Below are 57,671 nucleotides of genomic sequence, written 5' to 3'. Positions count from 1 at the left end.
CCGCGGGCGAGATCGACGTCGTCGGCAAGCAGGAGCGTGACGGAGTCGCCGGTGGCGGCGGAGTCGGCTGGGCCGTCAGCAGTGTCGATCTGGGTAATGGTGCTGGTGCGGCCTTCAGGAAGGCGGACCTCGCCGCCCACGGAGATGGAGCCCGCCTTCACGCGGCCGGCGTAGCCGCGGTAATCGGAGGCATGCTCGCGGATGACGTACTGGATGGGGAAACGGAAGTCCAGCTCATCGGCGCGGCCGCTGGCCACGGGGACGGTCTCGAGAACCTCGAGGACGGTCGGGCCGGTGTACCACGGCATAGTGGTGGAGCGCTCGACCACGTTATCGCCCTTGAGGGCGGAAATCGGCACCACGGTGGTATCGGTAATGCCCAGGCGGGTGGCGATCTGGTTGAACTCGGACTCGATATCGCGGAAGACCTGCTCGTCGTAGTCCACCAGGTCGATCTTGTTCACCGCGAGGACCACGTGGCGCACGCCGAGGAGGGCGGCCACGTTGAGGTGGCGGCGGGTTTGCTCGACAACGCCATGGCGGGCGTCGATAAGAAGCACCACCACCTGGGAGGTGGACATGCCGGTGACTGTGTTGCGCGTGTACTGCACGTGGCCGGGGGTATCGGCGAGGATGAAGGTGCGCTTATCCGTGGCGAAATAGCGGTAGGCCACGTCGATGGTAATGCCCTGCTCGCGCTCGGCACGCAGGCCGTCAACAAGCAAGGAAAGGTCCATGCCGTCGAAGCCGCGGTCGGTGGAGGTGCGCTCCATGGACTCGACCTGGTCCGCGAGCACAGACTTGGTGTCATAGAGCAGGCGGCCGACGAAGGTGGACTTGCCGTCATCAACGGAGCCGGCGGTGCACAGGCGCAGGGTATCGCGCTGCTTGAGGGCGCCAACATTCGGCGCGAGGGTAGTCGTCATCAGAAGTAGCCTTCCTTCTTGCGGTCCTCCATGGCGGACTCAGAAAGTTTGTCATCGGCGCGGGTGGCGCCGCGCTCGGAAAGGGTGGAAATGGAGATCTCCGCGAGCACCTCATCCGGGGTCGACGCGGTAGATTCCACAGCGCCGGTGCAGGACATATCGCCCACGGTGCGGTAGCGCACGGTGCGGGTTTCCAACTCCTCGCCCTCGGCCGGTCCGCCCCATTCACCAGGCGCTAGCCACATGCCATTGCGCTTAAATACCTCGCGCTCGTGGGAGTAGTAGATGGAGGGCAGCTCCAGTTTACGGGCGCCGATGTATTCCCAAATATCGGACTCGGTCCAGTTGGAAATGGGAAAAACGCGGACGTTTTCGCCGGCCATCTTGCCGCCGTTGTAGAGGTCCCACAGCTCGGGGCGCTGGCGGCGGGGATCCCACCCGCCGAAGGAATCACGGATGGAGAAGATGCGCTCCTTGGCGCGGGCGCGCTCCTCATCGCGGCGGGCGCCACCGCATACGGCGTCATACTCGCGCTCGGCGATGGTCTCCACCAGCGGCACGGACTGCAGCGGGTTGCGGGTGCCATCGGGGCGTTCTTGCAGGTCGCCGCGGTCGATCCAGTCCTGGACGCGGGCGACGTGGAGGCGAGCGCCGGATTCTTCCACGAGGCGGTCGCGGAAATCGATAACCTCGGGGAAGTTGTGGCCGGTATCGACGTGGAGCAGCTCAAACGGCACCGTGGCCGGGGCGAAGGCGCGGCGGGCTAGCTCGAAGACAACGACGGAGTCTTTGCCGCCGGAAAAGAGGATGCCTACCTTGTCGAACTGCCCGGCCACCTCGCGCAGGATGTGGATGGACTCGTTTTCTAGGTCTTTTAGGTGTGGAGAAAGTGTGCTCATTATTCGTGTAACCCGCATTCTGTCTTGCCGACTGCAAATACGCGCCCGGACCGGGCATCGTCGCCTTCACCGACCGGGAAGGTCAGTGGTGCGCAGCCGATGGAGCGGTATCCCTGCAGGGTGAGTGGGTGGATGATGAGGTCGTTGTCCTCGATGTAGCGGTCCGTATCGTCCAGATCCCAGGTAATGATGGGCGAGATCTTCAACCGGCCGGTGCGGTCGAGGCTCAGCGCTGGGGCGGTGGCGCGGTGCTCGGAATCGGCGCGGCGCAAGCCGGTAACCCAGCCGGCATACGGGTCCATGGCCATGTTCAGCGACTCGACCTTGCGCATGCGGTTATAGGCCGCGGTATCGCGGGCGTAGAGGCGCGGGCCGTATACCTCGTCTTGTTCCTCTGGGCTGAGCAGAGGCAGCACCCGCACTAGGGGCAGGTCCGGGTAGCGCTTTTCTACCTCGTCGGCTACCTGCAGTGTTTCCTGGAAGTGCCAGCCAGTATCGATAAAAAGCAGGTCCGCATCGAGCCCGGCGCGGTGAGCGAGCTCGGCCAAGACCGTGTTCTCCATGGACATGGTCACGGCCAGGCGGCCGGGTGCGTGCTCGGCGGCCCATTCGGTAATGGTTTCCGCTGAGGCGTCATAAAGCTTATCCGCCCACTGGTCCACCAATTGCTGGTTGCGCGCGGCTACCTCGGCGTCCAGCGGCGCGGTATCGCGCGTGCCTTCCGGGGAGATGCTGGGGTCGCGGTAGTTCTTGCCACCGTCCAGCAGGTTCGTCGTTGGGTTCATGCCGTCACACATTAGGCAAAACCCCGAGGCGGCGCAGCGGATTCTGGGCGAAAAGCCGCTGAGCTTGGCGGGAGGCGCGAATAAAAAGTTTCCAATCCGTACCAAGCGGACTAGATTTACAGACAAGACAGTCTATTGCGGGCGTCCGCACCCTGCACAAGGAGGCACTTTCATGCAGCGTATAGCCATCATCGGGGAGGGCCCAGCAGCCCTATCCACCGCCGAGAAGCTTATCAGCGCTGGCATGTGTGTGGACCTCATTACCCAGTGCACCGCACCATTCGGTCTACTCCGCCGCTTTGCGGGTTTGGCAGGCGTGCTGGGCGACGCCGTCACGGGCTCCCACTGCGGCCCCGGCACCACTCCCCGACTCCGCCTCATCGGCAACGTGCACGTAGGACCCGACGGCGATATCACGCATAATGAAATCCACCGCCTGGCCGCCTCTGGCAACCGCGAGCTACTCGTCTTGGAACTCAAGGCCCGCAGCGTGGCCGTCACCACGTGGGAAGGCCTATGCGCCCCACTGCAGGATTTTGAAGACTGGCGCAGCGTCATCACCCGCGCGCAGCTGGCTCACGTGGGGATTTAGCAGCAGTTATCAACTAGCGCCCCACCCACCACCGGTATAAACTTGCACGGCTACCCAGCCACGGCAAGGAAAGGGGCGCGAGTCCATGGATCTGGTTCGCATTCTCATTACACGGTCGGCGCCGTATACGCCGTATTTCATCGCGGTGCTTGTCCTGCAGGCCTTATCTACGGCCGCCACGCTGTACCTTCCATCGCTTAACGCCAAGATCATCGATGAAGGTGTGTCTCAGGGCGATGTGGACTTCATCTGGCGCACCGGCGGCATCATGCTGGCCGTCGCGTTTGCCCAAGTCATCACCGCTGTTGGCGCAGTCTGGTGCGGCAGCCGCACCGCCATGGGTGTCGGCCGGGATCTGCGCGGCGAGGTTTTTCGCCACGTTAATTCCCTGTCCACTGAGGACATGAGCCGCTTTGGCACGCCTACGCTCATTACCCGCGGCACCAATGACGTCCAGCAGGTGCAGATGGTCTACATGATGATGCTGAACTTCATGGTGACCGCACCCATCATGTCCATCGGCGGCATCATCATGGCCGTGCGCGAAGACGCCGGAATGTCCTGGCTGGTGTGGGTGTCCGTGGCGGTACTGCTCGGCACCATCTCCGTTATCATTTCCCGCCTCATGCCGCTCTTCCGTTCCATGCAGGACAAGCTGGATTCCATCAATGGCACCTTGCGCGAGCAGATCACCGGCATCCGCGTGGTGCGTGCCTTCGTGCGCGAGGCCTATGAGTCCGAGCGCTTTACCGAGGAAAATAAAAACATCACCCGCCTGTCCTTGAACATCGGCCGGCTTTTCGTGGTGATGTTCCCGCTCATTACGGTGATCCTCAACGTGGCCACGGGCGCGGTCCTGTGGTTTGGCGGCCACCGCGTGGATGAGGGCTTGGTCAACGTCGGCTCGCTGACCGCATTCCTGCAGTACCTGCTGCAGATTCTGGCGGCGGTGATGATGGGTACCTTCATGGCGATGATGCTGCCGCGCGCCATCATTTGCGCCCGCCGCATCACCGAGGTGCTCCAGCACGAGCCCTCCATTACCCCACCCAGCTCCACCACCTCTCCGGAGGCCTGCGCGGGCACGGTGGAATTTCGCAACGTGGGCTTTTCTTATGCCGGTGCGGATGCGCCGGTGCTAGAAGACATTTCCTTTACCGCTCAGCCCGGCACCACTACCGCCATCATTGGTTCGACGGGCTCGGGCAAGACCACCCTGATTTCCCTCATCCCACGCCTGTACGTGCCGACGGAGGGCCAGGTGCTTATCGACGCCACCCCTACCACCTCCCTGGCCCGCCAGGACATCGTCCAGCGCGTCTCCCTCGTCCCGCAGAAGGCTTACCTATTTAGCGGCACTGTGGCCTCCAACCTGCGCTTGGGCCGCCCCGAAGCCACCGATGACGAGCTCTGGGAGGCGCTGCGCGTGGCCCAGGCGGACTTCGTAGAAGACCTAGACATGCCCATCGCACAGGGCGGCACCAACGTCTCCGGTGGCCAGCGCCAGCGCCTGTCCATCGCGCGCATGCTTGTTGCCCGGCCGCTGATCTATCTCTTCGATGATTCCTTTTCCGCTCTGGACGTGGCCACCGATGCCAAGGTGCGCGCCGCAATGCGCGCCTCCTTTGCCGAGCGTGAGCAGCCGGTGACCAGCATTATCGTCGCCCAGCGCGTGGCGTCTATCCGCGATGCGGACCAGATCCTGGTGCTGGACGGCGGCCACATCGTTGACCGCGGCACCCACGAGGAGCTCCTTGGCCGCTGCGCGGTCTACCAAGAAATCGTTGATTCCCAAGAAACCGCCGGTGTTGCAGGAGGCGAAAACTAATGGCTGAGAACACCACTTCTACCGCCGAGTCCACGGACGCCGGTTTTGATCCGATGGGCGGCTCCGCACCCCGCCAGGCCAAGAATTTCTGGCCTTCCACCAAACGCCTTTTCTCCCTGCTTGCTCCCTTCAAGCGCCACCTGTGGGCCGTCGCGGCGATGAATATCGTCTGCATCTTCTTGGCCGTGGTAGCCCCTAAAATAATGGGCAAGGCCATGGACGTCATCTTTGCCGGCGTCATTTCGCGCAACCTGCCCTCTAATATTTCCGCCGAGCAAGCCATTGCGGGCATGCGCGCTGAGGGCCAGGAGCGCTTTGCGGATATGGCCTCCGCGATGGACTTCGTCCCCGGTGAAGGCATCGATTTTAACCACCTGGGCACGCTCATCATCACCGTGATCGCGATGTACATCGTCTCCTCCGGCTTCCAGTGGTGGCAGGGAGCCATCCTCAACAAGTTAAGCATGGATATCGTGTTTGACCTGCGCGAGCGCGTGGAGGCGAAGATTAATGCGCTGCCTCTCAACTACTTTGATTCCCAGCAGCGCGGCGATATCCTTTCGCGTACCACCAATGACATCGACAACGTGCAGCAGGCCCTGCAGCAGGCGCTATCGCAGCTGTTTTATGACGCGCTGCTGGTCATTGGCATCACCATCATGATGTTCAGCGTTTCGTGGCAGCTCGCTCTGGTGGCTCTACTGTCCCTGCCACTTACTGGCCTGGTCATTGGTGTCATCGGCAGCCGCTCGCAGCGCCAGTTCAAAACCCAGTGGCGCTCCACCGGTCAGCTCAACGGCCAGGTAGAAGAATCCTTCTCCGGCCACGACCTAGCCATCGTCTTCGGCCGTACCGAGGCCATGACAGAGGAATTCGACAAGCGCAACGAAGAGCTCTACCACTCCGCAGCTAAGGCTCAGTTCCTGTCCGGCATCATGATGCCCATCATGCAGTTCCTGTCCTACCTGTCCTATGTGGCCATTGCGGTCCTGGGCGGTCTGCGCGTGGCCAATGGACACATGACTTTGGGCGCTGCCACCGCATTTATCCAGTACTCCCGCGAGTTCAACCAGCCGCTCGGCCAGCTCGGCGGCATGATGCAGCAGGTGCAGTCCGGTGTGGCCTCGGCCGAGCGCGTCTTTGAGCTTCTCGACGCCGAAGAGCAAGCCCCCGACACCACCGACGAGGACCTTCCCGGCCGTGCCCAGGGGCTCGTGGAGTTCCAGGACGTTGACTTCTCCTACGCAGAGGAGAAGGAGCTCATCACCGGCCTCAACCTGCGCGTGGAGCCCGGCCAGACCGCGGCCATTGTCGGCCCCACCGGTGCCGGCAAAACCACCCTGGTCAACCTGCTCATGCGCTTCTATGAGCTAGATGGTGGTCAGATTCTCATTGATGGGCACGACATCGCCCGCATGCCTCGCCATACCCTGCGTTCCCAGGTGGGCATGGTGCTCCAGGACGCCGTGCTCTTTAAGGGCTCGATCATGGAAAATATCCGCTACGGCCGCTTGGATGCGACGGACGAAGAAGTCATTGCGGCGGCAAAGGCAACCTATGTGGACCGCTTCGTTCACGCGCTGCCCGATGGCTACGACACCATCATCGACCAAGACGGCGGCGCAATCTCCGCCGGCGAGCGCCAGCTCATCACCATCGCCCGCGCGTTCTTGGCCCAGCCCGCGCTGCTCATCCTCGATGAGGCCACCTCTTCGGTCGATACCCGTACCGAGGTCCTCGTCCAAGAGGCGATGAACGCATTGCGCGCGGACCGCACCTCCTTCGTCATTGCCCACCGCTTGTCCACCATTCGCGATGCCGACCTCATCCTCGTCATGGAGAACGGCACCATCGTGGAACAAGGCTCGCACGACGATCTCCTTGCGGCCCAAGGCGCATACTGGCGCCTGCATCAATCCCAGTTCGCTCAAGGGTAGGTCTTCCCCGGCGGTGAGCTACTCCAGCCCTACCGTCACGGTCGGCGCGTTGAAGTGAGCACCCTTGAGGTTCACCAGCTCAAGGGTGACGTCGCGCAGCTCGAGATGGTCCATGACTACATCGGGCACCTCTGCATCGGGGACGGGGTGCGGCTCTGGAACACCGAGCTTGTCCAACACGGCATTGATATCGTCGCGGCTTAAATCGATTTCCGCCCGCGGTGTAGAAACCTTACCCACCGCCGGGGTGGCTGTGAGCTCGGTAGCCATAATGGTCACCGGTCCGCCGCGTACCTCGGTGGTATCCCCGCCCGTGGTCAACATGCCATCGCCGTAGCGGCCAGGCAGCGTAATGGCGAGGTTGTCGATGTCAAGGTTGTCGCCCTTCAGCTCCAGAACCCGCACATCACCGCTGGCGGTGGGGAAAGTACCCAAGGATACGGTGACATTCTTCGTCAGCGTCACCTTATCCGCAAAGACGGTACTGAAATACGGAACCGCCGGGGCATCTTGCGCATTAACCCGTCCGGAACCGCTCACACCGCCCACCACTAGGGCACAGGTGAGTACGGCCAAGCAGCTACGCGCCGCTCGCGGCATCGCCCTCGTCATTGCTCTACTGCTTCCTTGGTGCGACGCTTTTTCTCCCCTGGCTGCCACGCAAAGGTAAAGGCGCCGCCAATGATGCCGAGCAAGGAGCCGATGATGAAGCCGCCCAAATTGGACGTCGGCAAGGCGATAATGGCCACGATGATGCCCAGCACACCGACATAATTCGAGGTTGCCGGCTGGAACCACGCGCCGAGGCCGAACATGGCTAGCAAGACGCCGATAAGCAGCGTAGATACGCCAGAGATGGTGGAAATCATCACCAAAAGGTCAGAAATGCGGATGGTGATATAGGCCGGTGCGGCAATGATGATGCCGGACAAAATGAGCAACAAGCCAGGAAAGAAGGGCCGACCACTGCGCCAGCGGCGAAAGCGCTGCCAGGCGCTGGGCTTAGATTCTTCCGCGCCTGCTGCCTCCGCCACCGGGAGGGTCTGCGTGTCCTCCGCGGTCGACTCAGCAGCCATTATCGGACCCCCTCCGCACAGTTACTCCAACGTTCTTGGCAGAAAGGCGCTGTGCACCCACGGAGGTGGCCTTCACATCGTCCGCCTTGAGAGAGACCTGCTTGGAGTACAGGCCCCACGCACCAGGATCCGCGGTATCGCTGAGCTGATTCGCATCGATGCCCACGTTGACATCCTGCATGACCAAGGAGCCATCCACGTCGGTCGCGCCGACCAGCAGGCTATCGGATTCCACGCTGCCCTCACCCTCAGCCTTCAGTGCTAGGGTGGCCTCCCCACCAACGCCGGGCACCTTGGGAACCGTCACGGAAAGGCAGAGATCAGAGACCTTGGCATGGTCCAGCTTGATGCGCGCGACAGGAAGGCGCTCTTCGGCCTTTTGATCATCATCAACAAAAAGCGAAAAGCCCTCTCCGTCCAAGTGCCCCATGGTGATTTTAAAGAAGCTGCCGGAAAGGGCCAGGTTTGCGGTCAAGCCACCCTGCGCCACGGCGAATCCAGTAACGCCAAAGGCGGCGAGGCCTGCGGTCAAGGCCACCGCGGCCTTGGTGATATTGGTTTTGCCCATGGCGGTTTGCCCTTTCTGCGGCGGTCTAGGTCCTCTTCTTGGCGGGTTCGGCCGCGCTGCGGCTTCCGCCTCTGGTGGTACTCCGCCGCCGTGTACAGCACGTTTAGCAGAATATGGCGACCGAGTTTCTCATCTTGACAGTGTACAGCCCACCCCACCGCGATACCGCACTGAATACAGACTCTGGGATTTCCACCCCTAGGCTTTAAGGTAGAGAACAACGTGGAGCATCAGTAATAAAGGAGCACGCATGACCACCGTGTTCGGTTGGATAGCTATAGCCGCATCGATTCCGGTGTGGCTGTACTTTTTCACCCGCGTATGGACCCTGATTAAGTTCATCCGCTCGGGCGGACCCACCCAGCTCAAGCGCACCGATAGCCTAGGCAAGCGTTTATGGCGTGTTATTGCGGAGGTCTTTGGCCATTCCCACTTCAAGGGTAAACCGCTGGTCAATGCCGCCCACTGGCTGGTGATGGTGGGCTTCCTCTTTGGCATTTTGGTGTGGTTTGAGGCCTATACCCAAACCTTTGCGCCGGATAAGGGCTGGCCGTGGCTCAGCCACTGGCCGGTTTACCACTTCGTCGAGGAAGTCTTAGGCATCGCGACGGTCCTCGGTATTGGCTTCCTTATCGGCGTGCGCCTCAAACTCGGCGATACCGAGCGCGGCAGCCGCTTCTTCAATTCCCAGACCGCCTCAGCGCGCTGGGTAGAGTTCATTGTCTTTTCTGAAGGACTCGGCATGATCCTGGTGAAGTCCACCAAGATCGCCACCTACGGCGGCGGTTCCGCCTGGGCGGATTTCTTGAGCGTCCACCTAGCCAAGCTCTTCCCCGAGTCACCGGCCCTGGTGAGCTTCTTCGCCCTCTTCAAGCTGCTTTCCGGTCTGCTATTTATCGTCTTTATCTCCCGCAAATTCCAGTGGGGCGTCATGTGGCACCGCTTCACCAGCTTTTTCAATATCTTCTTCCAGCGCAACGCTACCGGGGAAAAGGCCCTACAATCCCTGCCCACCCCGGACTTGGAAGAAGACATCACCCCGGGTAGCTGGAAGATGCTGCTGGATTCCACCTCGTGTACCGAATGCGGCCGCTGCCAAGAACTATGCCCTGCCTGGAATACCGAAAAGCCGCTGAGCCCCAAAAAGGTCATGATGGATCTGCGTCAGGGCGCACTGGATAACTACAACCCGCACGAAGGCCTGGATGTGCTGTCCATGGCCGGCGTCATCGATGATGACGTGCTGTGGTCTTGTACTAATTGCGGTGCGTGCGTGGATCAGTGCCCAACCGATATTGAGCACATCGACCACATTGCGGACCTGCGCCGCTTCAAGGTGCTTGCGGAATCGGACTTCCCTTCCGAGCTCACCGGCCTGTTTAAAAATATGGAAAACAAGGGCAATCCGTGGGGCCGGAATAACTCTGAGCGCCGCGCCTGGATCGATGAGGCCCGCGCCGATGGCATCGACGTTCCCATCATTGGTGAAGACGAGGCCGATTTCACCGATATGGAATACCTGCTCTGGGTGGGCTGCGCTGGTGCTTATGATGACGATGGCCGCCGCACCACCCGTGCCGTAGTAGACCTCCTGCATACCGCAGGCGTGAAGTTTGGCGTGCTCTCCACGGGTGAGACCTGTACGGGTGATCCTGCCCGCCGCGCCGGCAACGAGTTCCTTTTCCAGATGATGGCGCAGCAAAACGTAGAGACCCTCAACAACGCCTTCGACGGCGTCCCGGAGGGCCAGCGCAAGATCATCACCACCTGCCCGCACTGCTTCAACACCATCCGCAATGAGTACCCGGACTTTGACGGGCACTTCGACGTCTTCCACCACACCCAGCTGCTCAATCGTCTGGTGCGCGAGGGCTTGCTCAAGCCGGTGCCACGCACGCCGGAGAATCGCAAGCCCATTACCTACCACGATCCTTGCTTCCTCGGCCGCCACAATAAGGTCTTCGATCCTCCGCGCGAGCTGCTCGAGGCCACCGGCGTGGAGCTGCGCGAGATGGACAAGAACCGCGACGAGGCCTTCTGCTGTGGCGCCGGCGGCGCCCGCATGTTCATGGAGGAAAAGCTCGGCACCCGCATCAATGACTTCCGCACCGAGCAGGCCCTAGAGACTGGCGCGGAAGAAATCGCCACCGGCTGCCCCTTCTGCAATGTCATGATGACCGGCGGCGTGAAGTCCTTGTCGCAGGATTCCACGTCCACCACCAAGGTCAATGACGTGGCGGTTATGCTGCGCAATTCTATCTCCCTCGACGAGTCCGGCACCCTGCCGGAGCCCCACCCCAAGGCGTTCCTGGCTACCCCGGTGCGCCACCAAAAGTCCGAGGGCACCACTGACGCCCCGCTTGCCGACGCCCCCACTTCCGCCACCCACACCCCGACCGAATCGGCACAAGTTCCGGCCGCATCGGCCGCACCCGCAGCGCCGTCTGCATCGCAGGCTCCTCAAGCGCCGAAGGCTCCCGCGGCACCAAGTGCACCCACCCCTCCAAGTGCTCCGGCAGCACCTGCACCACAGGCACCCGCGGCACCAACTTCGCCACAAGCTCCCCAAGCACCAGCGGCACCAGCCGCTCCTGCAGCACCGGCCGCACCCGCAACGCCGGCTGCACCGCAGACTCCCGCAGCACCGAGTGCACCCACCCCTCCAAGTGCTCCGGCAGCACCTGCACCACAGGCACCCGCGGCACCAACTTCGCCACAAGCTCCCCAAGCACCGGCAGCGCCCGTCGCACCAGCTGCTCCCGCAGCACCGAGCGCACCCACCCCTCCAAGTGCCCCGACAGCACCTGCACCAAAGGCACCAGCCGCGCCGACCTCTCCTAGCGCGCCCGCAACGCCTGCAGCACCTGCAGCACCGAAACCGCCAGAGGCCCCTGCTGCGCCCACGCCGCCAAAGGCTGAGCCGCCAGCCGCACCGGCCCCGCCAGCACCGCCGGCGGCTCCGGCACCACCGGCGTCGGAAAGCGTGCCAAAGCCACCTGAATCTGAGTAGGCGCGCAGGGGCATTGGTGCGTACGCTGTAGTCCATGCATTTTAATGCGGGACTCCCCACCGATGCCCTGCTGCTGGCGGCAGGCGCAACCGAAAATACAAATTCCCTCGTCTCTTTCGCCTGGATTATGGCCGCGGCTCTACTCGCGCCGCTGGTCTCTTATATGTTGGGCTACCGCCTGCCGTCGGTGGCCCTCTTGTTGATTTTCGGCATGATTATTGGCCCTTCCGTACTCGACCTCGCCGCCGAGGACGAAGGCATCGAAATGCTCAAGGAGCTCGGCGTGGGCGCGCTGTTCCTCCTCGCGGGCTTTGAAATTCAAATCTCCACCCTCAAAACCAAGGAAGCCGGCACGGCCCTATCTACCTGGATCATCTGTGCCCTCGCCTGTGGCGTAGGCGCCTATTTCTTGGTGGATAACGTGCCAGGTGCCATCGTCGTTGCCTTGGCGCTGACTTCAACGGCGCTGGGCACGCTCACGCCGATGCTGAAACAGGACCGCATTCTGGGCACCAAGGTGGGCAACTCCGTGATGATTCACGGTGCCATTGGTGAGGTCGCCCCCATTACCGCCATGGCGCTGTTGCTGGGTACTCGTTCCACGCTGACGACGATGATCATTTTGTTGTTCTTCATCATCATCGCCGTTGCCGTCGCCGTCATGCCAGCGGCCATCGCCTCGACCATCCCTTGGGTAAAGGCCGCCTTTATCTCCGGTGCGGGCTCCACCAACCAAACGATTTTGCGTCTTATCATCCTGATTCTGGCCATCCTCATGGCCGTAACCGCAGTCTTTGAGCTCGATATCGTGCTCGGCGCCTTTGCCGCTGGCATTATTTTGAACCGCATCATCCCGGATGAATTCCACCGCCGCCTGGAGCACCGCCTCGATGTGGTGTTTTATTCGATGCTTATCCCGGTCTTCTTTGTGGTCTCCGGCATGAGCATTAGCTGGGATACCATCGCCAATAATCCGTGGAAGGTACTGGGCATTCCAGCCCTTATTCTGGTGACACGTGGTCTGCCGGTCTTCCTGCGCGAAAACGTAGCGCATACCGGATCCGATATTGAAACCATCCGTGAGCGCCTCCAAGTGGGCTTGTATTCCGCCACCGGTCTGCCGATCATCGTGGCGGTGACCACCTTGGCGGTGAACTCGAAGATTATGGAACCCGAAAATGCCTCCATCTTTGTCTCTGGCGGCGCACTTACCGTCGCCCTCTTCCCATTCCTCGCCAGCCTGGTGGGCGGCAAGAAGCAGCCTGAAAAGAAGGATGAGGAATCTTCCGCCGCTGAAACTAAGGACCTATAGGCAGCGTTCGCTAAGAGCACGCCCCTAGCAGGGAGGAAATTTCCTAAACTGGGATGCGTGAGTAATAACTTTGGTTCTTCCCCTATCAATCGGACCATGCGCCTGTCCGATTCCGAGCGCAACGATGCCATCAATGACCTCGCCCGCGCCGTGGGTGAAGGCCGGTTAACCATGGAGGAGTTCGAGGACCGCTCGGACGACGTCATGCGCGCTAGCACCCACCAAGACCTCGTGCCCGTCTTTCAAGACATTCCGGCGCGTGGTTCCCACGAGGTCAAGGTCTATTCCCGCGGTGAGGTCACGCGCGCCCATAATGCGGGCAAGAAGCCAAAGTTTGCGACCGCTCTGTCCGGCTCGGTGCTGCTTGCCGTTGCCAGCCCAACGCTTATCGTGATGAGCGCGACCTTGAGCAGCCCATGGCTTTTGCTCGGGGGCGCGGTAGCAGCCGCGCTCATCCCTATCCTGTGGATTCTGCTCTACGTTGCCAAGGTGGGCCCTTCCTCGTGGCACGCCCCATCCGTGCGCCAAATTGAAAAGGAGCAATTGCGTGAGATTCGCGCGCTCACGGCGCATGAGCGCGCGCAGCAAAAAATGATCGAGGAAAAGATGTGGGCCGATCGCCGCATGCAAGCCGGAGAAATTACCGGGCAGGCTATGGATCTGGCCAAGCGCAAGTTCAACGAGTGGAATAAAAAATAGTCATCGCCGGTGTTGAAGCATTTTGTGTGGCTGTGAATCGTGGCACAATACTTCCATGACTTCTCCGAAACACCGCATTTTTGACCAGTCCGACAAGCTCAAGGGCGTCGCGTATGACATCCGTGGCGAGGTCTCTGCGGAAGCGGAACGCATGGAGCTCGATGGGCACACCATCTTAAAACTCAACACCGGTAACCCAGCCGTCTTTGGCTTCGAGGCTCCCGATGTCATCATGCGCGATATGATCGCTGCCCTGCCTACTTCCCAGGGCTATTCCACCTCCAAGGGAATCATTCCTGCTCGTCGGTCCATTGTTACCCGCTACGAGCTGGAGGACTTCCCGCCCTTCGATATCAACGATGTCTTCTTGGGCAATGGCGTCTCCGAGCTCATCAGCATGACCACCCAGGCGCTGCTTAATAATGGCGATGAGGTTCTCATCCCAGCGCCGGATTATCCGCTGTGGACCGCAGCTACGTCCCTGGCAGGCGGCACCCCGGTGCACTACTTATGCGATGAGGAGGATGACTGGAATCCATCCATCGAGAACATCGAGTCCAAGATTACGGATAAAACCAAGGCCATCGTGGTCATTAACCCGAATAACCCAACGGGTGCGGTCTACTCGCGCGAAGTTTTGCAGAAGATTGTCAACATCGCCCGCGAGCATAACCTGCTCATCTTGGCTGATGAGATCTATGACCGCATTCTTTATGACGGCGCGCAGCACATCTCCATCGCTTCGCTGGCCCCTGACCTGCTCACCATCACGTTCAATGGCTTATCCAAGGCCTATCGCGTGTGCGGCTACCGCGCTGGTTGGATGGTGCTCACCGGCCCTAAGCACCACGCCCGTGGCTTCATCGAGGGACTGGAGCTCCTAGCCGGAACGCGCCTGTGCCCAAACGTCCCAGCACAGCATGCTATCCAGGTGGCGCTAGGCGGCCGGCAGTCCATCTACGAGCTCACCGGTACCGGCGGGCGCCTGTTGCGCCAGCGCAATATCGCCTACGAGAAGCTCAATGAGATTCCGGGCGTTTCTGCGGTAAAGCCCATGGGCTCGCTTTACCTCTTCCCGCGCCTGGATCCGAACGTGTATGAAATCCATGATGATGCCAAGCTCATGCTGGATATTTTGAAGGCGGAAAAGATCCTCATGGTGCAGGGAACCGGCTTCAACTGGCCGAACCCAGATCACTTCCGCGTAGTCACGCTGCCGTGGGCATCCCAGATCGAAAACGCCATCGAGCGCCTTGGCAACTTCCTGGTGAGCTATAAGCAGTAGTTTTCTCCCCCACCAGTTGCTAACGATACTGATAATCCATAACAATATGGTGCATGGGAAGACATTCTGCGGGACCTAAATCTCAGCCGACCCCTAGTTCATGGGGTCGGCTCTCTACTTCGATAACTCAGCATCCATGGCGATTAACTTTGCTCGGCGTGCTCGTCACAGCGCTTATTGCCACCATTGCGGGCATGGCAGTGCTGTGGCCTCAGAGTCCAGCCTCCGAGCACACCTCCACCGATTTTCGGCAAACCTATGCCCTCAACCACCCACAGGTCGAGGGCACGGTCGATACGACAGACCACTCGGCTTGCCAATCGGAACTTACTGGTCAGGCCTTCGATACACCGCCACTTATTCCTGGGACTGAGGAAGTGCAGTGCGACCGTGCCCTGGTCAACATCACCTCCGGCGAGGACGAAGGACGCATGACCCAATTGGTCACCTACGGCAATGCCGGCGATCCGCAGCTTAAACCGGGCGACAACATTGTTCTTTCCAAGGCTAATGACCCTTCCGGTGCTGTGTCCTATGCTTTCGCTGATTATCAGCGCACCGGAAACCTAGCTCTGTGGGCAGTTATCGTGGCCGTCGTCATTATCGCTTTTGCGGCCTGGCATGGCGTGCGCGCCCTTATCGGCTTGACGCTCAGCCTAGGCGTGATCTTTGCGTTCCTCGTCCCCGCTCTTATCGACGCCCATAACCCCCTCTGGTCCGCCCTTGTTGCCTGTTCCGCCATCATTCTGTTCGCCGTTCCTCTCGTCCATGGACTGAATTGGAAATCGGCATCGGCGGTGGGCGGCTCCCTTATCGCTCTCATTCTTGCAGCAGCGTTAGCGTGGGCCGCTATCGATAGTTCGCAGCTACAAGGCTATAGTTCCGAGGACAACCTGAAGCTACTTCTTTATATGCCCAACGTGTCCATCGTGGGCGTGCTCTTATGCGGTTTTGTGGTCGGTGCCTTGGGCAGCCTTGCCGACGCCGCCGTGGCCCAAGCATCCACCATTACCGAACTCCACGGAGCGGACCCTGATGCTCGCCCTTCACAGCTTTTCCTCTCCGCAATGAAGGTGGGCCGCGACCATATTGCCTCAATGGTTTATACGCTAATTCTGACCTATACCGGTGCGACCTTGCCACTGCTCATGTTGATCACCGCAGCGGAGCGCCCCGCAGGCCAGATTTTAAGCAGCGATCTCGTCGCAACGGAGCTGCTGCGTTCCGGAGTAGGTGCGATGGCCTTGACCCTCGCGGTTCCCATCACTACGGCCATTGCAGCTTTCACAGTGCCACAGCGCGCACAAGCTTAGGGCCCTTATACAGAAGGCTGAGCAGCGAAATAATCACACTGCTCAGCCTTTGTGTCTCAGAAGTAGAGGACCTAGAGGGTGCGCCCCAAGGCCTCAACCTTCCAGCCCGCCTGTTGCCAGTCTGCAACAGGCAGCACATTGCGGCCATCGATAATGTGCTTATTGTCCACAAGCTGGCCTGCCTGCTGCGGATCCAATTCCTTGAACTGCTTCCACTCGGTTGCCAGAATAACTAGCTCAGCTTCGCGCAGGGCATCGTCAGAGTCCGCGGCGTAATCCAAGGTGGGGAATACCTTCTTCGCGTTGTCCATGCCTTCTGGGTCATAGACGGTTACTGCCGCGCCAGCCAGCGACAGGGAACCGGCAACGGCAAGGGCGGGCGAATCGCGCACGTCATCGGAATTCGGCTTAAACGCGCAACCCAATACGGTCACGCGGTGGCCAAGCAGGGAGCCATTGAAGGCTTCCTTGGCCAGGTCCACCACGCGGTCACGGCGGCGCATATTGATAGCATCCACCTCACGCAGGAAGGTCAGCGCCTGGTCGGCGCCAAGCTCGCCAGCGCGGGCCATGAAGGCGCGAATGTCCTTGGGCAGGCAGCCGCCACCAAAGCCGAGGCCGGCGCCAAGGAACTTGCGGCCGATGCGCTCGTCGAGCCCAATGGCGTCGGCAAGAGCGGTAACGTCCGCGCCTGCAATCTCGCAGATCTCAGAAACGGCGTTGATAAAGGAAATCTTGGTGGCCAGGAACGCATTAGCGGAGACCTTGACCAGCTCGGCGGTCTGCCAATCCGTCACGATGAATGGGGTGTCCTGCGCTAGCGGCTGAGCATAAACCTCGCGCGCTACCTCTTCGGCACGGCTTTCGCCTTCGCGCACACCGAGAACGATGCGGTCTGGGGTGATGGTGTCCTTGACGGCGTAGCCCTCACGCAGGAACTCCGGGTTCCAGGCGATTTCCACGGTGGTGCCTTCTGGGGCAAGCTCATTGGCTAGCTCTTGGAGCTCCGCCGCGGTTCCCACCGGAACGGTGGACTTACCAAAGATGATGTGATCGCCCTTGAGCTTGGGCACCAGATCCGTGATGACAGCCTTCACGTAGGTCATATCGGCCGCATAGGAACCGCGGCGTTGCGGGGTGCCTACACCCAAAAAGTGCAGGTTGCCGAACGCGGCTGCTTCTTCATAGTCCGTGCTGAAGTCGAGGCGGCCGGCCTCGATATTGCGCTCAAGCACCTCCGGCAGGCCCGGTTCAAAGAACGGAACCTTGCCCGATTTAAGAGCGGAAATTTTATTGTCATCTACGTCCACGCCTAGTACTTCATGGCCAAGCTCGGCCATGCAGGCAGCATGGGTTGCACCCAAGTATCCGGTGCCGATTACAGTCATACGCATAAAGCCCCATAGTAGAGGCTCTATGTGAATGCCGGTTTAAGCCTATCGAAAATTCAGGTAAGACTTCGATGGCGTCGGGCCGCGCTGGCCCTGGTACTTCGACCCCAGCGAGCCGGTGCCATAAGGACTTTCCGCTGGCGAAGTCATCTTGAAAATAGCCAGCTGCCCCACCTTCATGCCCGGCCACAGGGCGATAGGCAGGTTGGCGGTATTAGAAAGCTCGAGCGTGATGTGGCCGGAAAAGCCTGGGTCAATAAAACCCGCGGTGGAGTGGGTCAACAATCCCAAGCGGCCGAGGGAAGACTTGCCCTCCAAGCGACCGGCCAGGTCTGCCGGCAAGGTGAATTTTTCCAGCGTGGCGCCGAGCACGAACTCGCCTGGGTGCAGGATGAAGGACTGATCTTCTTCTACCTCCACCAAGGTGGTGAGATCCGGCATTTCCTCTTTGGGGTCAATATGCGTGTACCGCGAGTTATTGAAGACCCGGAAATACTTATCTAGGCGCACGTCTACGGACGAGGGCTGGATAAGTTCGCTGTCGAAGGGCTCGATGCCCAATTCTTCGGCGTCAATGGCGGCACGGATATCACGATCTGAAAGAAGCACGGCCCCAATTCTACTCATGCTAAAGGCCGCGGTGTATAGTAGGCCGGAGCGTACAAACGCGCAGTGCCGACGTAGTTTAATGGTAGAACTGCAGCTTCCCAAGCTGCTAGCGCGGGTTCGATTCCCGTCGTCGGCTCCATGTCATGAGTCGCGACATGTTTGACAGATGAGTCGCGACATCGTTGACAAACCGGCATTCCAGTTGCTTTTTGTTCTGGGGTGCCGGTTTCTTCGATCAGGCGGGCAGTGCCAGGGCGCATTGTTCCAAGCAGCAGTACTAAGACGCCGTAAAGAACACCTATGCGTGACGGGCGGAGCCATTTCCCCCTCGGGCTCTAGAAGGTGCCTTCAGCCCTGAATGGCCGCACCTTATTTCGACGCCACTGGATTGCCACCTTCATGGCGTACGGCTTTGACGACGGCCATATTGCGGTTAGGACTGTTCATAGTGTCAAACATGTCCCGACTCACCAGTCAAGCATCACCCGACACGGTAAGGTAGCCCTAAGCGTCAAATATGTCGCGGCTGATCTGTCAAGCATCACGACGGTTCCCTCAGGCACAGACTGTCAAATATGTCATGAACTCAGACACCGTCGTCGGCTCCAATTTTCGGGGGATAATATCGTGCTAGTCAGTGGCGCTTAGCCACTGAGCCAGCTCTTTTTGTGCCCGATCTACCCCGCCTGGATAGTGTGCTTCCAACTCTGCGGCAGCTGGTTCGAAGAACTTCTCTGTGAGCGCGGCTAGATCGCGCTCAGGCACGTTGCCGCGGATTTCATCCAGCGGGGCACGGAACGTCATTCCCAGATCAGTCCGGAGCTGATAGGCGCGCCAGTCTTCGCTGTAGATGCGAAGTTCCGCACCGCGCAGGTTGGATTCAATGACCACGTTGCCGAATATGAGCGTGGTAAGGGTTCGTTCTTCCATGGCGCCGAGTCTACTAGCCGCAGCGGACGATGGGCTGCGGGTCGTAGACCGTGGTGGTGGTCTCGCGGGAAAGCTCCTTGCCGCCTAGGTCCTTGATGATGCGGGTATCGGACGTCGTAAAGCCTGGCGCACCAGAGGAAGGCGAGCAGTCGCTGCCGGGCACGGACATAGGTTGTGGGTCGGTCTTAGCCCAGCGGCCGTTGTTCACAGACTCGACGTCGACGGTCTTGGTGCCCTTCAGGCGCACGGTGATCTTGCCGCCACCAAAGTCGGTCTCAATGCGGACCGGGGTATTGAAGGTATTGGTGAACTGCAGGTCGATGGCGCCCTCGTACACGGTGGCCTCGCGGCCGGCTGGGTAGCGGGAAATGTAGTACGAGTGCGGGGTGTGGGCGGTGTCTTCCATGCCCGCAAAATAGGCAGCGTTGTACAAGGTGGTGGCGAACTGGGAGATGCCGCCGCCCACGGCGGAGCCGGAGTGGCCATCGATAATGATGCCGGACTCAACGTAGCCTTGCGCCGTGCCGCGAGGGCCCGTGTGGCCGTTGAGGGAGAAGGTCTCGCCTGGGTTGACCACGGCGCCGTTGACCTGTTGGGCTACCAGCTCGATATTCTTGCCGGAGGCAGCGGAGTAGCCCTCAGTGGTGAACTCGCCCACGGTGTCGTTGAAGGTCGCCTTCTTGGCATCGTCGGTGGTGAACTCTGCCGGGTCCGGCTTGTAGGTAGCATCCCACTCGCGGTCATCGCCGGTCACGCGCTTGTCAAAGTCCTGCATGGTCGGCTCCCAGTCGATGATCTCGCCATCTTCGGACGGGGTGATCTGCTTGTCGTTGCCGTTGAAGGAAATCTTGGCATTTACGCCGGGGACATCGGCTCCCTCGGAGCGCTCGGCCAGCAGCTCCTGCGCGCGGTTGGTATCCACGGCGAGCTTGAGCTTACCGTCCTTCTTTTCAATGCTGGTGAACTGGGAGATTTCCGGCTTATTCAGGGTAGCGGTGACATTATTCTTGGCCTTCAATGTAATGGGATTATCCAGCGCCTTGGCGGCATCGCCGGTGCGCATGGCCTCGATAGCTTCATCATTGATGGCCGGCTCTACTTCTTCTGGGTCCACGTCTACGCCCTCGGAATCGAGCCAATTATCCGTAACCGCATTGTGCAGGGAGCCGGCATCCACGGTTTGGCCGAGCTTGGGGTCGGTGACCTTGAGCTCACCATTGTTGAGCTCCAACATGCCATCAACTGGATCGGTGGAGAGATCCTTCTTCACGCGGTCCAAGGCCGGCTGAAGTTGGACCTCGTCCACGTTGGTTTCTACCGGAATATCCCGGGTGGGGCGGAAGAAGCTATACAGGCGGGTAAAAGGATTGAGGGAAGGTTCTTCAATATTGTCTACGGCGCGCTGGTTATCCAGGGCAAGGCCCGATTCGGAGGGAACGAGTTCCGTGTGGAGGTCGCCGGAGGTAACGCTCACGGGCTCGGTTTCTACGCCCGCGAGCTCATCTTCGAGCTTCTCCACGGCGGCGGTGCGATCCATGGCGGAAATATCCACGCCGTTGACGGAAACGGCGCGCGGAATCTTGTCCTGGTTTGCTGCGACATCCCAGGCATAAGCAATGCCCGCGATCAGGACAAGGCCGACCAATGCGCCGAGCGCGATGAGCCAGCCTTTAGCACCATTTTTTCCTTCTGCCTTTTTCACGCCTTAAAGGTTAACGGTTTTAGTGGCATTTTTCCTAGTCCTGTGCAGGCTCGGGTGCAGCGCCGGCCGGGGGAGCGCTGACATGGCGAGCCGCGTCCGCAAGGCGTTCGAGTGGCAGGCGGCCGCCGTTGACGGCGCCGACGACGGCGTCGATCACCGCATTAATATCGCCTTCGGTGGACCACAAGGGCATGTCGGCTCCGGCATTGAGGGAGGTCACGACGGCGCCGGCAAGCGGGAGCGAATCTGCAATCGCCTTCATGCCGCCGATGTCATCGGTGTAGATGGGCCCGTCGTACTGCAAGGTCTCGCGGGCTAGGCCATAGGCTTCCGGCAGAATGGAAGCGGGAGTCTGACCATCGCCCAGGCCGGGCACGGCGAGGTGGCCCATCATGAGCGCGGCATTGGGTGCTTGGGGAAGAGCGGTTTTAAAAGGAATGAACTCGTGGCCTTCTAGTTCTTCCAGCGGCGGGGTAACGGCCTCGGCCAGGTGGGTATCGCCAGAAGCACGGCCGTGTCCCGGGAAATGCTTGAATACGGCCTTGACCCCAGCGGATTCCAGCCCGCGGGCAAAGGCCGCGCCATACTCGCCTGCTTGGACCGGATCGGTGGAAAAGGATCGATCTCCCACCACCTCTAGGCCATTGCCATCGACGTCAAGCACCGGTGCAAAGTCCACGTTGATGCCATGCGCCTTCAGGCTCGTGCCCATCTCGTGCGCAAGCTGCTCCACCTCTTGTGGGGAACGCTCGGCCGCCATCTGTTGCGGGGAAGGGTACTCCCCGAGGACGTCGGAAAACCGCTGCACGCGCCCGCCCTCAAAATCGATAGAGACCTCAAAGTCGCGGCCCACCTCTTGGCGCAGGGCATTAATGTCGCGACCCTCTTCCTGCAGCAGGTTTGGATCCGCCCAGCTGGGAATAAAGATTCCGCCCACACCTGCCTCCAGCTTGGCCTTAGCGTCGTCGTAGTTGGTGACCGGCGGCATCAGCACAGAGGCAGCCATGGCGCGGATGTCCTGCTGCGGGGCGGCCTCCTGCGAGGTCTCTTCGTGCGTTTCATGCGTTGCGGCAGGTGAGCTCGACGCAGCCGGAGTGGTGGAGTCCTGGCTCTCGTTGTCCTCCTGGGTGGAGGTAGAGCAGGCTCCCAAGGCCGTCACGAGGGCGAGGCTGGCAAGGATGCGCGGAGTTTTCATGCCTTCTAGTGTGCAATATTCCTCGCGTTCTGTCGCAAGCGGTGGGTAGACTAGTGACATGAGTAACGGCGAGACAATGCTAATTGCCTACGATGGCACCGAACGAGCCGGCCGCGCCCTCGAGTACGCGGCCCAGCTGCTGCGGCCCACCACGGTAGAAATCCTCACCGCCTGGGAGCCGGTAGCCCGGCAGACCGCACGCGCCGTCAGCCGCACCGGAATGCACCAGTCCACCGTTTCCCCGGACCGCGTCGAAGAGGATCCGGCCTATGAGGAGGCACTGAAGATTTGTCGCCAAGGCATCGAGCTGGCCGAAAGCCTGGGCCTAGCCGGCCGCGCCCACCTGGTGGAATCCGCCACCACCATCTCCTCCGCCATCATTGATGCCGCGCATGAGCTGGACGTGGACGTCATCGTGACCGGTACCCGCGCCCTGACCGGCTTCCGCGCGTGGTGGACCAACTCCACCGCCGACCAGATTGTGCGCAATGCCGGCCTTCCCGTCTTCATCGTGCCGCAGGAAAACGAGGATGACGCGGACGATGATGAGGCAGAATACTTCTAAATAGCTGCTAATATCTTTAGCCATGGCTCTGGAAACCGATTCTTTGAACAAGCGCACCCTTGGCCCTGCCATCGGTAGCGCTGTTGTGGGCATCGCGCTCGGCGTCATCACCATCATCGGCATAGCACAATTCTCCGGCACCGATACCGTGCCGGAAGGCAATGCGGTTTCTGCTTCCGATGCGGTTTTGGGCGGCCCTGAGTACGGATCCCGCAACTAGGTGTGCGTACCCACCGCGGGCGGCTTGCCCGCCCCTACCCGCTGGGGATTTTTGCCCTAGCGCTCATCCTTCTCGTGCAGCCGTGGGGGTTGACGGCGGCCGATACCAAGCATGATCTGGCGGCCAATCCGCTGCACTTTCTCCGCGGGGCGCTCAGTGCTTATACGGATACCTTTACCCTGGGGCAGCTACAGAATCAGGCCTATGGCTATCTCTTTCCCCAGGGACCTTTCTTCGTTTTAACCCAGCCCCTGCCCGATTGGGTGGCCCAGCGCCTCTGGTGGCTGCTGGTCTTAAGCGTCGGCTTCATCGGCTTCCATAAGCTCGCCTGCAAGGTGGGCCTGCGTGGCTGGTGGGTCTGGGTGGCAGCGATGCTCTACGCGCTCTCGCCTCGCGCGCTTTCTACCCTGACCGCCATTTCTTCTGAGACCTGGCCGGTCATGCTGGCCCCCTGGGTTATCCTGTCCTTCCTTAATGCCAAGCTCACCTGGCGCGATGCCGCCGCGGCCACCATCCCCGTAGCGCTGATGGGCGCGGTCAATGCCACCGCGACCATCGCGGCGTGTATCCCGGCCGCTGTAGTCCTGCTCTACCGCCGCGCCTTCACGCCCGGCGCGGCCTGGCTCTTAGGATGCCTCGCGGTATCGGCTTGGTGGATCGGCCCGCTCGTCGTGCTTGGCCGCTATGCCCCGCCGTTTACGGAATTCATCGAGTCCGCCCGCGTGACCACGCGCTGGCTTAACTTGCCCGAGATTCTGCGCGGCACCACGAGCTGGACGCCGTTTGTCGATACCGAGCGCGTTGCCGGCTATGAGCTAGCCACCGAGTCCTTCTTTGTGCTGGTCACCATGGGAATCGCAGCCGTGGGCATGTACGGGCTCACCAAGCTGCCGCGCGTGTGGTCCGTCATGCTGGTGGTGGGCATCGCTGTGCTGGGCTGCCAGGTGGCGTGGTACCTCGATGCGCTCGATGGACCGCTGGCCGCGCTGCGCAACCTGCATAAATTCGATCCGCTGGTGCGCATCCCGCTGCTGTTAGGCGTGGCTCGCGCCTGCGCCCATCTTCCACTACCGAGGAGTTTGCGCCCCACCAAGAGGCAGACGGTGGGTGCACTGACGCTGCTGTTGTGCATCGCGGTGGTCTCCCCGGCATGGTCACAGCGCTTGCTGCCGCTGGGTGCCTATAAAGAGGTGCCCTCCTACTGGCACGAGGCCACGGACTTTATCAATACCCATGCCGCCGATACCCGCACCCTTATCTACCCAGAGGCGTCCTTTGCCCGGCAGACCTGGGGGTGGACGCGCGACGAGCCGGCCCAGCCGCTGCTCGATGTCCCTTGGGCCGTGCGCGATGCCATTCCGCTCGTGCCCCCAGAGGCCATCCGCGGGCTCGACGGCGTCATGGCCGCACTCAAGGAAGATCCGGCTACCGGCGTGCGCTCCCTTCAGCGCCTGGGCCTCGGCGCGGTCATGGTGCGCCACGATCTCTTCACCGGCGAGGACGAGGCGCTGGCCAGCAAGTTTGGCGGCGAAGTCCATCGCTTCGGCGAAGTCGATGTCATCCTGCTCAACCACGCCGGCATGTCCTTAGGACCTACAGATCCAGTGCGCGTGGCCGGCGGTGGGGAAGCCCTGGCGCTTCTCGACGCCCACTCCACCCCCACCACCCGACAGCTCGTCGATCGCGACGCCGATATCGTCACCGATACCCCGACGCTCACAGACCGCAACTACGGCACCCTCGATGGCCCCATCTCCGCACCCCTGGCGGCAGACGATCCCAGCCACGTGAATAACCGCCTGCGCGACTATCCCTCCGCTGGGCCGCTTACCCAGGTGGAAACCCACGGTGGTTCGGTGGCGGTCTCCTCCTCGGCCGCCGATGCCACGGCATTCGGCGGGGCACAGCCGGAAAAGTCCGCCACGGCCGCGGTGGATGGGGAAAACTCCACCGCTTGGTGGCCCGCGCCGGGCGATGATGCCGGGTGGATTGAACTGCGCGGCGAATTCACCCAGCCGCGCCTCAAGCTCATGGCCACCAGCGCCACCACGGTGACCGTGCGCTCTGGCAGCGCGGCCGTAGACGTGGACTTGCAGCCCTTCCGCTCGCAGGAAGTCCGCGTTCCCGGCGGCGATACCGAGTCCATCCGCGTGGAGCTATCCCACCGCACCGGCATCGCGGAGTTAGGGGTGGAAGGCCAGCCGGTCGAGCGCGTGGTGACCGTCCCGGATACCTCCCCTGACGTGCACCAATTCTTTTTCCAGCGCATGCTGCAGGATACCGGCGTGCTCATCCGCGATTTCACAGCGCCGCGCCCCATGCGCGTGACGGTGGATTCCACCAAGCCCGTGCTTATCGACGCCCACCGCTACTCCCCCGGCGATTCCCTCACCCTTACTCCTGGCACGCACCGCGTGCGCACCACGGGGCCGTGGGTAAGCCTGCGCGAGGAGGGCTGGCAACCAGCAGGCTCTTCCGAGCCCACCGGGTACTCGATTGCAGCCACTGATGAGGATCGTCTCTTGGTCACCGGTCGCGCCTTCAATAAGGGCTTGCGCGGCTACCTAGGCGAGGAAGAGCTCACCCCGCGCGAGATCGATGCGGCCACCCAAGCTTTTGTCATTCCGGCCGGCCGCTCCGGTGACTTCCGCATGACCTTTAGCGCCCAACCGGTTTACCGCGCCACCCTCCTCTTCGGCGGTGCGCTGGGGTTACTTGCCCTCGGCCTGTGCATCCTGGCGGCCGCGCGGCGCCCGTCCCAGCCCACTTGGCGCGCGCCGCGCGGCGGCGCTGTCTCGGCCGTGGTCGCGCTCGGCGCGCTGGCCCTCACCGGCTGGCCGGCCGCGGTCGCGGCCATTGCCGCTTGGTTAGTGCTGCGCTGGACCACCATCCCACGCGCCTACCTCGCGCCCGGTGTCGTGGCGGCGGCCGGGGCGATCCTCGCCCGCGCGCCGTGGACATCAGGATCCTATGCGGGCGATTCGCTCCTGCTTAGCTGCTTGTGTGCCGCGGGCGTGGCCTGTCTTTTCGCCTCCGACCGAGGAGAAGATCCCGGCCGGGACGCTCGATGAGCGTATAGCTCGCGGCCGAGACCACCACGGTGGCCACCACCGTTACGGCCAGCATCACCCAAAAGTCCAGGGGCTTCCCGCTAAACAGCGGCACCCCGGTAAGCGGAAACGCCAGTCCCAGAATGGCCACATGCCACAAGAAGATGGAATAGGACCACGCGCCCAGTGCCTGCATGAGCGGGCTGGTCAGCCAGGACTTATCCCGTGGGGCGAGCGCTACCGGGATCACTACGACGGCGGCAAAGGCCGCTCCCGCAATGATCCGGCGGGAAAATTCACCTGGCTCTGGATGCACCAGCCCCTGCGGCCCGAACCACTCACGGCTGGCAAGCCACAGCACCACCGCTGCCACGAGCCACCATGCCCAGCGCGGCCGCAACACGCGCTGCACGCGCCGGCTAACACCAGCTTCTTCGCACTCCGCGGCCAACATTCCCACGGCAAACCACGAAGCATATGCCGGCGGCCAAATCTGCGAATTGACCTGATCCTTGGCGTAATCGGCCACAAAGGGAACAAAACCCCAGGACCAGCTAACAACGGCGCCCAGCGCGATGGCTGCTACCCGCCAGCGCCGCGGCAGCGTTCCAAGAAGCCACACCAACACAGGCAGGGCAAGGTAGAAGAAGAACTCCACACATAGCGACCACAGGTGGGTAAGCCCCGGCGCTAACCCGTCCACCACATAAATCTGGGTGGACGTGAGGTTACTCAGCAGTTGAGTGAGGGTGAGCGAGTGGGCGTCGGGAAGCAGAAGCATCACCGCCACCACGCAGGCATAATAAGCCGGTAACAGGCGCGCCACGCGCGAGCGCCCGTAGCCGGATAAGGTGTGCAAGCCGCGGCGGCGCCACAGCAGGAAGGCACTAAGCGCAAAGAAAACGGCGACAAAAAAGTCGAAGCGCCCCGCAAAGCCCCACCCGGTTCCGGTCTGAAAAGACACGTGGGTGACAATGATTCCAAGGGAGGCGACCGCGCGTAGACCGTCCAGCTCCGGCAGATGCTGGGGTACGCTTTTCACAGATGCCTGCGGCTGCACGCTTGCTCCTAACCCCGGATCGACCTGAAACTGATTGGACATACTACTGCAATGAAACGCTACCTTTGGCCACGCTCGCCACTGGCGTGGGTTGTCATTGCCGCCGTCATTTTCTTGGTGCTGGGTACCGTGGTGCCGCCTCTGTATAACAACCAAACCCGGCCGCTGGCCTTCGACCAAAACATCAACACCGTCACCGCGCCGTCGGCTGGCGTGTGGATGGATGCGCCCGAGTTTATCGCCGGGGCCAAAGCCACCGGCGATAGCAAAGACCCGCAGTGCCAGGAAAAACAGGCACCCATGTGGTGCTACCTGCACCACGACCTGCTTACTATCGAGCGCAATACCACCACCTCTGAGGTGGCAGAAGATGATGCGCTCGCTAACTCCGATTCGCTCTCTCGCCTGCTCGCCGGCAATACTCCCCTTGCCCGAATCACGGAGCATTCCGTGTTGAACCGCGAGTCCACCTACCCAGTTGCTGCGCCAAAGGATAAATGGAAGTTTGTGCTACCGGCGCTGGATACCGGCATGGCCCGCACCGACTTCGAGCGCGATGGAATCAACTACTTCTTTCCCTCCGGTACCGAGCAGCGCTCCTATCCGTTTTTCGATCTAGCGACGCAATCCTCCACGGCGGTGGACTTCACCACGACGGAAAAGCTCGACGGTATCCCTACCTATTCTTTCCACCACGATATCCAGCCCATTTCCTTGGCTGATATGCGCAAAAGCATTACCGCCGAGGTCGATACCGGCACCGGCGATAAGCAGCTAGCGGCCGAGGATTTCCGCATCTCCGGGCCAGCGAAGCGGTTCTACGACGCCGAGTCACGCGAGCTCCTCGGCTTGGATGCCACTGACCGAGTCACGGTCGAGCCCTTCTACACCATCGGCCGCGATATCTCCGTCGAGCCGACCACCGGCACCATGGTGGACCTGCGCGAGAACATCAAAATCTTCTTCGCCGCGGACGAAAAGCAGGCCGGCACCATGGTGGCGAATGACGATACAGAAGACCGCTCCATCCTTGCCGCTGATCTGCGCTGGTCCGATGAGACCCGCGCGGAGCGCCTTAATGAGGTGCGCCCGGTCATTCGCACCATTCGCGCCTTGATGGTGGTCGGATGGGCCGGCAAGGCCATCGGCGTTGGTCTATTGCTCTGTGCCGCCTATATGTACATGCGCCGCCACCGTGAAGGCTAGGCGTCTTTTACTCCTTATCTGGGGCACCCTCCTCGTGGCCGCGGTGTGCTGGCCCTTTGCCTTGCCCGGCGAGTTCTTGTGGCGCGATATGGCGTTGCTTGACCATCCGGCCCTTTCCCCTTCTGCCTTTGGTGGCGGCAGTCTGCCCGCCCGCAACGCACCGCAAGACGGTTTCCTCGCTCTCGTGGGCGGCGCGTGGGCGGCACGGGTGCTCATTTTTGCCGCCGCCGCGTCCTCCGCGCTCACCGCGGCGCGCTGGGCGCGCTCTACGGTCGCCGCGGTGAGCGCGATGGCAGTGGCGGTGGCCAATCCCTTCGTCATCGAGCGTCTCCTGCAGGGCCAGTGGTCGCTTGCGGTCGCTGCGTGGCTGCTGCCGGTCATCGCGTGGGCCGGAAAGCAACGCAGCTGGGTGGCGTGGCTGGCCATGTGGGGAGCATCGCTTACCCCTACGGGTGGTCTCTTTGCCGTGGTGACCGCGGCGGTGACCTGCCGCAAGCGGGTAGCCCTCGGCGGCGTGGTCTTGTGTTTGCCGTGGGCCATTCCGGGCATGTTCAATCCCGCCGCACCCGGCGATACCGCAGCGGCGGTGGCCGCGTTTGGCCCGCGGGCAGAAGACTACGTCGGCACCGCGGGCGCGCTGCTGCGACTCGGCGGCATATGGAATGCGGAAGCGGCCATCGGGTTCGCTGTGTGCGGTGTCATCGTGGCAGTCATCGCCTTGCTCGGGGCGTGGCGGGTTCCCGCGCGGTTAAGCGTCCTCGCGGCGATAGGGCTCGGCGGGACGATGTTCTTCTGGCTGGTTCCCGGCGCTCTGGTGTGGTCCATCGATCACGTACCGGGGGCGGCGCTGCTGCGCGATAGCGGGAAACTGACCATGTTGGCGTTGCCGCTCTATGTGGCCTCGCTGGGGGCGCTGCCGAATCTGCCAGCGGCACTGGCCACCGTGGCTGCGACCGTGCAGCTGCTGCCCGTTCCGGGACGCCTCGCAGTGCTCGCACCGCGGGATACGGGGATAGATGAGCAGTTGGTGCGCGCGATTGACGGCCGCGTGGCCTTCTTCCCAGAACGCGCCAACCTCGTGGAGGTTCCCGGCGGCGTGGCCGTCGACCCCTACTCCAAGGCGGTGGCCATGGTGGAATCGGGGGAATTAAGCGTAGACGGGACCGTGGTGGACCAAGCCTCCCCGCCGTACCGGGCGGCACTGCGCGCGTGGGAAGAGCACGATATGGACCGGTTGGCCGAGATCGGCGTTGGCGTAGTCGTGATGGACGGTGCCATAGCCGCGGAAACGAACGCGCCGCGGCCGCAGGTTCCGTGGGCGCTTACCGCTTTGTGGATGGCGTGTCCGCTACTAGCCCTTGCAGCAATTCCGCGAACTGCTCGCCGGTCTTCTCCCACGAGAAGCTAGCGGCAAAATCCCGCGCGTTGGAGCCGAGGGTGCGGCGAAGTGGGGCGTCGGCAAGCAGCTGCTTGGTGGCCGCCACGAAGTCCTCTTCGCGCTCTACCAGGATGCCGGTCTTGCCGTTAATAACGCTGTCACGCAGGCCGAACGTATACCCAACGGCGGGGACTCCATGTTGGGCCGCCTCCATTACTGCCAGTCCCCATCCCTCTTTGCGCGAGGGCATGAGCAAGGCATCGGCGCGGGCGAGCAGGGCGTGCTTATAGTCCTCGGTCACCTGGCCGCGGAAGCGCACGCGATCGCTTACCCCATGCTCCTCGGCATAGGCGCGCAGGTTAGCCTCCCACCAGCCGGAGCCGATGACGTCCAGGACCGCGCCCGGGGTCTGCGCCACCGTATCCATGGCATGCTCGATCTGCTTATGTGGCACTAGGCGCGAGAGCGTGACTAGATGCACCTCGGCCTCTCGTTCCAAGGAAGGAACGTGATCCGGAACCGGGTCCAGGCCATTGGCGATGATGTGCGCGCCCTTAATACCCAGCGCCTCCAAATCCTCGCGGGAGGCCTCAGACACGGTGACATAGGGAGCGCCGCGATACACGCGCGGAGCTACCCGGGACTCAAGGAACCAACCGAGCCGGCCGAGGAGAGGGCCCGCCACCGGCCATTGTTCGCGGTGGCAATGGTGAGTAAGCAGCACCGTCGGCGCGCCAGACACCAGACGAGCAAAGAAGGGGATGCCGTTTTGGGTATCGATTACCGCATCCACTCCGCGCAGATCGCCCAGCCCTAGGCGGCCGGCCAGCATCGCCGCCCAAGCACGCGGATATACGCCGAATTTCGCGCCACCGCGGCTATAGCGCACGCCGTCGCGCACCTCGCGGTGGGCGGCATTCATGTGCTTGGAGGTGCGAAAGACCACCTCGTGGCCCTGGGCTGCCAGGTACTCGCCCACGCGCTCCAAGTAGCGCTCCGAGCCACCGCCTTGCGGGTGGGTGGAATCGCGCCAGCATAGTAAAAGAATCTTCATCGTGAGGTATTAGCCTAGTGGGTTATGAGACATACCCGTGAGATGGCCACGCTGCGCCGCTCCTTTCGGCTACTGCGTTCCTTCCGCTTTGAGCAGACGCACCCGGAGATTTTCTACGGCGGGCTCGCGGAGGATACGGCCGCGCTGGTGGATAGCCTCGGCCGCGACCTGGGCGTGCAGCTTGCTGGGGCACTGGCGCTCGATGTGGGCGGTGGCCCGGGCTATTTTGCGGATGCCTTTGCCCGGCGCGGCGCCCGCTACGTGGGATTGGAGCCGGATGCCGGCGAGATGTCTGCGGCCGGTATCCACTTGAGCAATTCCGTGCGCGGCGATGGCACCAATCTGCCCTTTGCCGATAATTCCTTTGACGTGGTCTATTCCTCCAACGTGGCCGAGCACATCCCCAATCCCTGGGATATGGGCGAGGAGATGCTGCGTGTGACCCACCCCGGTGGCCTCACCATCCTAAGCTACACGGTGTGGCTCGGCCCCTTTGGCGGCCACGAGACCGGCCTGTGGGAGCACTACATTGGCGGTGACTTTGCCCGCGATCGCTATACCCGCCGCCACGGCCATCCACCCAAGAACGTCTTTGGCACCTCGCTTTTCGACGTCCCCTGCTCCGCCGGCCTTGCCTGGGCCCAGCGCACCGGAGCGCTCAAACTCGCCTTCCCCCGCTATCATCCCAGCTGGGCCTGGTGGCTCACCCGCGTACCAGGGGTGCGGGAGTTTGCGGTGTCTAACCTGACGTTGGTGTTACAAAAGTAGCCCCCAGCAACGCTGACGTCGCTGGGGGTTGGCTGAGCCTAGTGCTTAGGAGGCGTTTTCTACGCGCTCCTTCAGGGCGTGGAACTGGTCCCACACCTCGGACGGCACGCGGGAGCCCAGGAAGTTGAGGTAGCTGGCGTTATCCTGCATATCGCCTTCCCAGTCCTTCGGGTTGACGGCAAGAGCGGCGCGAACGTCCTCGATATCGAAGTCGATGCCCTGGAGGTCGATATCCTCGGCGCGAGCGGTGTGGCCCACGACGGTTTCCTCGGCCTCAACGTTGCCCTCAATGCGGTCAATGATCCACTTGAGCACGCGGGAGTTCTCGCCGAAGCCCGGCCACAGGAAGCGGCCGTCGTCGCCACGGCGGAACCAGTTAACTAGGAAGATAGACGGCATGCGGTCGCCACCCTTTTCACCCATATCGATCCAGTGCTGCAAGTAGTCACCAGCGTTGTAGCCAATGAACGGCAGCATAGCCATCGGGTCGTGGCGCAGGGTGCCAACGCTGCCCTCTGCTGCAGCGGTCTGGCCGGAAGCCAACAGGGCACCAATCATGGTGCCGTGGTTCCAGTCAAAGGCCTGGGTTACCAGTGGAACGGTGGTCTTGCGGCGGCCACCGAAGAGGATGGCGTCGATCTTCACGCCCTGCCAGTCGTCGTACTCCGGAGCGGCGCTCGGGCACTGGGAAATCGGGACGCAGTAACGAGAATTCGGGTGCGCTGCCTTTGTAGAAGATTCCGGAGTCCAGTCTTCGCCGGTCCAGTCGATGAGGTGCTCTGGTGCCTCCTTGGACATTGCCTCCCACCAGACATCGCCGTCGTCGGTAAGCGCAACGTTGGTGAAGATGGTGTTGCCTGGCTCCATGGTCTGCATGGCAATCGGGTTGGAACCGTAGTTGGTGCCAGGGGCCACACCGAAGAAACCGTTTTCCGGGTTAACTGCGTAAAGTCCGTCCTCGCGCAGGTGCAGCCAGGCAATATCGTCACCGACGACCTCAGCCTTCCAGCCCGGAATGGTCGGGGTAATCATGGCCAAGTTGGTCTTGCCGCACGCCGAGGGGAAGGCGGCTGCAACGTGGTACTTCTTACCTTCTGGATTGGTGAGCTTCAGGATGAGCATGTGCTCAGCCATCCAGCCTTCTTCCTTGGCCATGACAGAAGCGATGCGCAGCGCGTAGCACTTCTTCGCCAGGATGGCGTTGCCGCCGTATCCGGAACCGTAGGACCAGATTTCCTTGGTTTCAGGGAACTGGGTGATGTACTTGGTGTCATTGCACGGCCACGCAACATCTTCCTGGCCTGGCTCTAGCGGGGCACCCACGGAGTGCAGGGCGTGGACGAAATCGCCGTCGACACCAATCTTGTCCAAGGCTTCCGCACCCATGCGGGTCATGATGCGCATGGAGAGCACCACATAGGCGGAGTCAGTCAACTGCACGCCCAACTTCGGTTCCGGATCGCTAATCGGACCCATGCAGAAGGGAACCACGTACATGGTGCGGCCCTTCATGGAGCCACGGAATGCCTCCGTCATTTCTTCCTTCATCGCAGCTGGCGGTGCCCAGTTATTGGTGGGGCCAGCGCCGTCTTCATTCTCAGTACAGATGAAGGTGCGGGATTCCACACGGGCAACGTCGGAAGGATTGGAGCGAGCCAGGTAGGAATTAGGGCGCTTTTCCTCATTCAGCTTGATAAGCGTGCCCTTTTCCACCAGCTCTGCAGCCAAACGGTCAGCCTCGTCCTGGGAGCCGTCTACAAAGACCACCTGGTCCGGCTGGAAAAGCTCAACGTTCTCGCTGATCCAGCCGATAAGCTTTTCGTTTTTAGTCGGCAGCTCTCCGACGAGCCCTGGGATAGTGGCGGTCATTAGTAATTCTCCTGAGGGTGGGTGTGAAAATTGGGGAAATAAATCCCCAACTGTGCCTTCCACCTCAAGATTAACGTGCTTGTCCGAATAATTTGCGCAGATTTTGTCACACCGGTTATATCCACCGCGTTTACCAGAACTTCACCAAGCGCAACCACAGATACTGTGTTAAAAATCGCCTTTTCTCATCCCCCTGTCTGGGGGTCTATTACCCTCCCCAGCGGCAATCAAAACGATCATCTTCCACCCCCAACCGGGCCCACTGGTTATACCCGGATTGACCTCGCCACACGTGACCCACGGCGCGGCGTATTGCTTGACAGGGCTAAGCAGGGAAAAATAGGCCGCAATGAATAACACAGATAACTCTCAAAACACCCGCGCTGGAGAAATGCCTCCAGGTCGCCCACCACAGACCGACTTCAATGCCGTATTCAACAACGAGCTCGACTACCCACGCCTAGGCAACGTCACCTTCCGCCGCGGCACGCTGACCGAAAATCAGCATGAGCTTTTTGAAAAGCGCTGGCCAGAACTAGGCCGCACACTGGAGGACGAGGTCATTGACCTCGACGCCTGGTTTGGCCGCAGCGGCGCCAAGACCATCGTGGAAATCGGATCCGGCACGGGTACCTCTACCGCCGCCATGGCGCCGAAAGAAGCCGATACCAATATCATCGCCGTCGAACTCTACAAGCCGGGCTTGGCCAAGCTACTGGGCCAGATCGAGCGCGAGGGCATCGACAATATCCGCATGATTCGCGGCGATGGCATCGAGGTCATGGTGCGCATGTTTGCCCCGGAGTCTCTTGATGGCATCCGCGTCTTCTTCCCGGATCCCTGGCCAAAGGCCCGCCACCACAAGCGCCGAATCATCCAGTCGGGCACACTCAATCTTTTTGCTTCCCGCCTGAAGAAGGGCGGCGTACTGCACGTTGCTACCGACCATGCCGGATACGCCGAGTGGATCGATGAGCTTGTGGACGTAGAGCCGAGCCTGGATTACAAGGGCTGGCCGTGGCCAGAGTGCCCGCAGTTGGTGGACCGTCAGGTCATCACCAAGTTTGAGGGCAAGGGCCTAGATAAAGAACACGTCATCACGGAGTATCTCTGGGAGAAGAAATAAATGAGCACCTACCTACTTGTCTGGGATGCGCCCAATATGGACATGGGCTTAGGCTCCCTGCTCGGTGGCCGCCCCACCGCTGCACACCGCCCGCGCTTCGACGCCATCGGCCGCTGGCTGGTACACCTTGCCCAGGACGTTGATGCGGAGCCGCGCGCCGATGTCTTTACTAATGTCACCCCGGGCGGCGCCGATGTCATCCGCCCATGGGTTGAAGCCATCCGCAACGTAGGCTTCGGCGTTTTTGCCAAGCCCAAGATCCACGAAGATGATGACGTGGATCCGGATATGCTTGACCACATCGAAAGCCTCCGTGATGATCTAGCCGGCGTGATTGTTGCCTCCGCCGATGGCCAGAATTTCCAGGAACCTTTGGAAGAGCTCATCGCGGCAGGCCTTCCGGTGACGGTCCTCGGTTTCCATGAGCATGCCGCGTGGGCCGTAGGCCACGCAGATATCAATTTTGTGGACCTGGAAGATATCGAGGGTGTATTCCGCGAGCCGCTACCGCGCGTGAACCTGGATAACCTGCCCGAGGGTGGTGCATGGCTGCAGCCATTCCGTCCCCTGGCTGCGCTGCTTAATAACCGCTAGGAGGCTGCCCCAATGTTTGAAAAATGGGGACGTTTTTCCTATGCGCACCGCCGGCTCATCCCCGCCGTCATCGTCGCCGCTATCCTTGCGCTCTTCATCGGCTTTGGCTTGCAGCTCGAAGACCGCATGAGCCAGGAGGGCTGGGAGGATCCCAATGCGGCGTCGACAAGCGCGGCCCAGATCGAGCAGAAAGCATTCGGCCGCGATAACTCCGGCGATGTCATCTTGCTCTTCCACTCCCCCGATGAGAACTTCGACGCCGCCAAGCAGCACTTGGCGCAGTTGAAATCGGAGTACCCGGACCAGATTGACTCGGTGACCAGTTACTTCGACACGAAGAACCCGAACCTGGTCAATGCTGATCATTCGCTAGCCTTCGCCTCCATCGGCCTGAAAGGCGATGATGAGCAGACGCTGAAGGATTTCCGCGCCATCGAGGGCGCTCTCACGGATACCACCGCACCGGTGGAGATTGCGGGCGCCACCGCGGTTGCTGATGCCTTGGATGAGGGAATGTCCCACGATATTTCCCGCGCCGAAAAGGCCGCCCTGCCACTGGTAGGTATTCTCCTGCTGGTGGTCTTTGGCTCCGTCGTCGCGGCCTGCATGCCGCTGGTGGTCGGCGGCCTCTCCATCTTGGGCTCTTTGGGCATCCTGTCCATCCTGGCCGGCTTCTCGCAGGTCAATGTCTTTGCCCAGGCCGTCGTCACACTGCTGGGGCTTGGCCTAGCCATCGATTATGGTCTCTTTATGGTTTCGCGCTTCCGCGAGGAGCTGGATAAGGGCCGCTCCACCGAGGAGGCCGTGGCCACCACCACCGCAACCGCCGGCCAAACCGTGGTTTTCTCCGCGGCCATGGTCGCCGTTGCGCTTTCCGGCCTCTTCCTCTTCCCCCAGGCCTTCCTGAAGTCCGTAGCCTATGGCTCCATTTCTGCGGTCGGCTTGGCCGCGCTCCTTTCGGTCACCGTGCTGCCGTCCATTTTTGGCATGCTCGGCCCCAAGATCGATACCTGGTCCGTGCGCCGCACCTCGCGGACGGCACGCACTATTCAGGACACCTGGTGGTATAAGCTCCCGCGCTGGGCCATGCGCCATGCCCGCGGGCTGACCATCGCGGTATGCGGCCTGCTCATTGCCCTGACCCTGCCCATTATGAGCATCACCTTTGGCGGCATCAACGAGTCCTACCTGCCGCCCGACCAGGACACCCGCGTGGCTCAGGATAAATTCAACGAAGAGTTCCCGGCCTTCCGCACGGAGCCGGTCAAACTCGTGGTGAAAAATGCCTCGAACCAGCAGCTTGTCGACGTCGTCATGCAGGTCCGCGGCCTCGACGGCCTCACCGAACCCATGGCGCCGACGACCGCCACCAAAGACGGCACTACCGTCCTTTCCGCCGGCATTGAAGACCGCGATGATTACGCGAAGATCGTGCACGAACTGGAAAAGGTCAAGGCCCCTGAGGGCGTGAACCTCTACGTGGGCGGTACTCCCGCCATGGAGGTGGAGTCCCTCGATGCGCTCTTCCACACGCTGCCGTGGATGGCGCTCTACGTGGTGCTGGCTACATTCCTGCTCATGGCCCTAGTCTTCGGCTCCTTTGTACTGCCGCTCAAGGCCATTGTGATGACGTTGCTGACCTTGGGTGCAACGCTGGGCATCTTGACGCTGATGTTTGTTGCCGGCTTGGGCTCGGACTTCCTCAACTTCACGCCCGGCCCGCTCATGAGCCCGATCTTGGTGCTCATCATCGCCATTGTCTACGGTCTGTCCACCGATTACGAGGTCTTTTTGGTCTCCCGCATGGTGGAGGCCCGCCGACGCGGCGCATCTACCGACGAGTCCATTGCGGCCGGCACCGCGCATACCGGCGGCATTATTACCGCAGCGGCGCTCATCATGATCGTGGTCTCCGGCGCTTTCGGCTTCTCCGATATCGTGATGATGAAATACATTGCCTACGGCATGATTTTTGCCCTGCTTATCGACGCCACCATTGTCCGCATGCTCCTCGTTCCGGCCGTCATGCACTTACTGCGCGAGGATAACTGGTGGGCCCCTAGCTGGCTGCGCCACGCCACCACCACTTTGACTGGCGGTGCGACGCACCGCGGCAAAACTGTTCCCTTCACTGAACTCAAAAAACGCCTCGAAGGGGGTAAGTAAGTGAAGAATTGGCTGCGCCTCATCGCCTCGCTCATCGTCCTGCTGGTCTTGGTTTATGTCTTCCGCGATGAGCTGGACTTCCTGCGCGAAGGCTTCTCGCGGCTTTCTCATTCCGACCCGGCCGCGATAGCACTGGTCATCGTCGCCTCCATCGTGGCGGTACTCGCTATGGGCGAGGTCATGCGCCTGCTCATTCGCGCCGGCGGCGTCAAGGTGCCGGCCTCAGAAACCGCAGCACTGACGTTGGCCGCTAATGCCTGGTCCACCACTCTTCCGGCCGGCCCGGCCTTTTCCGCCATCCTCACCTTCTACGTGCAGCGCACATGGGGCGCGTCCGTCATGCTGTGTGGCTGGTTCTTCGTGCTGTCCTCTGCAATTTCCACGATGTGGCTCGTGCTCATTGGATTGGGCGGCGTGCTCTTTCTGAACGCGGATATGGCGCTCTGGTCCCTCATCGGCACCTTGGTGCTCATGCTGGCGCTTTCTGGCGGCCTCTTCTGGCTGACCAATCACCCGGATAAAATCATTCGCTGGCTCAACCGCCAGAAGTTCATTAAAGGCTCCAAGCGCGAAGCCCTCGTAGACCAGGTCAAGAATCTGGAAGAGGTACACCTTACCCGCCGCCAATTCGCCTGGGTATCTTTTTACTCCCTGGCCAACCGCCTGATCGATATGGTCTCGCTATGGGGCTGTGTGTGGGCCGTTACCGGCCACCTGCCAGCGCTGCACGCGGGCGAGGACACCACGACGATGGCCGGCGTGGCGCTGGCCTATCTCACCGCTAAGCTGGCCGGTTCCGCTCAGGTCACGCCGGCCGGCCTCGGTACGGTGGAAGCCGCCATCATCGCGACCCTGGTTGCTACCGGCATGACCGCAGTGGACGCTACCGGCGCGGCCATCATCTACCGCCTCATCTCCTTTGCCTTGATCACCATCATTGGCTGGGTAATCTACTTCTGGCACTACGCCCGCAAGGGCATTACCTACGCTGCCTTGAACCGAAAGGAAAACGCATGAGAATCGCTCCCATTATCGATATCATCGCCCTGATGCTCTTCGCCGTGGCTGCCCGCCTCGCCCACGGCGGATTGAGCTTTTCCACCTGGGTAGATGCCTTTTGGCCCTGGGCCGTGGGCGCGCTTATCGGCTGGGTCATCATCCTGGCTACCAAGGTCCAGGGCAAGTGGAAGGAAGGCGGCGTCGTCTGGCTGAGCACCGTCGTGGGCGGCATGGCCCTGTGGATGCTCGTCAACGGCCGCCTGCCGCACTGGAGCTTTCTTATCGTAGCGACGGTGATGTCCGCACTATTTTTCTTTGGCTGGCGGCTTTTCGCCCGCAAATAAAAATAAGGAGGGTTTAACCCTCCTTATTTTTCTCCACTTACTTGGAGATTACCGGTACGCCTGCCTGATTGAGAATATCAACGATGAAACCGATAAGTTCGCTGACGATATCCACAGCGCTAGACAAAATCATAGATAACTCCTTCACTAGGATTAGCTCTTTATATGCTATCCAAGCACAAGGCATTACATCGGCGCAATAGTGTGCTTCTTCGGCAGATCGCTTTCCTGCTTGGTGGCCAGTTGGCGCAGTGCCTGACGGAGCGCCAACCGGGACTGATTCGGCTGAATCATCGCGTCTAGATAGCCGCGCTCAGCCGCGACATAAGGAGCGGTCATGGTCTCATCGTAGAAGTCCATGAACATCTTCTTGGTCATTTCGCGCTGTTCCGGGGTCTCGGCGGCCTCGAGCTGCTTGCCGGCGATCATCACCACGGCGGCGGCAGCACCCATCACGGCGATCTGCGCAGTAGGCCACGCCAGGTTGATATCGCCGGTCAGGTTCTTCGAGCCCATTACCGCATAGGCGCCGCCGTAGGCTTTGCGCACGATGAGCGAGACCTTCGGCACGGTGGCTTCCACCACGGCGAAGGCAAACTTGGCGCCGCGGTGGATAAGGCCCACCTTCTCCTGCTCCACGCCCGGCAGGTAGCCCGGGGTATCCACCACAAAGACCAGCGGAATATTGTAGGCATCGCAAATGCGGATGAAGCGCGCGCCCTTATCGGCGGCGTCGGCATCAATGCAGCCCGCAAGGTGCATGGGGTTATTGGCCACAAAGCCGACGGTCTTGCCATCGATGCGGCCAAAGGCGGTGATCATATTGGGCGCGAAGTTCTCTTGAATCTCAATGAGATCCTCGTCATCGCCCAACTGGGTCAACAAGTCCATCATGTCGTAGCCAGCATTGGTGTCATCCGGCATGAAGGCGTTGAGCTCTTCGTCTTCGGCCACTTCGGCGTCGGCAGGCGCAGCGAACTCCGGCGCCTCATCAAAACAGGTCAGCGGCAGGTGATCGAGGAGATCGCGGACCATATCAAAGGCGTCGTCCTCGGAAGGGACGACCGCCGAGACGTTACCGTTGAGCTCCTGCTGGCGAGCACCGCCCAGCTCGGCGGAGGTAATATCCTCACCGGTAACCTCACGGATGACGTTCGGGCCGGTGACATACATTTCCGCTTCCTCGTCCACGGCAATGACAAAGTCCGTGGTCACGGGAGCATAGACGGCGCCACCGGCGGACTTACCCATCATGATGGAAATCTGCGGGCTACGGCCGGACAGCGGGAGCTGGCGGCGGGCAATCTCGGAGTACATGGCCAGCGAGGTCACCGCATCCTGAATGCGGGCGCCGCCGGAATCCTGAATACCGATGACCGGGCAACCAATCTTGATGGCCATGTCCATGACCTCGGTGACCTTCTTGCCAAAGGTCACGCCGACAGAGCCGCCGTAGACGGTCTTATCGTGAGCGTAGATACACACTGGGCGGCCAGAGATGCGACCATAACCGGTGACCACGCCATCGGAATAAATGGCGTCAGGGTCGCCCGGGGTCTTGCCCAAGGAGCCGGTTTCGACGAAGGAACCCTCATCTAGCAATTCATTGATGCGTTGACGAGGGGTGGTGCGCCCAGCCTCGTCACGGCGCTTGCGGGAGCGCTCACTGCCTGGGTCCTGCGCCTTATCCAGGCGCTCGCGCAGGTCAGCGAGTTTCTCAGCGGTTGTCTGCTTGGCCGCCACGTATCTTCTCCTCGATCCATTCGTCCATATGCTTGCCTACGATGCCGATGGCCGGCTCGTCGGGCACTGCAAGGTGATCGCCTTGCAGCTGCACAATTTCTAGATCCTTAACGATAACTCCCCAACCGCCGTCGGGGTCAATCTCAGCGTAGCGCGGCTCCAGCTCAATCGCACCGTCGTGCATGCGCTCGGAACGGAAAAGCAGAACCGGCACGGTGACATCGGCCCAGCGATGGAAGTCGATCTTGGCCAGAATCTGGTTATCCACAAAGGAAGCGCGCTGGTGCTCCAGGACGCCGGCGGCAAGGCCGTGCTCGGAGGCGTCGGTAGTAGCGAGGAACTCCGCCAGCATGGTCATGAGCGCATCTTCGCCCATGGTCTCTAGCATCTCGTACGGCGGCTCGAAGTCCAGGCCGTAGGTCTTTTTGGCAAAGGCCGCGTAGCGCTCCCACCGGGCACGGGTTTCTTCCGGGGTATCCGGCGCTGGGTTCGACGGCTGGGTGGTATCCAGCAGCGCGATGAACGCCACGTCCGCCGAATCCTGGCCGCGCTGGGTGCGCTGATGCAGCTGATAGGCCACCTCGTAGGCCAGCGCGCCACCGAAGGACCATCCGCCGAGCACGACCTTGCGGCCGCGAGCGTAGTGCAGGATGTCCTCGATATAAGCCTCGGCGCGCTCCTCCAGCGAGCCCTCAACGCGCTCCACGCCGTAGACTGCCACGTCCTCGGGCAGGCGGCGCGTCAGTGGCTGGTAGACCACAGTGGTGCCGCCAGCTGGGTGGAACATGAATACGGCAGGACCATCAGCCTCGCGCAGGACGCGAATATTGCCTTCTACCTCGGTCTCCAATCCTTCCCGGACGAGGTCTGCCAAAGTCTCTAACGCCTCAGCCTCGTGGACCTGCTGGGCGGTGACCTCGATGCCGGCACGCTCGGTGAGGCGCTCGGCGATTTGGGTCGCTACCTCATCGCTTACCTCAGGCAGCGCCGAGGTAACGCCCGCAGCTGCCTTACCGGTAAAGGTGGCCCACGTGCCAAAGACCATGCGCTCCGAGGCATCGCGCGGGGCAACGCCGACGCCCTGGCCGGGTTCGTCTTCTTCTGGTGCAGGGGTGTCCGCAGAAGCAATGTCGCTGGTATCCACGCTGCCGCCGGCTACGGCCTCTTCCACCATGGCAATGACGTCGGCCAGGGAGGCGTCGCGAAGCGCCTGCACCTGCAGCGGCGGAATCTGGAAGTCATTTTCCACGCGGTTCTTAATGCGCATGCCCATCAGGGAATCTAGGCCCAAGTCTATGAGCGGCAGCTCGCGCGGTAGGTCAGAGACGTCATAGCCCATGGATTCTGACACGATGAGTGCGAGGCGGTCTTCCACGGTTTCCTCTGCGGGATCCCAGCGCACGGCATCGACTTCTGCGGTTGCTGCAGGCTCGCTTTCAGGCACATCGGCCACGCCCGGGATAGGCGCCGCGCCCAAGTCCAGGGCGGAGGCAAAGCCTTCCGCCAAAAGCTCGGTCTGCGCACCCCGGACAGCGTAGACGGCTACGGACATGCCGCCGATGGACTGGCTTACCACCGTGGTGACCTCTCCGCGCGGTGGCAGGTCGGCGTGCTCCTCGGTGGCGATGATGCGCGCCCCAGGCTTGACTGCCTCGGCCGCGGCCTCCACGATGGCCAGCGCGGAAGGTGCCTGGTCCGCATTGGTAGAGAAGGCCACCTTGCCCTCTGGCAGGTTGACGCGAGCGCCCGGCAGGCCGGAAACGCCGGCCGACGGGCGCGCGTTGGTCCAGAAGCGCTGGCGGTTGAACTGGGTATAGGGCGCCTCTACGCGCGCACCGGAGCCAAATACCGCACCGAAGTCCACCGGCATGCCGGCGACATAGAGTTTGCTGAGCAGGTCCAGCAACGACTCGGTGGGATCCACCTTGCGCTTCAGGGCATACAGCAGCTGGGCATCGGCCTTGCCCACGGCGAAGGCGGTGGACATGAGGCCCATCAGCGCCACCGGGTTCGGAGAGATTTCAACCAGCTGGGTGTGGCCAGCATTGAAGGCTTCCTCGGTGGCATCCTGCAGGTAGACCGAGTGGCGGGTCATGCGCAGCCAATAGTCCTCATCGTGCACGGTGGTACCAGGGCGATAGACCTCGCCCTTATCCACGGAGGAAAACAGCGGGGTGTGCAGCGGCTTGGCTTCCATGCCGGCGATAGCTGCATGCAGCTCGCCCAGGATGGGGTCCACAGCCGAGGTGTGTCCAGCCGCCTTCACGTTGAGTGCACGGGCGAACTTGCCCTCGCCGTCGAGCTTTTCCACCAGGTCCAGCACCTCTTGGCGGGGGCCACCCACGGTGGTCATACCGGGTCCGGTATACACGGCGGGTTCGATATTGCCGTCGAGCGCGGCAATGTCCTCGGCCGAGAGCTCTACGACGGCCATGGCTCCTTGCTCGGCATCGCTTAGCGACGCCTCACCCTCACCCATCAACCGCGCGCGGTGGCAGGCAATAACCATGGCGTCCTCGGCGGAAATCCCGCCTGCGGCATAGGCCGCGGCAATTTCGCCCATGGACATGCCCATCACGCCGGCTGGGCGCACGCCAAAGGAAGCGAGCAGGTCCGTCAATGCAATCTGAATGGCGGTGATGGCCACCTGGGCGGTCTCGGTGTCATAGGTTTGGGCGTCGTCGTTGACGATATCCAGGATGGACCAGCCGGACTCAAAGTCCACGATGGCATCGAGCTCTTCCAAGCGAGCCTTGAACTGCGGCGAGAGCGCAATCATGTCCTTGGCCATCTTACGGTGCTGGGATCCGAAACCGGAGTAAACAAATACTGGGCCCGGGACCTGCGGGGAATCCGCAGCGGCGATGCCAACGGAAACCTTGCCCTCGGCCACCTGGCGCAGACGCTTGACCGCTTCCTCGGTGGAGCTAGCCGTCACGACGGCACGGGAACGGGAGTGGTTGCGGCGGGCGACGGTGCGGGCGACGTCGACAAGCGCGGGCTTTTCCGCCTCAATGAAGTCTGCCAGCAGGGCCGCAGCGCGTGCCCGGCGCGAAGGCAAGAGGCCAGAGATCGGCAACGCCACCGTTTCGGTGGAAAGCTGTGGCGCGCGTTCGGCCGGGGTGCCGCGGTAATCGGTGAGCACGACGTGTGCATTGGTGCCACCGAAACCAAAGCCGGATACGCCAGCGACCTTGTGGCCGGAGTACTCGGGCCACTCGCGTGGATCCTCGACTACCTCGAGGTGCTCGGCCGCGAAATCGATATAGCGATTCGGCGCCGAATAGTTGATATTGGCCGGTATCACGTCATTGCGCATGGCCTGGATGACTTTGATGAGGCCGACCACGCCTGCGGCGGATTCAGAATGGCCGATATTGGTCTTGGCAGAGCCGAGCAAAATAGGAGTTTCGACCCCGCGGCCCGCACCGAGCACGCGGCCCAGGGCGGAAGCTTCGATCGGATCGCCCAAGATGGTGCCGGTGCCGTGGGCCTCGATATAGTCCACGTCCTGCGGATTCACGCCCGCATCAGCATAGGCGCGGCGCAGCACATCCTCCTGCGCCTCCGGGTTCGGGGCGGTCAGGCCATTGGAGTGGCCATCCGAGTTGACGGCCGAGCCCTTGATGACGGCGAGGATATCGTCGCCGTCCGCTTCCGCGTCCTCCAAGCGCTTGAGCACGAGGACGCCGGCGGCGTCGGCACGCACGATGCCATCGGCGTCATCCGAAAAGGCGTGAATGGCGCTCGTCGGAGAGGTAACGCCCAACTCCGAGAACGCCGTGGACGCATGCGGGGCGGCCAGAATATTCACGCCGCCGGCCAGCGCCACATCCGCGCTTCCCGTGCGCAGATCCTTCATCGCCTGGTTCACTGCTACAAGGGAGGAGGAGCAGGCCGTATCCACGTTGATGGAAGGGCCGCGGAAATCCAGGGCATAGGAAATGCGGTTGGCCACCACCGCAGAAGAAATGCCAGTCAGCGCATACGGGTGCATCTCGGCGGAATCCGCGCCGATGAGCATGCCGTAGTCATTATTGGTCGAGCCCATGTACACACCGGTCTGCGTGCCACGCAGCTCATTGGCGGGAACACCAGCGTTTTCTAGCGCTTCCCACACCAGCTCCAATAGGATGCGCTGCTGCGGATCCATATTGGCGGCCTCAAGTGGGGACAGGCCAAAAAATTCCGCGTCAAAGGAGGCGATGTCTTCGATATAGCCGCCGTCGGTATTCTGCTGAGCGATCTTCTCGCTCATTACCGGATCGGCGGAGTACTCGGACCACCGGCCCACTGGCAACGGGCCGGTGCCTGCGCGGGATTCCGCCAACATAGACCAGAACTCTTGGGCATTCTTGGCGCCCGGGAAGCGGCCGGAAAGACCAATGACCGCAACGTCGGATCCCTGCGCGATCCGCGGGGCGTGCTCTTCCGGCTGGGGCGCCGCCGGTGCGTTCAGCAGGCGGTCCGCCAGCAGCTCGATGGTGGGATACTCATATGCCACGGTGGCATCGAGGCGGGTGCCCAGAAGGTTTTCCAGCTCGCCGGATAGCACTACAGCATCCCGCGAGGAGAGGCCATAATTTTCCAAAGGCTTGGAATCTAGGATCTCTTCGGCGGAAACACCGGTGGCCTGGGCGACCCAGTCACGCAGCCATGCTCGCAGTTGCTCGATGGTCATAAAAAGGTCTTTCGTTACGGAAAAATACTAAATGGCGTAGGGGTATATCGCTATATTTTGTCACTTTGTTAGCGATATATCAGAATCCCACATAATTCTTCTTGGCTACGCGGCGCGCAATCTTGCCGGAGGACGTGCGGTTGATTTCGCCAGGTGCCTTCCACACGATGTCATCCGGAGTGATGCCATGGTGGGCGGTGACCGCGGTGCGAATGGCCTCGGTTGCCTCGGCATCGCCGGACGGCTGCGCATCATCGGCGCGCTCCACCAGCAGGACGAGGGACTCAGAGTCATTGCCTTCCACGGAGAAGGCTGCAACGGAATCCGGGCGAACCTGTGCGGAAGCTGCTTGCACCGTGCCCTCAATATCCTGCGGATAATGGTTGCGTCCAGCAATGACGATGAGATCCTTCAGGCGGCCGGTGATATACAATTCCCCATCCACGATGGTTGCCAAGTCTCCGGTGGCCATCCAGTAATCGTCTTCCGGCAGGCCATCCTGCAGGCGCTCACCCAGCGTATTGCGGAAGGTCGCAGCAGTTTCCTCTGGGCGGTTGAGGTAGCCGGTGGCCATATTGGGGCCGTGGACCCAGATTTCTCCGATAACGCCGTCCTTTACCTCGGCGCGAGTTTCCGGATCCACAATGGCGAGGTGCTGATGCGGCACGCACTGTCCATTGGAAGCGTAGGCAACGGTGTCTTCGGATTTATCCTCGATGACGGCGCGACCTGCGGCTAGCTCCGCGCGGTTAAAGTGCGCGATGACCGGGCGCTTGTCAGTTTGCGGGGTAGACACAATAAGCGCCGCTTCTGCCAGACCGTAGGACGGACGCAGTACGGAACGGTCCACACTGAAGGCATCGAGGAAGGAGTCCACGGCCGATTCCGTCACCGGCTCGGAACCGATAATGATGCCGTCCACGTGGGAGAAATCCGCGTCCTTGGCGTGGCGCGCAGCAAGTTCCAAGGCAAAGTTCGGGATAGCGGAATAGGTGGCCTGTTTGCCGGCCGTCACGCGCCGGACCCAGCGATCCGGGTGCTGGATGAAATCGCGCGGGGTCATCATCTCGAAGTCGAGGCCCAAGATAGTGACAAATACGGCCAGGATAATGCCCATATCGTGGTGCATCGGCAGCCAAGAAACGATGCGGGCAGGCATCTGCAGCTGCAGGGCCTGGAAAATCTGCGCCACGTTGGTGATAATCGCGCGATTGGTGAGCTCCACGCCGGCCGGGGTGCGGGTGGAACCGGAGGTGTACTGCAGGAAGGCAGTGTCCTCTGCAGTTCCTTCCACGGGGGTCCACGAGCTAGCCAAAGAGTCCGGCAGGACATCAAGGGAAATGACGCGCGGGCGCTCACGTTGAGCGGAAAAGTACGTGCGCACTGCCGCCGCCGATACGCGGTTGGTCACAACGATGGACGGTTCGCAGTCACCAAATACGGCCTTAAGGTGGTCCGAGTGGCCCGGCTCGTTGGGGTCATATAGCGGAATCGGCACCATGCCCGCATAAAGAGCGCCCAAGAAACCGAAGACGTATTCTGGTGAATTACCAGCCAAGATGGCCACGCGGGTACCAGGCTCTGCCACCTGCTGCAGGCGCGCCGCCACCACCTTGATGCGGTTATTGACCTGTGCGCGGGTAAGCTCCCGGCAGGTTTCTTCCTCACCGTAGATCCACTGACGCATCACCACGCGGTCTGGGTCGGTCTCCGCCTGGAAGAGCTTCTCTGCCAACTGGGCCAAGGTGAACTCGGGCGCTAAGAACTGCCCCATCTGCGCTTTCAGATCCATCGATTCTCCTTAGGTATATGGTTTCGTTAATAAAACTATCGGAGTTGGGGGAATGGTTGTTACGCGGCGTCGATAAGCTGGCGGGCCCAGCCCACTACCCACTGGTTGGCAGTCGTACCATCGATAACGCCACTATTGGAGGCGTACTGCGCATGCACGCCATTCGCGGCAATCAAACCCTGCGCGCGCTCAAGTGCATTGGTCACGTTTGGCGGGGCATCACAAACCGAATCATTGGGCGCGCAAATCTGGAAGGTGCGATCCGCGAGGCTACCGAACCCATTCTGGCGCGCACCACGCATGGAGGCACCCGGCACGATGGGCTGAACCAATCCGGATACCGGCTGAAGGGCAATTTCAGCGCCGACGCCACCCACCTTGCGACCCGGGTTTTGCCCGACGCCATTTTGACGGCGGCCGTCCGCGATAAGGGCCACGCCTGCGATTGATTCCGCCGGAACCACTCCCTGGCCGCCACCAATCTCATCGGCAACGTCGCCAGCAATCACCGCACCCTGAGAAAAGCCGCTCAAAATAAATTTGGTAGCTGGGCAGCTTTGGTGAACGCTACGTAGCTCGTCATTCATCTTGGCGGTTCCCTCATTGCGGGAATCGTCGTAGCTCATCTCGTGCTGCGCATTAATATTTTTGAATTGCGCGGTATAGGGAAGGGTCCAGACCTTCACGTCGTCCCCGTAGGCTTCCTGCAACGGCTTCGTAATAGACAGCATGAACGAGCGCGGGTTGGCAGAAGGATTAATGGGGTCGTCGTCAGCCGCGGACTCCCAAGTACCCGGGGCAGAAATGAACTCCACGCGGGGGCACCACTCAGGCTGCTGCGGTTGCGGCGGCGCGGCCTGCTCCGTGGTGTGCGGAGCCGGGGAGTCGGTGCCTTGGTTGAGGTAACGCGACGCGCCCACGCCGATGACAGCTAAAACGACGAGGGCCGCGACAACGGTAATAGTTTTTCGCATGGATTAGTTGTACCAGCTAAACCTAGCAAATCCCTGAACGTGCAGAATCCTTGATGAGCTGGGAAAGCTCCTCAAAACTCTGCGTGGTGCGCTGCTGCTCAATGAGCTGGCCGGCAACCGCAGAAATGGTGACCTCATTCTCGTCACAGGCCGCTTTGCCGGCTCCAAGGAGCTGATCCTCTACACCATCGACGTTAACGCCGGCGTCCTTGAGCTTGTCCAAGTACTTGGCGTCCGGTTCCGGCACCTCAGCGGACGGGATTTCAGAGATCTCGCGCGCACCGCGGTCTTCCTGCGACTTAGAAGCGGAATTCTCCGAAGAGGAAGGGGCATCGGACTCCCGCTCGAGGGGCGCGATCTCGGTCTCTTGCGGCGGTTCGCTATCCACCGTGGCGGAATCGCAGCCCGCAAGACCCAGGCACAGCGCCGCGCCCACAACTACTAGCTTGCGCATAGCTACTTCTTCTCGGCCCGAACCTGGCCGAGGACCTCGCTGATCTTGCCGTGCTGGAATTCCTGGCTCAGGCCGCCAGCGGCAATCTCAGAATAGTCAGAAGTAGGCCAGCCGAACTCGCCTTGCTCCCAACCAGCCTGGCCCCAGCGGTCCATGATCTTGCTCTTCAGAATGTAGTGCGCGCCAGTCTTCGGGGACCAGTAGATGCTGCCCTTCTCAAAGGTCTGGAAGAAGCCGCCATTGACGGCGTTCTCACCGGACGTCGGGAAGCCGAGCGCAGATTCAGCGCCGCCCATGTCCTTGTACTTGGCGCCGATAGCACCGTGGACTACCTGGTTGGAGCCATCCGGATTACGGGTCAGGATGCCATCCTGGAATTCCTGCATGTAGCCCTCGCCGACCTTCTTGACTGGGCCGGTCGGGTACTTCAGGTCGCCCTTTTCGTAGCCGTTCTTGCCCCAGGCCTGGAACATATCGCCGGTAATCTCCCAAGCACCGGTCTCCGGGGACCAGTAGATGGAGCCGTGCTCGAAGTGCACGAAGCGACCCTTGCCGTCCGGGGTCTTAGACTCACCGGTCTTAGGGAAGCCCAGCCAGGAGGTGGGCCCGCCGATCTCGGCGTAGCGAGCACCAATGCGGCCGAAGAGGGCGTGCGCACCGGTATCCGGGGACCAGTAAGCGGTACCAGACTCGAAGTCCTGGGCCTTGCCCTTCTTGGCGACGTCGTACTCGTTATTCAAGCAAGAGCCAATGACGCCGCTCTTGGTCTCCTTGGCGATGGCGCCGATGGCCTCACAGTCCGCACCGCGATCAGCCTTGTCCATCTCGAGGGCATCTGCGATGTAGGGCCATGCCTGCTGCATCTCAAACTGCCAGTATTCCCAGCTGTGCACGCCGGATGGGCGGAACTTAATCACTGGGTTAATCTTGGCGCGCTTTGCGTAGTCCACATAGGTCTGGGTGGACATGCGGGAAATGACCTCCAAGCCCATACCGGCGAGATTGGCCTGACCCTTGGCTACGGAGTTGGCGTTACCAAAGTCATCCTTGCCCGAACCTGCAGAGACATAGACCTTCATGTCCTTCAGGTTTTCAATGCCCAGCTTCGGATCGTGGTCGATCCAGTTTTGAGAACCTGGCTCGCCCCACATCTTGCGGGAATCATAACCGCCGGCATCGCGCTGCGCAGCCATAATGGCTTCCGGCATGCCGCGCGTAGTGGTGTCCAAGTAGCCGGAGAAGGAGCCCACGAAGTTAAACAGGTGCGGGTTACGCTCAGCCAAGTTCATCGCGGCGGTGCCGCCCATGGACAGGCCGGTGACCGCACGCTTGTGGTTCGAGCGGTACTCATTGTCCAAAATAGGGATCAATTCCTTGGTCAGGAAGGTCTCCCACATATAGCGCTTACCGCGGTCTGCCTGCTCCCAGTCCGAGTAGAAGGAAGACTCGCCGCCAACCGGCATAATCAGATTGACGTTACGGTCAGCGTACTGGTTCAAGATATTGGTCTCGATGGTCCAGCCGGACTCATCGTCACGCGCACGCAGGCCATCCAGAGCCCATACCTCTGGGAACTTCTTTTCCGGGTGGGAGTACCAGTCACGAGCAAGCTGGATTTGTACCTTCTGCTCTTTATCCGGCATAGCCGCGGACTTGATGTAGACCATCAGGTGGCGGTTGGTCAGGTACTCCACACGGTTGATCTTCACGCCCTCCGGCAGACCCTTAACATCCGGGTATTCGGTGTTCAGCGGGGTGCGAGCGGGTGGCTCCTTGGGCGCGAAATGATCGGACAGGCTGGAATCGCCGCCGATGGCGGAAGAGAGATCGCCTACGGAAGATTGTGCGGTGGCGTTTGGCAGCAGAGCCAAACCCACGGCAATAGCGGTAGGTACTGCGGCCACTGCAAGGCCCTTGCGAGCTTTGCTCGGGGAAGTGCTTTTGCGCATAGGTAAACATCCTTGAAGATTTGCCGCGGTACCTTTCCGAGGGTTCCCCTCCCCCGGACCGATGCCTGCGGCGTGAGCTGTCTATCGTGTGCTCAAGTTTAAGTTGAACTTGAGACTTACGCTAGACTGACACGCCGCTACATTGCCGGGGAGTTGCCCGGGTTATCCTGTCCGCTCACGCGGTACAGGTGCTCGTTGACAAACTCGCCGACGCCCCAGCGCGCCAGCTCGCGGCCGTAACCGGAGCGATTCACACCACCGAATGGCAGGCCTGCTGCGGTTACCGACGCCTCGTTGACAAACGTCATGCCATCGTTGAGCTGGTTTGCCACGTCGAACGCGGCATCCAGGTCGGTGCCCCACACGGAGCTGGACAGACCATACTCCGAGTTATTGGCAATCTCGATAGCCTCTTCAACATCCTTGGCCTTGTAGACAATAGCCACAGGGCCGAAGATCTCGTTACAGCCAACGTCGGTGGATGGGTCGACGTCGGTAAGCAGTGCAGGCTCCATGTAGGCCCCCTCGCGGTCAATCTTCTTACCGCCTACGCGAATCTTGGCGTCACCATTGGCCGCGGCCTTTTCCAGGCGCTCCACAATCTCATCGCGAGCACCGATGGAGGACAGCGGACCAATGTCGGCATTCTCGTCGTCATAAGTGCCGACCTTCATGTCCCCAATCTTCTTCTCCAGGTACTCCACGGTGCGGTCGTAGAAGTCCTCCAGAACGATGAGGCGCTTTGGCGCGTTGCAGGCCTGGCCGGTGTTGTACATGCGGATCAGGCTGTACTGATCCAGTACCCACTCCAAGTTCTCATCATCAATAACCAGGAACGGGTCGTTGCCGCCCAGCTCCAGCACGGACTTCTTGTAGTTTTCGCCAGCGGTCTTGGCCACGGCAGCACCCGCGCCCTCCGATCCGGTCAGCGAAACACCCTTGATGCGCTTATCCGCTACAAAGGCATCCATCTGGGAACCGGAAGCGTAGATGTTGATGTACGCATCCTTCGGCAGACCAGCCTCTTCCAGGATGTCCTGGCACGCCTGGGAAGACAGCGGGCAGATGGAAGCGTGCTTGAGCACAATGGTGTTACCCAGCAGCAAATTAGGCGCCGCGAAGCGGGCTACCTGGTAGTACGGGAAGTTCCACGGCATGATGCCGAGCAACGGGCCGATCGGCTCCTTGCGTACAACGGTCTTGTCGGCATTCTGTGCCGGCAGGTACTCGTCGGCAAGCAGCTCGTGCGCGTGCTCGGAGTAATAGCGATAAATATCGGCAACAATCTGTACCTCGGCCTTGGCCCAACGGGTCAGCTTGCCCATCTCGCGGCCGATATGATCGGCCAACTCATCAATGCGCTCTTCATAAAGATCAGCCGCGCGGGACAAAACCGCAGCACGCTCCTCGATGCGAGTGGTCCGCCATGCATCGTAGGCCGCGGTGGAGCGGTCTAGGATGTCATCGCGCTGCGAATCATCGATACGTTCAAACTGGTCTTCACTCTTGCCTGTGTTTGGATTCTCAATAGCGAACATGTTCCCTTTTTAACTTCAAAACACACGTCCCGCAATGCTTTACTTCGGGTCTTTCCGAATTTGGATGAACACGTCAGAACTATGACTGTGTTCCACAGAGAGCGCGACCCCACCTATTGAATACCAAAGCGCCTTACCTTGGAAGCAAAATGTTTACTAGGCAAAACTTTGGCAGAATACCCCTCGGTTCTAGCTAGCCCGTCCGTTTCCACTCAGAAACAAAACCGATCCGGCCCAACGGCGGTGGAATATGTACCTACAACTATTGCGAGCATATGACACCCTTGTTAACATACAAGAGTCATAACCCCCGCATTTGAAGGAATTGCAATGGACGTATTGCTCCAAATCAATGAAATTGTTTCCGGTCCCATCAAGGATCTTCTGGTTCACATCTCGGGAGGAAGCTTCCCTGACATAAAACTGCCTAATATTTCCTTGCCAGAGGTAAGCCTCCCTGAACTGCCTCCAATGTCTTCTCCGACCTACCCAGAAGAAGTTAACGTCGAAGTAGGCGGATCCTCCTTCGGAGATCTGGGTTCCTCGGAGTTCCTCAACGATAACGGTTCCTCCGAGTTCCTGAACGAAACCGGCTCTTCGGAACTGCTCAACGGCACCGGTTCGTCGGATTTCTTCAACGAAAACGGCTCTTCCGAACTGCTGAATGATTTCCAGTCCTCCGAACTGGACTTGAGCGCCCTAGGCAGCATCCTGGGTGGCTAAAGTCCAGCGTTGATAACAATTGCCCCTTCACACCTTTGATTTGTTCAAGAGCTACTGAAATAGAATTTTTCAACTCGCACCTTGATTAAGGACTATGGGCAAAGAATGTGTCCACTCGATAACTTTTCGAGTGGACACATTTGTTATTTCTTGGACGTTTTTATGGGTTAAGAGGCAGAGGGTATGCGGACATTTTTAGGAATATCCAGAGTAGCAGCTTCCGTCGGCGTTGGTTGCTGCTTAATCCGCCGAACTTAAGCTTGATTCTTCGTTATTTGTAGCAATCGACATATTCATAAATCGCGCTTTCTCTAGTTCCTCACGATGACGCCATTTACACCCACAGAACACCTTATTTTTCATTCGGCCGAACAATCCCTCGCACACCAAATTGTCGGGTCAGCACCCTTTCTTCGACTTTGAACGAGCAAAACCGATATCTTGGGAGGCTTGGATCCAACTTTTACCTCGATAGTGGCGACCCCAATCGGGATGGATTACGAATATTGTCGGATCAGCAGGCGCAGCATTTTCAATCGCCTGTGCTAAGCAGTCGTCTGCAAGCTGCTGGCTAGGATGGCAACTCGTTGTTGCTCGCACGATCTCTCCGTCAGAACAATCCACCAACGCTGAAAAGTAGATTTTCCGTCATCAGCAGAAACTCTGAAACATCCGTCAACCACAGCAACCCAAGCTTTTCAGCATGCGAATTCCGTTTCACCAAGTTTAGTGGGGCATCTGAAATCTTCCCTTGATACGACGAATAACGACGCTTTTCTTAACATAGCGCACCGTTAACCGCTCAGCCTAAATGATTCGACGCACAAACCTCTCGCTGACCTTGATTCCCGATCGCTTCAATTGAATCCATACGCGACGATAGCCGTAGCTAAATCCGGAATCTTTTACAATTTCGGCAATTTTTCGGTCAGCCCCGCATACTTTAAAGGACCCTTCAAGGCTTTGAGCTAATGATAGAAGCTAGAAGCCGATAGTCCGACGATGTCAAGCAACAGTGAAATAGAAAAAGCAGACCGTAACGCATCGACCACTATAGTTTTGAATTTGTTACTGAGATTGTTTTGGTCGATGCTGTAGTCTTTTTATTTCTTCCAGCTCTTTCTCTAACACGGCCTTTCCGCTGATAGGCGCGCTGCCAGCTTCTTACGCTGTGTCGCATCGGCCGGAAGCGACCTCTCCGAGGCTTTGTGAGTTACGACTCCAACTAAGTTTTTGCCTCTAGTGGCGCTCATCAAGCCCCAGTTTCCTTCCTCACGGAATCGTTGGATCCGAGCATAGACGCTCATTTTCGAGTTCCTCGACAGTTCGGCTGCAACAACATCAGGAGACATGCCGGAGTTGAAAAGCTTGACGGCTTTAGCTTTGTTGTAAACGGGTAGCGTTTCAGCGTTGTCCGCCGAGTAGGAGAAAATGGTGGTTCAGACCTCTGTCTAATCCAGCGATGGATCGTCCAACGACCTGGGTAACCCAACTCGCGAACAGTCTTTGTGACAGATTGAGTCCTGTCAAATGCTTCTAACGCCTTAAATCGTTGCGCATTAGTGTATCGAATATTAGACATGCGGAAAATCCTCCGAGATTTCGTCCGTATCCCCATTTTGGTCCTTAGCCCTTTGTTATTTCTGGGACTATGATTTCTGAGACATTCCGCGGTTAGTTCTGATTTTTATATGTCCCCGAGCTAATGGGCTACGTCATAATAGCGGAACTAAATCTAAAAGCTTCATTACCCGTATTATCTGCATAGCTACCTCGCTGTAATTACATATGGGCTTCCAAATGGGTGGTAAGCGGTTACCAGCGTGGCATAAAATAATCGGAGGATAGGTTCAGCCCCAAACATTCTTGGACACGATGACTATAGGTAAGGATCAACCTGTACATTGAACGTTTGATCGTTGAGTCTCCCGGTCCCTACTGCCAGCAAGAGCTACGGATTGTGTGCAAAAGCAGGAGACCTGGATCAGCGAATACTGCGAGAGATTTCTTGTGCCATTCGCTTTTGACCTAGTGCAGTCGGGTGCGCAATTAGGTTGCCCTCGGGTAAGCCGTAGAAGCTTGAATTTCGTTGATACGGTGGCTTGCACCAGCCTTCTTCGTCGTCAGGCGGGGCGATGTATTTTGTGTGCGTCTCCAGTGCTGCCTGTTGGATAGTTTGATTCACTTTAGTAAGAAAGTTTGCGATGTATCGTCGGTCGTTTAAAGAAAGATGGCCGGTTTCGGGGCAGCGATATTCTGGTGCCACGGCGGAAAAGTAGCCGGTGAAGACGATTTGAGCTTCGGGAGCGCGTCTTTTGACATCGTTAGCGATATCAATGAGTCGCTGTTTGAGATTCCTACCAGTAAAGTCGGGATTGTAGATACTTCCGTTTGTTATGGGTTCAGCCATGGGTGCGCAGTCCGGTAAGCCAGGAATCTGAATGTGGGGTGCGCAGGCAGCGAAAAGGTATGCAAGGCCTGCGTCGTTTCCTCCGAGGCTAATAGTGACAAGCTTTGTATCGGGGGTGAGGTGTTGTTTTTGTGAAGCTGGCGCGGTCAGAGGGAGAGCGTGGTGTTGAGGGATGTCGTATTGGTAAGTAAACGCCCAAGCGCAGGAAGCGTCATCGAGCTGGAGATTGAGGAGCTTGGCCAGACGGTGTGGGTAGTTGTCTTGGTCCTTTACACAGGCCGGAGTGCTGCCTGGTACGGGCTGGTTGATAGTGCCAGTGGAAGCGTAGGAGTCACCGATTGCTACGTACTTGTCCCCAGGTTGGAGGGCTTGAGCAGCCGGGGACAAGGCCGCCGTTGTTAATACTGCGGTTGCGAGTGCGGCAGTGATTGTTTTGACTTTCAAGAGGCTATCCAATGTGCTAGGTAAGCGGTTAACGTGGTTTTACTTGGTTACTCGGGATTCTGCAGCGTTGGGCTATTTCGCAATATTATGACCAATGAACTGGCCATAAGCGTGGGTGCCGTTGGCATTGAGGTGAAGTGGCAGGTTCCCCGGCGCTGGCGGCATGATGTCCACGAGGTTCACCCACCAGCGGTCTGGGGAGCAGGCGTCGTGTCCTTGAGAAATTGGCCACGCGTCGAGGAAAGTAGCGTTGTTTTGTTGCGCAACTTCGCGGAGTGTGTTTTGGAGGCGCCGCTCAGTGCCAGCGGTGTTGCCGGCTGGTATAGGCAACGGGCTAGACGAGCCAAGTCCGCTGTTATAGCAGGACATATTGTTGAAAGAAACGCGGGGGTAGCCGACGACAATAACCTTGGCATGAGGAGCGTGGTGGTGGGCAACGTTAATGGCATTGCGTAGACCGTTTCGGAGTGCGCGGTCTGACGCTTGTATGTCGAGACCATAGGGATAAGTGTCGTTGGCGCCTGCAACAATGACAACGTTTTTCGTTTGTGCGTTGAGAGCGCCCTGCCTAGCGGCAGTTCGCAAGGAATCATCGATGTGTACACCACCAGTGGAGAAGGAAGCGCCTGCGCATTGGTATTGAACTACGTGAGCGCCGCCAGACGCGGTGGCGATCTCGTGTGCAATGGAGTTGTCGGTAACGCAGCCTACTCCAGTGTTTACTTTGACATTCGCCTTGTTCTTTAAATAATCGGGTATGGATGGGTTAGCGATAACGCTGTCACCAGTGAGAACTGTATTTCCTGGTGCAGTGGCTAGTGCTGGGGCGCTTCCCGCGATGAGGGCTGTGGCCATGGTCGCCAAGGCTGCAAATTTGATGGGCTTCTTCACTTTCGTTCCTTATAGAAAGAGATACTTACCTGTAGCAAATTGGAGTGTAGCTGAGCTGATTCTTTTAGGTTAGCGGCTTTGGAGTTCTCGAGTGATGACACGGGCCATACCATCATGTCCAATATCTGTCGGGTGCATGGGCATGACCGACGGGGCGGTTGGAGTTTTTACTGCCACTGCCCAGCGCTGGCTGGCATCTGGCTGGCACGGGTCGTGGGTTTTGGCTTGATCGTGAAGGTTGATGAAGTTGGCCCCGAGTGCATCTGCTGCACGTCCGATTTCACGATTGAATTCGTCCTCTAGGCGTGTTGCGCCTTGGATGGAGAGAGGAACGGTAAATTTCGTTTCGTTGATAACGCACAGAGTATCGTTAACCGTCATGGGTAGGTAGTTGACCATAGTGATGCGTGCGTTGGGGGCCGCCTTGCGAATTTTATTGAATTGGTAGCCTAGAAATGCACGGTAATTAGAACCCTTTGGGATGGTTGGCAAGGTGGAGTTGGCCAGCGCATCGACGTGGGTATCAGGCTGGAGGCCACCGTACATGAATACAACTTCTTTGGTGTTATGCCCAATGTTACCAGTTCGTATGGCATCATTGACGAAAATGTCGACTCCGTAGCTTGTGCCGTTGCAAGAATAGTCTGCGAGACTGTGGCGAAGGTTTGCTGCGGTTTGGTGCGCCCAGTTTCTCTTATCATTGAAGCAGGGATGAATTTCGAAGTAGGGACGATAGGGGCTTTTAGCTCCGCGATCGCCTGGTGCGCCCCCATTTGCGGTAAAGGAGTCACCAAAGGTGACCATTTCTTTTCCTTGCGCGGCGTTGGCCGCTTGGGGTGCTACGAGGATGTTCGTTAGGAGGAGCAGACTCGCGAGAATTTTGGTTTTTATGCTTTTCATTTGTCTAGGGAAAGGTCCAAATAGTTGATAGGGTGCACTTTCAGTGCCTTACTTTAACTAATCTAGCTTTATCCCAGAGAAAAACCAATTTGACGGCTTTGAGGTTGACTCTTTCCAGTGTTTCGGGTGTGAAAGTTGCGCCCTTCTGTGGTCGTGTAATGCCGTTGGTTGGTCCTTGAGGTCGGCTCGATGCTTGTAGAGTTTGTCTTAGCTGGGAACCCAAAGATGGTGTTAGGAGTTTTGTACACGGGCCTGAGCTAGAAAACGTGCCGCAGCAAATGTTTACTGTGCCACGAAATAGGGGCGGGTTTGACCCCCGAAAAGTGGACACGTCGGGGTTAGCTATGCTGCTTTAGTCAGTGCAGCCGAAGTCTCGGCTCGAAAGACATCAGCAGCTACAAGATTGCACCAGGAGTGCGGCCGGCGCGTGTTTCAGCGCATGCACCACCGGAAATCTTCTACACGGCAGGCGATGAGATTGTCAAAGACTTTCCGCTCTCGCAGCACTTCCCGCTTTAAGGCGGCGTTAAACAATTCTGCTAAGCCATTATCCACACTCATTCCTACCGCTCCCATGGACTGGCGCACTCCCAGTGACGAGCAAGAGTTTCTAATGTCTTGTGAGGTGTACACACTGCCGAGCTTGGGATACCGAACCCCAGTCGAAATGGAAACCGTATTTTGGAAGCAGATCCCGCCGCAAGTAATTATAGAAA

The 57,671-nt window shown here is 60.1% G+C and carries 45 protein-coding genes, 1 tRNA gene and 1 pseudogene (1 of these 47 running past the window's edge); 21 read left to right on the top strand and 26 right to left on the bottom strand.

The window, feature by feature from the left end:
* The 3 genes in view from QP915_RS09285 to QP915_RS09275 are tightly spaced (each overlapping or abutting the next) and all read right to left on the bottom strand, a layout consistent with a single transcriptional unit that may run on beyond the window.
* Positions 1 to 926, bottom strand: the 5' portion of a protein-coding gene (locus QP915_RS09285) for a sulfate adenylyltransferase subunit 1 (RefSeq protein WP_284769143.1). The gene continues 358 nt to the left of window position 1, outside the view; only the first 926 of its 1,284 coding nucleotides appear in the window; its start codon is at positions 924 to 926; the stop codon falls past the left edge of the window.
* On the bottom strand, positions 926 to 1,825 hold the full coding sequence (gene cysD, locus QP915_RS09280; protein ID WP_005329380.1) for a sulfate adenylyltransferase subunit CysD: 900 nt from the start codon (positions 1,823 to 1,825) through the stop codon (positions 926 to 928). Before cysD ends, QP915_RS09285 begins: the two co-directional genes overlap by 1 nt.
* Positions 1,825 to 2,610, bottom strand: coding sequence for a phosphoadenylyl-sulfate reductase (locus QP915_RS09275; protein WP_284769142.1), 786 nt, complete (start codon positions 2,608 to 2,610; stop codon positions 1,825 to 1,827). The genes cysD and QP915_RS09275 overlap by 1 nt, the downstream gene beginning before the upstream one ends.
* A 172-nt stretch (positions 2,611 to 2,782) precedes the next feature.
* On the opposite strand from QP915_RS09275, the gene QP915_RS09270 reads away from it, so the two are divergent.
* The 3 genes from QP915_RS09270 (at position 2,783) to QP915_RS09260 (ending at position 6,967) form a co-directional block, all read left to right on the top strand.
* Positions 2,783 to 3,202, top strand: coding sequence for a methylenetetrahydrofolate--tRNA-(uracil-5-)-methyltransferase (locus QP915_RS09270; protein ID WP_284769141.1), 420 nt, complete (start codon positions 2,783 to 2,785; stop codon positions 3,200 to 3,202).
* A gap of 85 nt (positions 3,203 to 3,287) precedes the next feature.
* The gene (locus QP915_RS09265) at positions 3,288 to 5,030 is read left to right on the top strand and encodes an ABC transporter ATP-binding protein (protein WP_284769140.1); all 1,743 of its coding nucleotides are present in this window, start codon (positions 3,288 to 3,290) and stop codon (positions 5,028 to 5,030) included.
* Positions 5,030 to 6,967, top strand: coding sequence for an ABC transporter ATP-binding protein (locus QP915_RS09260; RefSeq protein WP_284769139.1), 1,938 nt, complete (start codon positions 5,030 to 5,032; stop codon positions 6,965 to 6,967). Before QP915_RS09265 ends, QP915_RS09260 begins: the two co-directional genes overlap by 1 nt.
* 18 nt (positions 6,968 to 6,985) lie before the next feature.
* Here the strand turns inward: QP915_RS09260 and QP915_RS09255 are convergent, their stop codons facing one another.
* The 3 genes from QP915_RS09255 to QP915_RS09245 are packed head-to-tail and all read right to left on the bottom strand — an operon-like array spanning position 6,986 to position 8,611.
* Entirely contained in the window at positions 6,986 to 7,579 is a 594-nt protein-coding gene (locus QP915_RS09255) for a hypothetical protein (RefSeq protein WP_284769138.1), read from the bottom strand.
* A complete protein-coding gene (locus QP915_RS09250) occupies positions 7,576 to 8,043 on the bottom strand; it encodes a DUF6114 domain-containing protein (protein ID WP_284769137.1) in 468 nt (155 codons plus the stop codon). The genes QP915_RS09255 and QP915_RS09250 overlap by 4 nt, the downstream gene beginning before the upstream one ends.
* A complete protein-coding gene (locus QP915_RS09245) occupies positions 8,033 to 8,611 on the bottom strand; it encodes a DUF6230 family protein (RefSeq protein ID WP_284769136.1) in 579 nt (192 codons plus the stop codon). Before QP915_RS09245 ends, QP915_RS09250 begins: the two co-directional genes overlap by 11 nt.
* Before the next feature lie 250 nt (positions 8,612 to 8,861).
* On the opposite strand from QP915_RS09245, the gene QP915_RS09240 reads away from it, so the two are divergent.
* The 5 genes from QP915_RS09240 (at position 8,862) to QP915_RS09220 (ending at position 16,230) form a co-directional block, all read left to right on the top strand.
* Entirely contained in the window at positions 8,862 to 11,621 is a 2,760-nt protein-coding gene (locus QP915_RS09240; RefSeq protein ID WP_284769135.1) for a (Fe-S)-binding protein, read from the top strand.
* A gap of 34 nt (positions 11,622 to 11,655) precedes the next feature.
* A complete protein-coding gene (locus QP915_RS09235) occupies positions 11,656 to 12,933 on the top strand; it encodes a cation:proton antiporter (RefSeq protein WP_198492153.1) in 1,278 nt (425 codons plus the stop codon).
* A gap of 57 nt (positions 12,934 to 12,990) precedes the next feature.
* Positions 12,991 to 13,632 (top strand): DUF1707 SHOCT-like domain-containing protein, encoded by a 642-nt coding sequence (locus tag QP915_RS09230; protein WP_284769134.1) that lies wholly within the window; start codon positions 12,991 to 12,993, stop codon positions 13,630 to 13,632.
* 55 nt (positions 13,633 to 13,687) lie between these two features.
* Complete coding sequence (locus tag QP915_RS09225) at positions 13,688 to 14,917, top strand: pyridoxal phosphate-dependent aminotransferase (RefSeq protein ID WP_049361322.1); 1,230 nt, start codon at positions 13,688 to 13,690, stop codon at positions 14,915 to 14,917.
* Positions 14,918 to 15,066: 149 nt separating this feature from the next.
* Positions 15,067 to 16,230 carry a YibE/F family protein gene (locus QP915_RS09220; RefSeq protein ID WP_284769133.1) on the top strand — a complete coding sequence of 388 codons (1,164 nt, stop codon included), beginning with the start codon at positions 15,067 to 15,069 and terminating at the stop codon, positions 16,228 to 16,230.
* Between the two features lie 71 nt (positions 16,231 to 16,301).
* Here QP915_RS09220 and QP915_RS09215 read toward each other — a convergent pair whose 3' ends face one another.
* Together QP915_RS09215 and dcd are read right to left on the bottom strand one after the other, a co-directional pair.
* Entirely contained in the window at positions 16,302 to 17,624 is a 1,323-nt protein-coding gene (locus tag QP915_RS09215) for a UDP-glucose dehydrogenase family protein (RefSeq protein WP_284769132.1), read from the bottom strand.
* A 42-nt stretch (positions 17,625 to 17,666) separates the two neighbouring features.
* Positions 17,667 to 18,230 carry a dCTP deaminase gene (dcd, locus tag QP915_RS09210; protein WP_005329405.1) on the bottom strand — a complete coding sequence of 188 codons (564 nt, stop codon included), beginning with the start codon at positions 18,228 to 18,230 and terminating at the stop codon, positions 17,667 to 17,669.
* Between the two features lie 65 nt (positions 18,231 to 18,295).
* Here dcd and QP915_RS09205 point away from each other — a divergent pair.
* Positions 18,296 to 18,369 (top strand) — tRNA-Gly (locus QP915_RS09205).
* 491 nt (positions 18,370 to 18,860) lie between these two features.
* On the opposite strand, the gene QP915_RS09200 is transcribed toward QP915_RS09205, so the two are convergent.
* Genes QP915_RS09200 through QP915_RS09190 form a run of 3 tightly spaced genes read right to left on the bottom strand, consistent with a single transcriptional unit; the run spans position 18,861 to position 22,057 of the window.
* On the bottom strand, positions 18,861 to 19,160 hold the full coding sequence (locus tag QP915_RS09200) for a hypothetical protein (RefSeq protein ID WP_284769131.1): 300 nt from the start codon (positions 19,158 to 19,160) through the stop codon (positions 18,861 to 18,863).
* Between the two features lie 13 nt (positions 19,161 to 19,173).
* Positions 19,174 to 20,862, bottom strand: coding sequence for a VanW family protein (locus tag QP915_RS09195; RefSeq protein ID WP_284769130.1), 1,689 nt, complete (start codon positions 20,860 to 20,862; stop codon positions 19,174 to 19,176).
* Positions 20,863 to 20,896: 34 nt separating this feature from the next.
* The gene (locus tag QP915_RS09190; RefSeq protein ID WP_284769129.1) at positions 20,897 to 22,057 is read right to left on the bottom strand and encodes a glycoside hydrolase family 3 N-terminal domain-containing protein; all 1,161 of its coding nucleotides are present in this window, start codon (positions 22,055 to 22,057) and stop codon (positions 20,897 to 20,899) included.
* A gap of 58 nt (positions 22,058 to 22,115) precedes the next feature.
* Between QP915_RS09190 and QP915_RS09185 the strand changes: the two genes are divergently transcribed.
* Genes QP915_RS09185 through QP915_RS09175 form a run of 3 tightly spaced genes read left to right on the top strand, consistent with a single transcriptional unit; the run spans position 22,116 to position 25,913 of the window.
* Positions 22,116 to 22,622, top strand: a complete 507-nt coding sequence (locus QP915_RS09185) for a universal stress protein (protein WP_284769128.1) — start codon at positions 22,116 to 22,118, stop codon at positions 22,620 to 22,622.
* A gap of 22 nt (positions 22,623 to 22,644) precedes the next feature.
* Positions 22,645 to 22,842: a DUF2613 domain-containing protein gene (locus QP915_RS09180; protein ID WP_005325448.1), complete on the top strand. Its 198-nt coding sequence runs from the start codon at positions 22,645 to 22,647 to the stop codon at positions 22,840 to 22,842.
* Between the two features lie 2 nt (positions 22,843 to 22,844).
* The gene (locus QP915_RS09175) at positions 22,845 to 25,913 is read left to right on the top strand and encodes an alpha-(1->3)-arabinofuranosyltransferase domain-containing protein (RefSeq protein ID WP_284769127.1); all 3,069 of its coding nucleotides are present in this window, start codon (positions 22,845 to 22,847) and stop codon (positions 25,911 to 25,913) included.
* Here the strand turns inward: QP915_RS09175 and QP915_RS09170 are convergent.
* The gene (locus QP915_RS09170) at positions 25,834 to 26,994 is read right to left on the bottom strand and encodes an acyltransferase family protein (RefSeq protein ID WP_284844651.1); all 1,161 of its coding nucleotides are present in this window, start codon (positions 26,992 to 26,994) and stop codon (positions 25,834 to 25,836) included. The two genes, QP915_RS09175 and QP915_RS09170, sit on opposite strands and share 80 nt — an antisense overlap.
* A gap of 9 nt (positions 26,995 to 27,003) precedes the next feature.
* Here QP915_RS09170 and QP915_RS09165 point away from each other — a divergent pair, with 9 nt between their 5' ends.
* Positions 27,004 to 28,158: a PorA family protein gene (locus QP915_RS09165; protein WP_150850587.1), complete on the top strand. Its 1,155-nt coding sequence runs from the start codon at positions 27,004 to 27,006 to the stop codon at positions 28,156 to 28,158.
* A complete protein-coding gene (locus QP915_RS09160) occupies positions 28,148 to 29,566 on the top strand; it encodes an MmpA family trehalose lipid delivery protein (protein ID WP_284769125.1) in 1,419 nt (472 codons plus the stop codon). Before QP915_RS09165 ends, QP915_RS09160 begins: the two co-directional genes overlap by 11 nt.
* Here the strand turns inward: QP915_RS09160 and QP915_RS09155 are convergent.
* The gene (locus QP915_RS09155) at positions 29,481 to 30,590 is read right to left on the bottom strand and encodes a glycosyltransferase family 4 protein (protein WP_284769124.1); all 1,110 of its coding nucleotides are present in this window, start codon (positions 30,588 to 30,590) and stop codon (positions 29,481 to 29,483) included. The genes QP915_RS09160 and QP915_RS09155 overlap by 86 nt on opposite strands.
* A gap of 24 nt (positions 30,591 to 30,614) precedes the next feature.
* Here QP915_RS09155 and QP915_RS09150 point away from each other — a divergent pair, with 24 nt between their 5' ends.
* A complete protein-coding gene (locus QP915_RS09150; RefSeq protein WP_284769123.1) occupies positions 30,615 to 31,358 on the top strand; it encodes a class I SAM-dependent methyltransferase in 744 nt (247 codons plus the stop codon).
* Between the two features lie 45 nt (positions 31,359 to 31,403).
* Here QP915_RS09150 and QP915_RS09145 read toward each other — a convergent pair whose 3' ends face one another.
* Positions 31,404 to 33,227, bottom strand: a complete 1,824-nt coding sequence (locus QP915_RS09145) for a phosphoenolpyruvate carboxykinase (GTP) (RefSeq protein ID WP_284769122.1) — start codon at positions 33,225 to 33,227, stop codon at positions 31,404 to 31,406.
* A 349-nt stretch (positions 33,228 to 33,576) separates the two neighbouring features.
* Here QP915_RS09145 and trmB point away from each other — a divergent pair, with 349 nt between their 5' ends.
* From trmB to QP915_RS09120, 5 genes are read left to right on the top strand one after another with little or no spacing between them, the layout of a single operon-like run.
* Positions 33,577 to 34,353 (top strand): tRNA (guanosine(46)-N7)-methyltransferase TrmB, encoded by a 777-nt coding sequence (gene trmB / locus QP915_RS09140; RefSeq protein WP_284769121.1) that lies wholly within the window; start codon positions 33,577 to 33,579, stop codon positions 34,351 to 34,353.
* On the top strand, positions 34,354 to 34,947 hold the full coding sequence (locus QP915_RS09135) for an NYN domain-containing protein (RefSeq protein WP_284769120.1): 594 nt from the start codon (positions 34,354 to 34,356) through the stop codon (positions 34,945 to 34,947).
* Positions 34,948 to 34,959: 12 nt separating this feature from the next.
* Positions 34,960 to 37,113, top strand: a complete 2,154-nt coding sequence (locus QP915_RS09130) for an MMPL family transporter (RefSeq protein ID WP_284769119.1) — start codon at positions 34,960 to 34,962, stop codon at positions 37,111 to 37,113.
* The gene (locus QP915_RS09125) at positions 37,114 to 38,130 is read left to right on the top strand and encodes a lysylphosphatidylglycerol synthase transmembrane domain-containing protein (protein WP_284769118.1); all 1,017 of its coding nucleotides are present in this window, start codon (positions 37,114 to 37,116) and stop codon (positions 38,128 to 38,130) included.
* Positions 38,127 to 38,456, top strand: coding sequence for a DUF3054 domain-containing protein (locus QP915_RS09120; RefSeq protein WP_284769117.1), 330 nt, complete (start codon positions 38,127 to 38,129; stop codon positions 38,454 to 38,456). Before QP915_RS09125 ends, QP915_RS09120 begins: the two co-directional genes overlap by 4 nt.
* 186 nt (positions 38,457 to 38,642) lie before the next feature.
* On the opposite strand, the gene QP915_RS09115 is transcribed toward QP915_RS09120, so the two are convergent.
* The 7 genes from QP915_RS09115 to QP915_RS09085 form a co-directional block, all read right to left on the bottom strand.
* A complete protein-coding gene (locus QP915_RS09115) occupies positions 38,643 to 40,199 on the bottom strand; it encodes an acyl-CoA carboxylase subunit beta (RefSeq protein WP_049377556.1) in 1,557 nt (518 codons plus the stop codon).
* Positions 40,174 to 44,880, bottom strand: a complete 4,707-nt coding sequence (locus tag QP915_RS09110) for a type I polyketide synthase (protein ID WP_284769116.1) — start codon at positions 44,878 to 44,880, stop codon at positions 40,174 to 40,176. Before QP915_RS09110 ends, QP915_RS09115 begins: the two co-directional genes overlap by 26 nt.
* Before the next feature lie 79 nt (positions 44,881 to 44,959).
* A complete protein-coding gene (locus QP915_RS09105) occupies positions 44,960 to 46,672 on the bottom strand; it encodes a FadD32-like long-chain-fatty-acid--AMP ligase (RefSeq protein WP_284769115.1) in 1,713 nt (570 codons plus the stop codon).
* Between the two features lie 59 nt (positions 46,673 to 46,731).
* Positions 46,732 to 47,646: a cutinase family protein gene (locus tag QP915_RS09100; protein WP_049377550.1), complete on the bottom strand. Its 915-nt coding sequence runs from the start codon at positions 47,644 to 47,646 to the stop codon at positions 46,732 to 46,734.
* A 22-nt stretch (positions 47,647 to 47,668) separates the two neighbouring features.
* Positions 47,669 to 48,100 carry a DUF732 domain-containing protein gene (locus QP915_RS09095; protein WP_005325418.1) on the bottom strand — a complete coding sequence of 144 codons (432 nt, stop codon included), beginning with the start codon at positions 48,098 to 48,100 and terminating at the stop codon, positions 47,669 to 47,671.
* Positions 48,101 to 48,102: 2 nt separating this feature from the next.
* Positions 48,103 to 50,049 (bottom strand): alpha/beta hydrolase-fold protein, encoded by a 1,947-nt coding sequence (locus QP915_RS09090; protein ID WP_284769114.1) that lies wholly within the window; start codon positions 50,047 to 50,049, stop codon positions 48,103 to 48,105.
* A 137-nt stretch (positions 50,050 to 50,186) separates the two neighbouring features.
* Positions 50,187 to 51,587: an NAD-dependent succinate-semialdehyde dehydrogenase gene (locus QP915_RS09085; protein ID WP_284769113.1), complete on the bottom strand. Its 1,401-nt coding sequence runs from the start codon at positions 51,585 to 51,587 to the stop codon at positions 50,187 to 50,189.
* Positions 51,588 to 51,917: 330 nt separating this feature from the next.
* On the opposite strand from QP915_RS09085, the gene QP915_RS09080 reads away from it, so the two are divergent.
* A complete protein-coding gene (locus QP915_RS09080; protein ID WP_284769112.1) occupies positions 51,918 to 52,310 on the top strand; it encodes a hypothetical protein in 393 nt (130 codons plus the stop codon).
* Between the two features lie 807 nt (positions 52,311 to 53,117).
* On the opposite strand, the gene QP915_RS11740 is transcribed toward QP915_RS09080, so the two are convergent.
* From QP915_RS11740 to QP915_RS09060, 5 genes and pseudogenes are all read right to left on the bottom strand, one after another.
* Positions 53,118 to 53,222 carry an IS3 family transposase gene (locus tag QP915_RS11740; protein WP_502869329.1) on the bottom strand — a complete coding sequence of 35 codons (105 nt, stop codon included), beginning with the start codon at positions 53,220 to 53,222 and terminating at the stop codon, positions 53,118 to 53,120.
* Between the two features lie 1,072 nt (positions 53,223 to 54,294).
* Positions 54,295 to 55,164: an SGNH/GDSL hydrolase family protein gene (locus tag QP915_RS09075; protein WP_284769111.1), complete on the bottom strand. Its 870-nt coding sequence runs from the start codon at positions 55,162 to 55,164 to the stop codon at positions 54,295 to 54,297.
* A 72-nt stretch (positions 55,165 to 55,236) separates the two neighbouring features.
* Positions 55,237 to 56,055 (bottom strand): GDSL-type esterase/lipase family protein, encoded by an 819-nt coding sequence (locus tag QP915_RS09070; RefSeq protein WP_284769110.1) that lies wholly within the window; start codon positions 56,053 to 56,055, stop codon positions 55,237 to 55,239.
* Between the two features lie 69 nt (positions 56,056 to 56,124).
* On the bottom strand, positions 56,125 to 56,955 hold the full coding sequence (locus QP915_RS09065) for a GDSL-type esterase/lipase family protein (protein WP_284769109.1): 831 nt from the start codon (positions 56,953 to 56,955) through the stop codon (positions 56,125 to 56,127).
* A 432-nt stretch (positions 56,956 to 57,387) separates the two neighbouring features.
* Positions 57,388 to 57,671: pseudogene (locus tag QP915_RS09060) on the bottom strand (hypothetical protein); the annotation flags it as partial.

It is taken from the genome of Corynebacterium sp. MSK158 (assembly GCF_030229085.1).
Classification (GTDB): Bacteria; Actinomycetota; Actinomycetes; order Mycobacteriales; family Mycobacteriaceae; genus Corynebacterium.
Note: the sequence above shows the minus strand (reverse complement) of the source record. Positions and strands in the feature narration are given on the sequence as shown.

What these genes read in the sequence shown, in the direction of transcription:
- QP915_RS09185 (WP_284769128.1), top strand. Translation starts at nt 22,116, where the DNA reads ATGAGTAACGGCGAGACAATGCTAATTGCCTACGATGGCACCGAACGA.
- QP915_RS09270 (WP_284769141.1), top strand. Translation starts at nt 2,783, where the DNA reads ATGCAGCGTATAGCCATCATCGGGGAGGGCCCAGCAGCCCTATCCACC.
- QP915_RS09265 (WP_284769140.1), top strand. Translation starts at nt 3,288, where the DNA reads ATGGATCTGGTTCGCATTCTCATTACACGGTCGGCGCCGTATACGCCG.
- QP915_RS09085 (WP_284769113.1), bottom strand. Translation starts at nt 51,587, where the DNA reads ATGTTCGCTATTGAGAATCCAAACACAGGCAAGAGTGAAGACCAGTTT.
- QP915_RS09090 (WP_284769114.1), bottom strand. Translation starts at nt 50,049, where the DNA reads ATGCGCAAAAGCACTTCCCCGAGCAAAGCTCGCAAGGGCCTTGCAGTG.
- QP915_RS09180 (WP_005325448.1), top strand. Translation starts at nt 22,645, where the DNA reads ATGGCTCTGGAAACCGATTCTTTGAACAAGCGCACCCTTGGCCCTGCC.
- QP915_RS09150 (WP_284769123.1), top strand. Translation starts at nt 30,615, where the DNA reads ATGAGACATACCCGTGAGATGGCCACGCTGCGCCGCTCCTTTCGGCTA.
- QP915_RS09235 (WP_198492153.1), top strand. Translation starts at nt 11,656, where the DNA reads ATGCATTTTAATGCGGGACTCCCCACCGATGCCCTGCTGCTGGCGGCA.
- QP915_RS09105 (WP_284769115.1), bottom strand. Translation starts at nt 46,672, where the DNA reads ATGGATCTGAAAGCGCAGATGGGGCAGTTCTTAGCGCCCGAGTTCACC.
- trmB (WP_284769121.1), top strand. Translation starts at nt 33,577, where the DNA reads ATGAATAACACAGATAACTCTCAAAACACCCGCGCTGGAGAAATGCCT.
- QP915_RS09215 (WP_284769132.1), bottom strand. Translation starts at nt 17,624, where the DNA reads ATGCGTATGACTGTAATCGGCACCGGATACTTGGGTGCAACCCATGCT.
- QP915_RS09120 (WP_284769117.1), top strand. Translation starts at nt 38,127, where the DNA reads ATGAGAATCGCTCCCATTATCGATATCATCGCCCTGATGCTCTTCGCC.
- QP915_RS09080 (WP_284769112.1), top strand. Translation starts at nt 51,918, where the DNA reads ATGGACGTATTGCTCCAAATCAATGAAATTGTTTCCGGTCCCATCAAG.
- cysD (WP_005329380.1), bottom strand. Translation starts at nt 1,825, where the DNA reads ATGAGCACACTTTCTCCACACCTAAAAGACCTAGAAAACGAGTCCATC.
- QP915_RS09130 (WP_284769119.1), top strand. Translation starts at nt 34,960, where the DNA reads ATGTTTGAAAAATGGGGACGTTTTTCCTATGCGCACCGCCGGCTCATC.
- QP915_RS09240 (WP_284769135.1), top strand. Translation starts at nt 8,862, where the DNA reads ATGACCACCGTGTTCGGTTGGATAGCTATAGCCGCATCGATTCCGGTG.
- QP915_RS09190 (WP_284769129.1), bottom strand. Translation starts at nt 22,057, where the DNA reads ATGAAAACTCCGCGCATCCTTGCCAGCCTCGCCCTCGTGACGGCCTTG.
- QP915_RS09260 (WP_284769139.1), top strand. Translation starts at nt 5,030, where the DNA reads ATGGCTGAGAACACCACTTCTACCGCCGAGTCCACGGACGCCGGTTTT.
- QP915_RS09200 (WP_284769131.1), bottom strand. Translation starts at nt 19,160, where the DNA reads ATGGAAGAACGAACCCTTACCACGCTCATATTCGGCAACGTGGTCATT.
- QP915_RS09065 (WP_284769109.1), bottom strand. Translation starts at nt 56,955, where the DNA reads ATGAAAAGCATAAAAACCAAAATTCTCGCGAGTCTGCTCCTCCTAACG.
- QP915_RS09095 (WP_005325418.1), bottom strand. Translation starts at nt 48,100, where the DNA reads ATGCGCAAGCTAGTAGTTGTGGGCGCGGCGCTGTGCCTGGGTCTTGCG.
- QP915_RS09155 (WP_284769124.1), bottom strand. Translation starts at nt 30,590, where the DNA reads ATGAAGATTCTTTTACTATGCTGGCGCGATTCCACCCACCCGCAAGGC.
- QP915_RS09145 (WP_284769122.1), bottom strand. Translation starts at nt 33,227, where the DNA reads ATGACCGCCACTATCCCAGGGCTCGTCGGAGAGCTGCCGACTAAAAAC.
- QP915_RS09165 (WP_150850587.1), top strand. Translation starts at nt 27,004, where the DNA reads ATGAAACGCTACCTTTGGCCACGCTCGCCACTGGCGTGGGTTGTCATT.
- QP915_RS09110 (WP_284769116.1), bottom strand. Translation starts at nt 44,880, where the DNA reads ATGACCATCGAGCAACTGCGAGCATGGCTGCGTGACTGGGTCGCCCAG.
- QP915_RS09225 (WP_049361322.1), top strand. Translation starts at nt 13,688, where the DNA reads ATGACTTCTCCGAAACACCGCATTTTTGACCAGTCCGACAAGCTCAAG.
- QP915_RS09255 (WP_284769138.1), bottom strand. Translation starts at nt 7,579, where the DNA reads ATGACGAGGGCGATGCCGCGAGCGGCGCGTAGCTGCTTGGCCGTACTC.
- QP915_RS09250 (WP_284769137.1), bottom strand. Translation starts at nt 8,043, where the DNA reads ATGGCTGCTGAGTCGACCGCGGAGGACACGCAGACCCTCCCGGTGGCG.
- QP915_RS09245 (WP_284769136.1), bottom strand. Translation starts at nt 8,611, where the DNA reads ATGGGCAAAACCAATATCACCAAGGCCGCGGTGGCCTTGACCGCAGGC.
- QP915_RS09135 (WP_284769120.1), top strand. Translation starts at nt 34,354, where the DNA reads ATGAGCACCTACCTACTTGTCTGGGATGCGCCCAATATGGACATGGGC.
- QP915_RS09275 (WP_284769142.1), bottom strand. Translation starts at nt 2,610, where the DNA reads ATGAACCCAACGACGAACCTGCTGGACGGTGGCAAGAACTACCGCGAC.
- QP915_RS09170 (WP_284844651.1), bottom strand. Translation starts at nt 26,994, where the DNA reads ATGTCCAATCAGTTTCAGGTCGATCCGGGGTTAGGAGCAAGCGTGCAG.
- QP915_RS09100 (WP_049377550.1), bottom strand. Translation starts at nt 47,646, where the DNA reads ATGCGAAAAACTATTACCGTTGTCGCGGCCCTCGTCGTTTTAGCTGTC.